This window comes from Ruegeria sp. HKCCD3925 (genome assembly GCF_057221175.1).
Genome location: NZ_JBWVBI010000001.1, coordinates 1 through 57294, shown reverse-complemented (window position 1 = coordinate 57294; position 57294 = coordinate 1). Strand labels below are relative to the sequence as shown.

Here is a 57294-nt window from a genome sequence, read left to right as displayed (position 1 = left end):
AAGGCACCAACCAGTTCACCAGCGGCTTTGATTTCAACGTTCAGGTCGCCATCCGACATTGTGGTAATGCTGTCGGCGCAACGCTGCGCGCTGTCGAATACACCTGCGAGGCCACGGCCCCACGAGGTGACCATAGTCAGCGTGCGCTTGCCTTGCGCATAGGCGGGCGCTGCCAGCGTGGTGGCTGCAGCGGCCGAGCCGCCCAGTGCTGATGTTTTCAGAAACTTACGACGATCCATATGAGTGATCCTCCCCTTCATATTCATTCCCCGGGTGATGCCGGGTCGATCGTTTCTAGTGCGCGTTAGCCTAGTTCCACACACATGAATGTGAATACCTACTACTACGTAGCCAGTCGGGTTTTTCCACATTCAAAAGCACAAATCCGGTTGATTTTACCCGCTCGCGCCCAAATCACTGTGGCCGAGCACTGTGTTCTTCCAAATTTTTTGCAATTTGCCGGCAGCTTGCGTATCGATTCGAACATGGGGGGAATCCGGAACCTAATCTCGCTAACCTATGCGCAAAAACTGTCGCTGGTTGCCGCAATCCCGCTGATCGCAGCGGTTGCGGCCATTGCAATGGTGGTCGCTTATGAATCGCGCGCGACCGCCGAGAGTGAGATACAGGCCCTCGAGCGCCGCCTGATCGAAGCCAAAAAAGAAGAGCTGCGTAATTACGTGACCCAGGCGCGGAACGGGTTTGCCTATATTTACGGTCGCGCCTCCCCGGATGACGAAATCGCAAAAAACCTCGTGACCCAGATTCTGTCGGCGATGATTTACGGCAAGGACGGGTTCTTCTTTGTCTATGACTATGACGGCAACAACCTCGTCAGCCCGCGCCAGACTGAATTCATCAATCGCAACTGGGCCGATCTGACCGACAGCGATGGCACCCCGATTGTGGATGAGTTCATCACGCTCGCCCGACAGGGCGCGGGCTGGCACAGCTTTATGTGGCAAAAACCATCGACCGGTGAAGAGGCTCAGATGATCGCCTATGTTGTTGGCCTGCAGGACTGGCGCTGGGTGGTGGGCACGGGTGTGTTCATCGATGACATCGTCGCCACCGTCGCCAATGCCCGGGCTGAGGTTGAGGCGCGCGTGCAGCGCACATTCCTTTATATCGGAGGCATTGTTCTGGCCGCTGTTCTGATCGTCTTTGCCTCGGGCATGTTGCTGAACTTCCGCGAACGGCGGCTGGCTGATGCCAAGCTTAAGGAACTGACACAGCGGGTATTGGACGCTCAGGAAGAAGAGCGCGGGCGCGTCGCCCGCGAATTGCATGACGGCATCAGCCAGATTCTGGTTGGCGTACGCTATGCACTGGACAACGCCCGACGACGTCTGATCCGCGGGGATGACGAGTCGGCGCAGGAACCATTGCAAACAGGTATCGACAATCTGGCCACCGCCATCACCGAGGTTCGCCGCATCAGCCGCGACTTGCGTCCTGGTGTTCTGGATGATCTTGGGCTTGGGCCAGCGCTCAAGGCTTTGACCGACGATTTCAGTGAACGCACGGGTATTGAAACCGATTTCTCAACCGTGGTGTTCCGAAACCGATTGGATCAAGACAGCAAGATCGCCCTCTACCGTATTGCGCAGGAAGCCCTGACCAATATCGAGCGCCACTCGGGAGCAACCCGTGTTACCATTGACCTGCGGGGTCATAAGAAAGGCGCCACGATGCGGATTACAGACAATGGTCGCGGGTTGCGGAACGAACCAGGCCATGTCAGCACCGGGATCGGGCTACGCAACATGCAGGAACGGATCGAACAGCTTGACGGCACTTTACGCATCCTCTCATCGCGCGGCGGGCGCAGCGGCACCGTGATTGAGGTCAGCTTGCCGCTCAGTCATATGCTGCCACCACAGGAAGACCCAACGCCAAAACGAAAGGCCGGTATCTGATGTCCGACTCAATCATCCGGGTCCTTATTGTCGACGATCACCCCATGGTCGCCGAAGGCATTCAGTCTCTGCTGGAAAGCTATGATGAGATCGAAGTTGTCGGCACACTTTCCAACGGACAAGAAGCTGTCGATCGAGCAACCCACCTGCAGCCGGACGTGATCCTGATGGATCTCAACATGCCCGGCCTGAGCGGGTTGAACGCCACCGAGATCATTTTGGAGCGCCTGCCCAAAACCCGCGTTCTGATCCTGTCGATGCATGACAGTCCCGAATACATCTCAACCGCGCTCAGCCACGGCGCCAAAGGCTATATCCTCAAGGACGTTCCCACCGAAGAGATCAAGCAAGCCATCGATGCCGTGATGCGGGGCGAGCGGTATCTTTGTACCGGGGCCAGCGGCTCGCTGGAGCCCAAGGACGGCAACACGCGCGAGGCGCTGACCGGCCGGGAACAGACAATCCTGCTGGAATTGGCGCAAGGTAAATCCAACAAAGAGGTGGCACTGGCGCTGGACATTTCGGTGCGCACGGTTGAGACGCATCGCAAGAACATCAAGCGCAAACTTGGCATCTCCTCGACCGCCGGCTTGACCCGCTATGCCCTGGAGCATGGCGTCCTGCAGGGCACCAGCCCCGGGCTATGACCGCAGCGCGAAACGCGCTGCCCGGTCCAACCGAAGGAGATGTGCCAACGGCACATTGAAGTCGGGCGGGAGCACTACCCGCTGCCGCGTTCACTGATATCTTCACCAAAGAACACCAAAGTCCCGTCTTCATCGAGGACATGAAATTCGCGCTGCTGATAGGGCTGATCGAATGGCGGGCGCACCCGCCCTTCAGGCAGTTCCTCCAACCCGGGGCGCAGGCTTTCGAACAGGCTGTCGATTCCTTTGACGTCAACATAGAACGACTGCTCATCCCCCAATGCGCGCCCATCCTGACGCGGTGGACATTCCAATAATCGGATCGCCACAGGATCACGGCGCAAAAAGGCATAATTGTCCTGCCTGAATGTGCAGGAAAACCCAAGCCGCTGAGTGTAGAACTCAATCTGCGCGTCCAAAGAAGAACAAAGGACAAATGGTGTAAGTTGTAATATCTGCATCAAAACAGCCCTCTTCCAACCTCGGGCCCGAGACTAGCACAAATCAGTCAAGCAGTTGATCACCCCGCAACCCTTCACGCTCATAATGATGCGGCAGCACACGGCCATAGAGTTGACGGGTCCGCTCCACCCCACCACACATGCCTTCGGTTTCGACAAACGAAAAGATACCAACATAGCGTTTCCGTTGTCCTTCAACCGGCGCTACCCGCTGCAAGGCATAGCGCCCCTTGAATATCTGCAGGTCGCCCGGTTGCAGTTCCAGTTGGTGTACGCCCCTCCTGCTGCCATCCAAAATCGCAGCGACGCCTTTGAAATTCTCGTCTTCACTGGTCCGCAGATTGGGTGCGTATTCGAATGCACCGCCCTCCTCGCCATTCTGGATTGCCAGCGTCACGGTGTAATTATTGGTGTCAAAATGCCACGGAAAGCCGCCTCCCTTCTCGACCACATTGATGATCACATCCGCCAACGGGTCATCATATCGGAAGAACCGATCCTCCGGCTCGTTCAAAGCCATGCGGATGAAAGGCATGAAACCTTCATACTCATAAATACGCCGCAGCGGGCTTGTGACAGGGAAGTTGTCAGCCGGAACAAAGGCGTTGGATCGGTCATAAAAACGTCGGATTGGATGACCGATCCCGTAACTGGGATCATCCTGCGTAAAATAGGCATTCGTGCGATTGAACGATCGATGAGCTTTGGGAGCGACGTGATCGGCCTCAGCGATCAGTTTCCCAAGGCCATCTTCGTGCACAAAGCCGGGGAGGACCGCGCATCCATCAACTTCCAGATCCCGCCTCAGGTCAGCGATCAGCTGCCTGTACCCGTATGAATCAGGCCGATCGATCGGATAGCGCCCCAGATCCACAAGATCGTGCAGCATGTCTGACCTCCCGATTTAGCGCTGTTTTCACCAGCCTGCCTCAGCATCGGGCGCTGCTCTGGTCTGTTTCAGACATAGGCCTGACGCAATCAGACCACTGTTGATCGCGGGATCGCGCCCCAAATTTCGGCGAATTTTCGCGGATATTTCTCGACCTGCGTCATTTTGCGCAACAAAATATCAAATCTCACAAGCCCAGACTTACAATATTTTTGTATTTGCCTGTTGACGCCCCTTCCCCTCAACCATAATGTCCCTGCACGCAAAGAAGGAGCCTTTGGCGATGAAAGCGCTAGTCGTAATCGTAGGAAACACGCGCATGGGCCGGTAACGGTAAACCATAATCGAACCCATGCGCCTCCGAAAATCTCGGGGGCTTTTTTTTGGCAACACGCAAGACACATGTCGCGAACGGAGCAAAGCAGATGACACGTGAGATGACCGGCGCAAAGATGGTGGTTCAGGCCCTCAAGGATCAGGGCGTGGACACGGTATTCGGATACCCAGGTGGCGCCGTCCTACCGATCTATGACGAGATCTTTCTGCAAAATGACATCCGTCACATTCTGGTACGGCATGAGCAAGGTGCGGTGCATGCTGCCGAAGGCTATGCCCGCTCGACCGGCAAGCCGGGCGTTGCGCTTGTGACCTCGGGGCCCGGCGCCACCAACGCAGTCACCGGCCTGACCGATGCGCTGATGGATTCCATCCCGATCATCGTCCTGACCGGACAGGTGCCCACCTTCATGATCGGTTCGGACGCCTTTCAAGAGGCCGACACCGTTGGGATCACACGGCCGTGCACCAAGCACAATTGGCTGGTCAAGGACACCGACTCTCTGTCGGGCACCCTGCACGAGGCCTTCCATGTTGCGACTTCGGGCCGCCCCGGCCCGGTTCTGGTCGACATCCCCAAGGACGTTCAGTTTGCCACGGGTGACTATAGCGGCCCGAAGCCGTCGACATCACATTATCAACCCGTGGTGAAGGGCGATCTGGAAGAGATCACGGAATTGGTCGCCGCCATGGAGACCGCGAAGAAACCGGTGTTCTACACGGGCGGTGGCGTTATCAACTCTGGCCCAGCAGCCAGCCAGTTGCTGCGCGAGTTGGTGGACTCAACGGGTTTTCCAGTTACGTCGACTCTGATGGGGCTTGGGGCCTATCCAGCCTCTGGTCAGAACTGGATCGGCATGCTGGGAATGCACGGGCTGTACGAGGCCAACATGGCCATGCACGGTTGCGATTTGATGATCAATATCGGTGCCCGGTTTGACGACCGCATCACTGGCCGGATTGATGCGTTCTCGCCGAATTCGATCAAGGCGCATGTGGATATCGATCCGTCTTCGATCAACAAGGTGATCCGAGTGGATATCCCGATTGTCGGCGACGTTGCCCATGTGCTTGAGGATATTCTGAAGGTCTGGAAAGCCCGCGGACGCAAAACCGACGCGGCGAATGTCAAACAGTGGCAGGACCAGATCAACGAATGGCGCAAGGTCAACTGCCTTGCCTTCACAAACAGCGAGAAGACCATCAAGCCGCAATACGCGCTGCAACGGCTTGAAGAGCTGACGAAGAAATATGACCGCTATGTCACGACCGAGGTTGGGCAACACCAGATGTGGGCGGCGCAATACTTAGGCTTTGAGGACCCCAACCGCTGGATGACCTCGGGCGGTCTGGGCACGATGGGCTATGGTTTCCCCGCCTCAATCGGTGTGCAAATGGCACATCCCGATGCGCTGGTCATCAACGTGGCTGGTGAGGCCTCGTGGCTGATGAACATGCAGGAAATGGGCACGGCCGCGCAGTACCGCCTGCCCGTGAAACAATTCATTCTGAATAACGAGCGGCTTGGAATGGTGCGCCAATGGCAAGAGCTGCTGCACGGCGAACGCTATTCGCATTCGTGGTCCGAGGCCCTGCCCGATTTCGTTAAACTCGCAGAAGCTTTCGGCGCAAAGGGTATTCTTTGTTCCGACCCAGCTGATCTGGACGACGCGATCATGGAGATGATCAATTACGACGGTCCGGTCATCTTCGACTGCGTGGTCGAAAAGCACGAGAATTGCTTCCCGATGATCCCATCGGGCAAGGCCCACAATGAGATGCTGCTGGGCGAAGCCGAAACGCAAGGTGTTATCCAAGCTGGTGGAGCTGTGCTTGTTTGAGCACCGCTTTGCCACATCTAGGTCAAATGCCGGAGCTAAGGTCGCCGCACGTGACATGAAAAAGGGTTAGATCATGCGTGATCTCAGCAGTCAGTTCTCAGCCAGAGCTTCGAGCCCGGAAGAGAATTTGTCGATATTCGCCGGTCGTCGCGGTTGGCAAGTGGGGCTCATGGTTCCACTCTTCGTTCTAGCGTTGATATTGTTCTGGGTCGGCACAGGCTGGTATGCCGTTGTTGATCAAGGAAAAATGGCGTTATCCGTTGATTTCAAGGTGTTCTGGGCTGCAGGTCACCTCGCGCATTTAGGCGAACCGCTTGCGGCATTTGATATCGACAGATTGTCGGAAATACACGAAGCGTCCAAGGAAGACGATTGGATGCCTTGGTCTTATCCTCCCTCATTCCTTGTCGCACTCCAACCACTCGGGGCATTGTCGTTTTCTCCGGCTTGGGCGATTTTCACAGCGATTTCAATTGTCGCGATGTTTCTTGCTGTGCGGCCATTTTCCTGCGGAATCGTACCGGTTTGGTTTGCTTTTGCACTCTCCCCCGCCATGTTGCCAAACTTGTATATGGGGCAGACCACAACCCTTTGGGCAGCAGGCCTTCTGGCCGCACTAGCGGCGCTAAAGAACGACCGCTTCGTACTAGCAGGGTTCTTTATTGGATTGCTGACGCTTAAACCCCAACTCGGCCTGCTCATACCGCTTGCGCTTTTGGCAAGCGGTGCGTGGAAGACGATCATATCAGCAACGGTCACGACGGTGGTCTTGTCCGTTCTGGCCACTCTGGTCGTTGGCGTCGAATATTGGACCGAAATGCGCAACATGATGGGCGTTCACTTTGAAGAGATACGAAGCTCAATCCACCTGAATACGGTCATGCTTAGCCCTTATTCCTTGCTGGCCAGCATAGGTGTGCCAGAAACGCTCGCGCTTGCGATGCAATGGACTCTGACAGTGTTGTCTGGAATTGCAGTCTTCGTTGCATGGCGCAGCCCAAGAGTAGGTTTTGACTTGCGGGTAGCGGTGCTCTTTCTAGGTATTTCCATGTCTACACCGTACTTCTGGTTCTATGAATCTGGGCTGCTTGCAATCGTTGCACTGTTCCTGCTTCGAGCTGGCGTCCTGACAACTTCTCCATGGCGTCTGGTACTGGCCGCCGCAATGTGGATCGGTATAGGACCAGCAACACATATGGTGCTTTTCAAGATGACCGAGATATTGTCTTTGCGCCTCGTGTTTGCCCCGATCCTAATACTGGCTTGCGTAGTTTGCCTCCAAGCGCTGATCTCTGCGCTACGAAAGCCCGAAGAAACTTATGTCCAAGATGAGGTCTATCAATGACTCCGCTAAACATCGTCAAAGGCTCCACCCGCCATTCTGCATATAACCTACGCCCGACATTCTCGGACGTGCAGGAACAACACACGATCGCGGTGCTGGTTGAAAACGAACCGGGGGTTCTGGCCCGCGTAATTGGTCTGTTCTCGGGTCGTGGCTATAATATTGAAAGTCTAACGGTTGCTGAGGTTGACCATACCGGGCATCTCAGCCGAATTACCATCGTCACCACCGGCACCCCACAAGTGATCGAGCAGATCAAGGCGCAGCTTGGACGCATCGTGTCGGTCCGTGACGTGCATGATCTGACAGTCGAAGGTGCTTCGGTCGAGCGCGAGTTGGCGATCATAAAGGTTGTGGGTGAAGGCGATAAACGGGTCGAAGCCCTGCGACTGGCCGACATTTTCCGGGCCAATGTCGTCGATAGTACGCTGAATTCGTTCATCTTCGAGATCACCGGTGCACCGGACAAGATCGATGCCTTTGCCGATCTGATGCGCCCTCTTGGCTTGATTGAAATCGCCCGTACCGGAGTTGCAGCCCTGTTGCGCGGTGACTAAGCCCCATTTTCGCCCCGGGACTGAATTCATTCTCGGGGCGGCGGCCTGCTTGGCCATTGTGCCCTGCTAACCTCAAAAAGGCTTAATGCGTTCATCAAATATGAGCAACAGCATGAAAAAGATCATGCAAATAGGCTGAAAGCCTATTGATTTTGCTTATCATCAGACTAGCCTGTGACGCGTAGCGAGGCGCTTTGCAGCGCCCGTTGGGGTCAACTTTACGATTTCTGAATACTGCGCGGTCGCTGTGCCGCCCTAAACCTGTTTTTGCTGAAGATACAAACGGAAATCTGGGACAGAAGTGACCGACATCAATCGCAGCCCCGCAGAATTGCGCAGCATGTTCGGAGCCAACCTTAGGCAGCTCGCAAACAGTTATCGGTCGGTTTCAGAGCTTTGCCGCCAATTGGGTATCAATCGAACTCAGTTTAATCGCTATCTGTCAGGTGAAAGTTTTCCCAGGCCGGATGTGCTGGACCGGATGTGTCGATTCTTCGATATCGACGCGCGTATCCTGCTGAAACCTTTGGATGAAATAGAACCGGTCGCCGCTCATCCCGCATCAGAAATCATCGATCGATTTCTCGTCACCGGGTCAGAAAAAACTATGGCGACCGGATTTTATCACGCCGCTGAGGCCTCACCAAACCGACGCGAACCAACACTTCACCGGCTACTGTTTATGCGCCGCATTCGGCATTGCACCTTGCTGCGCAGCTATGAACCCTTGTCGCATATGCCGAAATGCTCCGCGCCGATGCGTGAGGTTCAGGGCATCGTTTCTCACATCGGCGGACAAGTCTGCGCATTGATGTCCCGGCCCGGCGCACAGGATTGCAGAATGATGGTTCTGAACCTTCCGCCTGAATGGGCACCTCAGGAATGGTCGGGTTATGTGTATCGGTTGGCCGGTGGCAGTGGATCCGATGTAAGACGGCTTACGCTGCATCACCTTGGGCATAATTTGTCCGCAGCACTGCAATCGGCCCGAAAGGCGCACAATTCATCAGGGCCTGACTTAAACGGACAGATTTAAGAGGGTGTCGGCTGAGCAGCCCCGGACGGATCGTTGTCCAAGATCAAGCGATAAAGATGCCAGCTGGCATGCCCCAGCAAAGGCAGGACGATAAACAGGCCCAGAAACCAAGGGATCATCGCCAAAAAAGTGATGATCGCGATGAAGGCCCCCCACGCCAGCATCACACCAATGTTCGCTTTGACATAGGCAAAGCTGGTGATCATCGCGGTCACAAAATCCAGCTCACGATCCAGCAGCATAGGAATCGACAGCACGGTGATCATGTACAGAATGATTGCAAATACGGCCCCGACCAGTGTGCCCAGTACCAACATGCTCAGCCCATTGGGTGTCAGGAACACCTCAAATGATGTTGAAATATTGGTCATCGTCGACAGCCCCATGAACAGCGCAAAGATCATGTGGCCCAGAAAGAACCAGAACAGAAAGATCACCACGATAATGGCGCAGATCGACGGCAGTTGCCTTCGGCTTTGCTGTATGACCACACCGAATATCGCACCGGGATTCAACGGCTCACCCTGTTCCAGCCGGTGCGAGACCTCATATAATCCCACGGCAGCAAACGGCCCGATCAGGGGAAAGCCGATCGCGGCCAAAACCAGCCAGAACGACGTTCCCGTCTGCAGCGTGACCCACGCCATCAGCCACCCGGCCAGCACGTAGAAGCCCGCAAACAGAAGCCCAAAAAGCGGCGCGCGGCGATAATCCTGCCACGCTCGACGCAGTGCCTCTTTCAGCATCGCGGTATCAACGGGTTTCAGCGTCGGCACACCAAAGGGTTTGTCCATTCTTGTTTTCTCCTCCCGGGCGGTTGTTCTACATGGCGGGTCGTTTCTGAGGCCAAAGCGTTGCAGAATGATATGCCGCCCCAATCGACAAGATCCGCGCATCTGCACCACGCGGACCGAACAGCTGCATTCCCATCGGCAGCCCTTGTGCTCCAAAACCGACAGGCGCACCCAGACAGGGCAACCCCAAAAGGCTGACGGGTGTCACGACCTGCATCCAGCGATGGTAGGTATCCATCCCCTGCCCCTTGATTTCGGTTGGGTACGGCGTTTCGAGCTCGAACGGCCAGACCTGCGCTGCGGGCAACACCAAGGCGTCATAGTCTTCGAAAAGCTCCACCGCCCGCTTGTGCCAGTCAGACCGGTTCACACTGGCCCGGTGCACATCCATCGCGCTGAGCGCCAGGCCGCGCTCCAATTCCCATTGCGCGGTGTCTTTGAGTGACGATTTCTTCTTGGCCAAAGGCTCCAGCCCTGCGGCCACTGACCAGGAGCGCAGAGTAATCCAACTGTCCCAGATCAGGTCCGCGTCAAACGGGGGGGCAAGCGCCTCAACGCGCGCACCGCGTTCTTCGAATACGTGCAACGCATCGCGGCATAGCGCGAGGATACCCTCTTCGCACGGAAACGCCCCGCCCCAGTCGCCCAACCAGCCTATGCGCATCCCTGTCAGATCAGCCGCTTGAACGGGCGACACGCGCTCGACCTCTGTGCTTAATGGCATCCTTGGATCGGGGCCGGATATGACGTCAAGCAATAGCCCGATGTCTTCAGGGCTGCGCGCCATGGGCCCCAGAGTTGAAAGCTGATGCAGATAACTGTCCCCCACTGGCTCAGACGGAACGCGCCCCCAACTTGGCCTGAACCCGTAGACGTTGTTCCAGGCAGCCGGGTTGCGCAGGCTGCCCATCATGTCCGAGCCGTCTGCCAGCGCCAGCATTCCAGTCGCCAACGCCACTGCTGCACCGCCCGACGAACCTCCACAGGTTTTCGTGGGATCATAGGGGTTGTGTGTTGCACCATAGACAGGATTGAACGTGTGCGAACCCAGTCCGAATTCCGGCGTGTTGGTCTTACCGATCAGAATTGCCCCAGCAGCCCTTAGCCGGGCGGCCAGCAGATCGTCAGTTTGCGGCACATGATCCTTGAACAATGGCGAACCCTGTGTCGAAGTGATCCCTGCCACATTTACCAGATCTTTCACCGCTATCGGCAACCCGTGCAGCGCGCCGCGAGGTGACACGGCATCCGCCGCCCGCGCCTCGGCCATCAAAGCGTCTTCATCCCGCAGCGCGACAATCGCGTTTACCTCACCGTTCACCTGGGCGATCCGATCCAGCGTCGCGCGCATCAGTTCTGCAGCTGAAAGCTGTCGGCTGGACAAGGCGTCAAGAATGTCCGTCGCGGATGCTCTGGTCAAATCCATGCGGGTTGGTCCTTTGGCTGCTCGTCATCAGCCTAGCGACGTGCTCGGACCATTTAAAGCCACTGTTTAAATGTATCTTTTTAGATTTTCGCAAAGAAGAGCGGCGCAAGAGCGCGCATCATCTGATCCTGAGGTCGATCCGCACATTGCTGTCGCGGCCCAGCACATTCTTCAGACCAAAGACGATCATCACCAGACTAAGCACCAGCCACAACCCGCCCCACATCATGGTGGTTCCCCCGAATTCTTCAGCCAGCATATATGCATCTGATCGCGATCCCGCGCGTCGGATCGTGTCATCGAAAATGTCAAACGGAACGTAGATCATGCTGGTCAGCCCGATGACCCGTAGAATCAGATCACACAGGTTGCGGTCCAGGAACCACGCGGTGGCCAGCATCACCGCTCCACAGCCCGCGCTGAACGCCATGGCAAACGGTTCCCGGATATACAGGAGCGCAACAATCAGCATGACTCCCCCAAAGAGACCAAGCGCAGCCCGATCGGCATTGGTGCGCAGGGCGATCATCAGCAGGCCCATCCCAAGCATCAAGGACCCAAGATATCCCGCTGACAGACTGACAAACCGATTGCCTCCTCGGCCAATTACCAGACCACCTTGTTGTGGAGAGACCGAGAAACTTTCAACCGAACCACCGGTCAGTATAATGGCACCTGCATGCGAAAGCTCATGCAGGAACACAACCAGGATTTTCAACGGAAGCATCAGCATCGTGTTCCAGAAAACAAACACCAACGCGACAATTGCGATCAATTGCCAGTGGCCCTTGATCAGGTTCACAGCCGAGGTCAGGGACTGCCGCAATTAGCCCTCGCCCTGTGCCTCGGACCGGCTTTTGCCCGAGACATTCAGGGCCAGTGTCGCCGCCATGAAACCATCCAGATCACCATCCAGCACACCCTTGGTGTCGGATGTTTCATGATTGGTTCGCAAGTCTTTGACCATCTGATAGGGCTGCAGCACGTAAGACCGGATCTGGTTGCCCCAGCCCGCATCACCCTTGGCTTCGTGGGCGGCGTTGATCTCGGCGTTTCTGCGATCCAGCTCTTGCTGGTACAGCCGGGACTTGAGCGCCTTCATGGCAATATCTCGGTTCTGGTGCTGCGATTTCTCGGAACTGGTCACCACAATTCCGGTTGGAATATGCGTAATCCGAACCGCCGAGTCGGTGGTGTTCACGTGCTGACCACCAGCACCGGACGACCGATAGGTATCTACGCGGATATCGGCCGGGTTCACCTCAATCTCGATATTGTCATCCACCACAGGATAAACCCAGACCGAACTGAATGACGTATGACGCTTGGCCGCCGAGTCGAACGGAGAGATACGCACCAGACGGTGCACGCCACTTTCCGATTTCAACCAGCCATAGGCGTTGTGGCCAGTGATCTTGTAGGCGGCGGACTTGATCCCCGCCTCTTCCCCCGCTGTCTCGGATTGCAGTTCGACCGTATAGCCTTTTTTCTCGGCCCAGCGGACATACATCCGCGCCAGCATCGAGGCCCAGTCGCAGCTTTCCGTACCGCCCGCGCCCGAGTTGATCTCAAGGAAGGTATCATTGCCGTCCGCCTCGCCATCAAGCAGCGCCTCAAGCTCTTTCTTTGCGGCCTTGGTCTGCAGCTTTTTGATCGCTTCTTCGGCGTCGGTTACGACCTCTTCGTCCTCTTCCATCTCGCCCAGTTCGATCAGCTCAATATTGTCGCTGAGATCAGTCTTGATGGATTCGTAGGTCTCGATGGCGTCGACCAGCAACTGCCGTTCGCGCATCAATTTCTGCGCGTTCTCGGGATTGTCCCACAGGTTCGGATCTTCAACACGCGCGTTGAATTCCTCCAACCGGTGCGGCGCTGTTTCATAGTCCATGCGCTGCGCCAGCAGCTCCAGCGACTTTTCGATTTCCGCCACAATATTCTGGGTTTCGGCGCGCATGGTCAGGTCCCAACTTGCTCAATCAGGTGTGCGTGATAGCAAGAGGTGCGAGGCACCACAAGACGACTGAGCCGGGAAACTTGGGCGGATCAGTAAAGCCCGCCGCCCTGCAGATCGCCCTGGCTGGCATTGGGGCCAACCGTGATCGTATCCCCGGTTGAGGTGGTCACCTGACGGCCCGAACTTGCCTCTTCAAACAACGGCAGGTCAGATCCCATCGCGAAGCCACCGTCATAGACGCGATCGATAAAACCATCCACGCCATCACGGAAATACTCGGCGACCACATATTCTCCACTCGCGTCTTCTGGCAGGCGCGCGCCGCTGAACCGGTCAATCTTGATGAAATGGCCACCCGGAGGCACCTCGAACGGGCCACCGCCGTATTTCTCGACTGCTTTTTCCATAAAGCTTTGGAACACAGGACCGCACAAGGTGCCGCCGTAGGCTCCTCGGCCCATAGGGCGCGGGCGGTCATAACCGATGTAGCAACCGGCCACGATATTTGAGGTGAAACCGATGAACCACGCATCCTTGGATTCGTTCGTGGTGCCGGTCTTGCCCGCTGTGGGCACGGGCAGGTTCACAACACGTGATGCAGTGCCGCGATCAACCACGCCCTTCATCATCGACGTCAACTGGTAGGCGGTGATGGCATCCATGACCTGGCTGCGATCGGTGAGGATCGTGGGCGACTCATCAGGCTCAAGCCAGCTAGAGTTACAATCGACGCACTGGCGATCGTCATGGCGATAGATGGTCTTGCCGAACCGGTCCTGAATACGGTCAACCAGTGTGGGTTCAACCCGCTCGCCACCATTGGCGAACATCGCATAGGCAGCGACCATTTTGTACAGCGTAGTCTCTTCAGACCCTAGCGAGTTCGCAAGGAACGCACCCATCCGGTCATAAACGCCAAACCGCTCGGCATAGCCTGCGACCACGGGCATTGTGACTTCTTGCGCCAGACGGATGGTCATCAGGTTCCGCGACTGTTCGATCCCGGTACGCAACGGGGTCGGACCATAAAACTTGTTCGTCGAGTTTTTGGGACGCCACAGGCCCTGCGGTGTATTCACCTCGATCGGCGCATCCACAACGATCGTCGCGGGGCTGTATCCGCTATCCAAAGCAGCGGCATAAACGAATGGCTTGAAGCTGGACCCGGGCTGGCGCTGCGCCTGAGTGGCGCGGTTGAATACCGTGTCCTGATACGAGAACCCACCCTGCATCGCCAGAACACGGCCCGAATTCACGTCCATCGCGACAAAGCCGCCCTGCACTTCTGGCACCTGACGGGCAGACCACTGCCCCTCTTCGCCAGCCATTACCAGAATGACATCGCCGCGTTTGAAATTGTCCTGGAAGTTGCCCTGCATCCATTTGATGTCTTCGCGCGGGACGGTGCCATCTGCTGGGCCATCTTCGATCCCGACGGTCAGGGATTGGTCGGCCACGTTCAGAACAACGGCCGGATACCACTGCGTCGGCAGCACCACGTCGCGGGGGATTTCCATGATCGCCAGCGCCTCGCGCCACTGTGCTTCATCCGCCAGCTTCTCCTCGGCGATGACTTCGCCTGTGCCGCGCCACCGCCCGCGAGAGCGGTCGTATTTCTGCAGCGCCGTGCGCAGGGCTTTCGCCGCTTCGACCTGCATTTCCTCATCCACTGAGGCGCGTACGGTGAAACCGCCAGTGAAGAACTCACCCTCGCCAAAATCCTCGCTCAACTGGCGACGGATTTCGTCGGTGAAATAGTCACGCGGCGGCAGTGCAGTGCGGAAGCTTTCAAAATCGCCGTTCTGAACCGAACGCAAAGGCATATCGACTTCGGTCTCATAGGTGGCCTGATCGATATAGCCGTTCTGCTGCATCTCGCGCAGCACATAGTTGCGGCGGTTCAGCAGACGTTCTTTCTGCCGCACAGGATGGTAGTCCGATGGTGCCTTGGGCATCGCCGCCAGCATCGCGGCCTCATGCGGGGCCAGTTCCTGCAGAGTTTTGTTGAAATAGGTCTGCGCAGCAGCGGTCACACCATAAGAGTTCTGGCCCAGAAATATCTCGTTCATATAGAGTTCGAGGATCTGTTCTTTGTCGAGCGTATCCTCAAGCCGGGTGGCGAGGATAATTTCCTTGATCTTGCGCTCGGCCCGGCGATCACCGGACAAAAGGAAGTTCTTCATCACCTGCTGCGTGATGGTTGACGCACCACGAACGGTTTCGCCTTTAGTGCGCACTGCCTCGACCCCGGCAGCAATGATCCCACGCGGGTCATAACCCTGATGAGTATAGAAGTTCTTATCTTCCGCCGAGATAAAGGCCTGTTTTACCAGATCGGGAATTTCCTCGGACGGCGTAAACAGGCGGCGCTCCTGCGCAAATTCGTCGATCAGCTGGCCCTCACCCGAGTAAATCCGGCTGATCGTCGGTGGTTTGTATTGTGCCAATGATTCATGACTGGGCAGGTCTCGGCCATACATCCAGAACACCGCACCAACGACCAGCGCGGCCATAAAAATACCTAATGTCACGAGACTGAAAATTGCCCCGAAGAACGAAAGAATGAACCGGATCACGTTACTGCCTTTTACTCGCGATGACGCCTATATAGTGTCGCCCCCGCGCAGGGTCAAAACACGAAAGGCTACAATGGCTGTTTTGCGCCGCTGCGTCATTGTCCGATCAGAGATCGCTTCACCAGATCGTCCCGACGCCAGTTCTCAAGCCCCTGCACAAGCCCATGCGCCATGGATGCGCGCCAGTTTGGATCAGAGATGTTCTTGAAATCGCGCGGGCTGGACAAAAAACCCAACTCAACCAGAACCGATGGGATATCGGCTGCCTTCAACACCGAAAACGACGAAGAACGTAGCGGACGACGATTCATCGGGCCTCCCTGCTGCGTCATTCCATCCACCAGCGAGCGCGCCAGTGCGCTACTGCGCGGCACAGTCTCTTGCCGAGCCAGATCCAGCAACACATCAGCGACCTGATCGTCTGCACCGCTGAGATCAATACCTGCGATCAAATCACTCCGGTCATGCCGTTCGGCCAGCTTTTGACTGGCAACGTCTGAAGCTTCCTCTGAAAGAGTGTACACGACCGACCCATGCGCCAGCCCTTCGGAAAGCGAATCCGCATGCAGTGAGATAAACACGTCGGCCCCGGCCTGATGTGCCAGCGAGATACGGCGTTCGAGCGAGACGAATTGATCGTCAACACGCGTCATCACCACTTCGAAACCGCCGGTACGCAGCAGCGCCTCTCGCAGCTCTCGCGCGAAGGTCAGCATCAGTGTTTTCTCATTTGTATCAGCGAATTCTGCCCCGGGATCAATGCCGCCATGCCCGGGATCCAGCATGACCCGTACCGCCCGCACACCGTCGCGCCGTGGCAGTGCCGGTGTCACTGCGGGTTCCGGCAAATCCCAGCCGGGCTGACGGGGGGCACCTGCGCTGGCTGCAAAACTGTCAAAATCAGTGCCTTTTAGGTGCAGCGATAGTTGAGCAGTGCCCGTCGCCTGATCAACCCGCAGATCAGCTGTTTCCACCGCCAGCGGAGCGCCCAGCTCCAACACCAGTCGCGACCAACCGGGCACGTATGCCCCGAATTGAACACCGCTGATCCGGCTGGTTTGCAGGAAGGTCTCGCGGTTCAGGCCAGACCAGTCGACCTCTTGGAAATCCAGAACCACGCGGTATGGATCGCGCAGCGTGAACACGCGGTATGGCACGCCTTGAGTCAGCCCAAGTTCGACCCTTACGCCGGTATTGCCATCATCGACGATGCTGCTCTGGTCCGGAAGGACGCGTGCGAGCGCGCTGAAGTCCTGCGCGACAGCGACACCGTTCAACGCCCAGATCAGGGCGATTGCGTAGAAAATCCTGCTCATGGCCTCAAGTTATCCCGAGATCGTTTGAGGCAGAGCCTATCGCATGACGCCGCCTTTGTGAACGCTTTAGGCCGATTGCGGGATCGCACCCCGCTTGGCCATAAAACGTTGTAGCCGATCCAGCCCATCCTGAATGTCTTCGGTCGATCGCGCATAGGAAAATCGCAGCGTCGTATGCCCGCGCACCGGATCGAAATCCAGCCCCGGCGTCACGGCAACTCCGGCTTTGTCGAGAATCTCGGCTGCAAATGCCCGGCTGTCATCGGTCAAGTCTGAGACATCCGCGTAAACATAAAACGCCCCATCCGGCGGTGCGATACTGGTAAAACCGGCCTTGGGCAACCCGTCCAACATCAACAGACGATTGCGGCGGTATACATCCAGATTTGCCTGCAATTCGTCGTCACAATCCATAGCTGCCAATGCGGCCACCTGACTGGCGTGAGGCGCGCAGATGAACATGTTCTGGGCAATCCGCTCAACCACCCGTACCTGATCTTCGGGCACAACCATCCAGCCAACGCGCCAGCCGGTCATCGAAAAATATTTAGAGAATGAGTTGATCACATAGCACTCATCCGTCAGCTCCAGCGCAGTGACGGCTTTGGCTTCGTATTCCAGCCCGTGATAAATCTCGTCACTGATGAACGATGCACCCTGCCCGTGCGCCGCATCGATCAGCGCCTGCATCGCCTTGTGATCCAGCATTGTTCCAGTCGGGTTGGCAGGCGAGGCAACCATCAATCCCTGCAAATCAAGCCCCGTGAAATCGGCGGGCACCGGCTGCAGCCGGTTTTCCGGTGCTGTCGGCAAGTCTACCGGCACCAAACCCAAGGCTTTCAGGATTTGCCGATAAGAGGGATATCCCGGGGCACCAATCCCCACCCGATCACCGCTGTCGAACAGAGCGGTAAAGGCGAGCAAAAACCCGCCCGATGATCCCGGTGTGATGACCACTCGTTCTGGATTGAGATCAACGCCATACCATTCGCCATACATCTGCGCGATCCGCTGACGAAGAGCGGGCAAACCCAAAGCCACCGTATACCCAAGCGGCCCTTGTTCCATGGCCTTCGCCAATGCTTCGGTTGCCCCTTTGGGTGCGCCGGTCCCCGGTTGACCTACTTCCATGTGAACGACATGCCGCCCGGCTTCTTCCGCCTTGCGCGCGGCCTCCATCACGTCCATCACGATGAAGGGATCGACCCCGGAACGGGTTGAGTTTCTCATGGCCATCTCCCATGTTGCAGCCATGGCTTTTGAACGCTTATCCCGGCTGGCGTCAATCCCGGCCGTGTTGCTGCTGGCAGTGACATGGTCGATCAGCGCCATGCAGGCCAGCGCGCAAAGCCTGATCCGCGATCCCGACATTGAACACGGGCTGCAAGAGCTTGCCTTTCCGATCCTGCGGGCCGCTGGCCTGAACACCAACCGGGTGCGCGTTCTGATCGTCAATGATGGTACGTTCAATGCCTTCGTGATCGATTACAACACGATCTATATCAACTATGGCTTGATCCTGAGCGTCGATACGCCCGAGATGCTGCAAGCGGTGATCGCACACGAGGCCGCGCACATCGCCAACGGCCACCTGGCCAGACGCTCAGAGAACCTGCGCGCGGCACAACGTAACGCGCAGCTTGGGACGCTTTTAGCGCTTGCAGCCGCGGCCGCAGGTGGCGGAGAAGCTGCAGCAGGAATTGCAGCGGGCACACAAGCCTCGGCGCTGCGAAGCTTTCTGGGCCATACGCGGGCCGAAGAAGCCTCGGCGGATCGAAGTGCTGCCAGCTATTTGCGTTGGGCGGGAGTATCTCCGCGCGGGATGGTCAACCTGCACCGTAAGTTCGCGGGGCAAGAGCTGTTGAACCCCGTCAATCAAGACCCCTACATGCGCTCACACCCTACCAGCCGCGAACGTTTGCGCGCCGCCGAGGCCTTTCTGAACGAATTCGGCGACAAGGCAGAGCAAAACGCAAATGCCGATTACTGGTTCGCGCGGATCAAAGGTAAGTTGTCAGCCTTTCTTCGATCCCCGACCTGGACCATGCGTCGCGCGGGCGAAGAAAAAGATCGTGACATACGCCTGATGCGCGAGGCATCGGCCCATCATCAAAATCGCGATCTCGCCCGTGCCCGCGCCGCAATCGATGGTGCGCTGGAGATTCGCCCTGACGATCCGTTTTTTTATGAATTGAAGGGCCAGATTCTATTGGAGAACCGGCGCGTGCGCGAAGCTGTGGATGCCTACGGTGCAGCCGTTGATATGGCGCCCAACAATGCCCTGATCCTCGCCGGTTACGGACGTGCTTTGCTGGCGGATGGCAAGACGAAGAAAGCCCTGCAAGTGCTTGAAAAGGCGCGCGCACGCGACTATCGCAATGCCCGGCTGATGCAGGATCTGGGTTCTGCCTATTCGCAGGTGGGCAACAACGGAATGGCGTCTGCGGTGACTGCAGAACGCTATGCGCTGCAGGGCCGACTTGATGATGCGGGCATACATGCTAAACGGGCTGTTGCACAGCTCCCCGAAGGCTCTCCGGGTTGGCAAAGGGCACAGGATGTGTTGATTGCCTCGGAGCGCGCAAAGAAGAAGAAAAAGAGGAAACGGAAATGATCCTGAGACATGCTGCACCGGCCCTATTGGGTCTTTCCCTGATCACTGGTCCTGCGCAGGCGCTGGAACTGAACGCGATGAGCGACGCCGAGAAGGCCGAGTTTGGCGCACAAGTGCGCGAATACCTTCTGGAAAACCCCGAAGTGATCCTCGAGGCGATCAACATCCTTGAGGAACGCAATGCCGTTGCCGAGGCTCAGGCTGACAAGGAGCTTGTCGCGGCCAACGCTGACGAGCTTTTTAATGACGGTTACAGCTGGGTCGGTGGCAATCCGGACGGCGATATTACTCTGGTCGAGTTCATGGACTACCGTTGCGGTTACTGCCGGCGCGCCGTGCCCGAAGTGGCCACCCTGCTGGCCGAGGACGGCAATATCCGTCTTGTGATTAAGGAATTGCCGATCCTGGGCGATGCCTCTGTCGCGTCATCCCGCTTTGCCATCGCAACAAAACAGGTGGCGGGAGACGATGCCTATAAGCAGGTCCATGACGCTCTGCTGGAATTCAGCGGCGAGCCCTCCGAGGTGACCCTGCGCCGGATTTCAGATGGGCTGGGTCTGGACAGCGACGCGATCATCGCGGCAATGAACAGCGATGAGGTCACCGAAGAAATCGCAAAAACCCGCGATCTGGCGCAAAAGCTGCGGATTTCAGGCACACCGTCCTTTGTTCTGGGCACCGAAATGATGCGCGGGTACCTGCCCGCAGACCAAATGCTCCAGATCGCAAATGGTGTTCGGGCAGAACAGGGTTAAGTCATCACTGTGGGTTTCCAGCATGGATCGACGGAACCTCTTACTCACTGGAGGTGCGCTGAGTTTTATGGGCCTGTCTAAGCAAGCCCTCGCTCAGCGCACCTCAAACTTCTTTGTACCGGCGGAAGAAGCGCCCCACGAACGCACATTTATGCAATGGCCGGTCAGCCGCAAAGTTTACCGTGACCAGATCTTTCTGGATATGGTGCAACAAACCATCGCGGAAATCGCGAACGCCATTTCCGCCTTTGAACCCGTGACAATGCTTGCGGCGGCAAAGCACCATGCGGATGCGCGTCAAAAACTATCCTCATCAGTCGAGCTCTGGGATGTTCCAACCGAAGATTTGTGGTGCCGCGACGCGGGTCCAATCTTCGTGATCGACAATCGAGGCGGGATTGCGGTCACTCATATCCAGTTCAACGGCTGGGGTCGGAAACAGGTGCACAAACACGATGCGCGGATCGCTGCCAAGGTTGCCGACCATCTCGGTCTGCCCCTGCTTCCGACCGGCTTGAAAGGCGAGGCCGGCGGTGTAGAACAAGACGGTCATGGGTTGATCATGGCCCATGAAAGCTCGTGGGTGAATGAGAACCGCAATCCAGACCTGTCACGCAATGAAATTGAATCTCGATTACTGGCTGCATATGGGGCCGACCGCATGGTCTGGTCTGATGGGGTCTGGGGCGAGGATATCACCGATTACCACATCGACAGTCTGGCGCGCTTCACCGGCCCTGGGCGCGTTTTGATCAACCTGCCAGACGAGCCGGATATGGATGATCCGTTTCATGTCGCGGCCCTTGATACTCATGACCGTCTCGTCGCCGAAGGATTGCAGGTTGAGGTGATCCCTGAACCCAATAGGCGCCGAGTTAACGATCCCGAATTCGTGGCGTCTTATGCGAATTACTATGTTTGTAATGGCGGCATCGTGATGGCCCAGTTCGGAGACCGCGAAACCGATGAGATTGCACAGAAGGCATTAGCTCGTCACTACGCCGGGCGCGAGATCATTGCATTGAATGTCGACGTATTGGGCGAGCTGGGCGGCGGCATTCACTGCGCGACACAGCAAATGCCTGTTACATAGGCCTTGTTACTCAGCAGCTTCAGCTGCCGCATCCAGCTCTGCTGCCTTCTTTTCGACCTCTTCAACGATGTGATCAATCATCTGGTCGTTTGACATCTTGTGGCTGGCTTTGCCTGCCAGATAGACCATGCCCGAGCCTGCCCCGCCACCGGTGAAACCGACATCGGTCATCAGCGCCTCACCCGGACCGTTCACGACACAGCCGATGATCGACAGGCTCATGGGTGTCTTGATGTGTTCCAAGCGATGCTCCAACGCCTCAACCGTTTTGATTACGTCAAAACCCTGTCGCGCGCAGGAGGGGCATGAGATGATGTTCACGCCGCGATGGCGCAGGCCCAGAGATTTCAGGATCTCATAGCCGACCTTGACCTCTTCCACCGGATCAGCAGACAGGCTGACGCGGATCGTGTCGCCAATGCCCATCCACAGCAGATTGCCCAGACCGATGGCCGATTTGATGGTGCCGCTGACCAGCCCTCCGGCCTCGGTGATGCCCAGATGGATGGGCGCATCCGTCGCCTCGGCAATGCCCTGATAAGCCGCGGCTGACAGGAATACGTCGCTGGCCTTCACGCTGATCTTGAAATTGTGAAAGTCGTTGTCTTCGAGAATACGGATATGCTCCAACCCGCTCTCGACCATCGCTTCGGGGCACGGCTCGCCGTATTTCTCAAGCAGGTGCTTTTCCAGGCTCCCTGCGTTCACCCCGATCCGGATCGAGCAATTGTGGTCTCGCGCGGCTTTGATGACCTCTTTCACCCGTTTTTCATCGCCGATATTGCCCGGATTGATCCGCAGGCAGGCCGCACCGGCCTCGGCGGATTCGATTCCGCGACGGTAGTGGAAATGAATATCAGCCACGATAGGAACAGGGCTTTCGCGCACGATCTCTTTCAGCGCTTTTGACGAGGCCTCATCCGGGACCGAGACCCGCACGATATCCGCCCCCGCCTCTGCTGCCGCCTGCACCTGTGCCACGGTCGCAGCCACGTCGGTGGTCAGCGTGTTGGTCATGGTCTGCACGGCAATCGGTGCGTCACCTCCGACGGGCACATTGCCAACCATGATCTGGCGGGATTTGCGGCGATAGATATTGCGCCAGGGGCGCACGTGATTGAGCGACATGAGGATCGATCCGGATCAGCCTGAATTGACCCTTAGATAGTTCGCCATCCCTTGGGGAGCAATGCCAAGATCACTCGGCGGGCGCTTCTGCCGCCTCGGTCTGCAACTCGGCCACCAGTTGCTTGAGCGCGCTGTTCTGATCGGCCTCAAGATCGGCAACTGCGAAGGTTTCTGCAACGGCATCTTTTGACAGAACAACACCTTTGGCCACCGTACCCGGCGCGCCCACAGGACCAAAATGTTCGCCATTCATCGAGAAATAGACCGACCCCGCAGCTCCTGCTCGCAGTTGCGGGGGTTCCTCGGTGAGCGGCACTTCAAACGTGCTGCCCTGCTCAACGGTGCCCAGAGTTCCTTCGAAAATCACGCTGCCATCGGCTGCCGTGACACGCATCCAAGCAGGGTTCACGGCCACGATCTTCAGCGTCGTATCCAGCTTTTCAACCACTTGAGGCAAGGCCGGGCGTTCAACCGTATGAACTTCGGTCACTTTGATTTGCGGAGGTTCAGGCGCGCGGAACGTTCCGACATTGCGCGGATCAAGGGTGGAAATCGGCGCATCGCGCGCCACCAGCACCGGCACATCAAGTGCCTGCGGACGATACAGACGATCCAGCGCTTCAGAGCTTGGCACCTCGGCGCTGGCCAGTTCTGTTGCCTCGGGCCGGGCCTGCGCGGCATCCAGCGGGTCAAGGTCTGTAAGCACGACGGGGGCCTGCTCAACCGGGCTGACCTGCACCTGCTGAATGCGGTTCAGAACCGACCAGCCCCCATAACCGATGCCGCCAATGACGGCCAACAGCACCAGCGTCGATCCAATAGCACGCGGTTCAATCTGGCTGACTACGGATTCGCGGCCCGGAATATAAGGCGTACTGGGCGAGACAAACGGATCACGTCCCATCGGCCCGCGTGAGGGCAAACCACCTTGCGCTTTTTTGACCACCGACGCCTCGGCCGACATGCCATGCGCAACCTCGAAACCGCTTTCCTGACAGAAGGTCGCAAAAGTCTCATCGGGGTTCATGCCCAGATAGCGGGCATATGAACGCACATACCCGGCGATGAAGCCGGGTGTGTCAAAGGCATCGGGATCTGCATTTTCGATGGCGGCGATGTAGTTGGCTTTGATTCGCAGTTCACGCTGCACATCCAGAAGCGACTTGCCCATCGTTGCACGTTCGCCGCGCATGACATCGCCAAGCCGTACCTCATAGTCATCAAAACCCTTGGGTCTGACGTCCATGTCTTCTTCGGAATCGCGCTGTGATCTGCGCCCAATCATTCCTGCTGCCCCATCTTTGCCTGTCGCGTGTTACGCGCAAACGTCGAATCGCCCCTATAACGATTCGTCCGCTTCTTTTGTTAGCGTAAGCTTAACACGCAGCAAACTCGTTGCACACTTTAGCGTGAGGTTATCCAGCAAGTTCGGCGCGATTTAGCGCACAATGTGACCAAAGTTCGTCCATCGCCTGCACCAGACGGTTCATTTCGTCGGGTCCATGCACCGGAGATGGCGTAAACCGCAGACGTTCGGTGCCGCGCGGAACGGTCGGGAAATTGATTGGCTGCACATAGATACCATAGTCATCCAGCAGCATATCGCTCAACTTCTTGGTGTGGACGGGGTTGCCAACGATCACCGGCACAATGTGGCTGCCGTGATCAATCAGAGGCATGCCAAGCCCTTTCAGCCTCAGCTTAAGAATGCTGGCCTGGGTCTGGTGCTGCTCGCGCAGTTCAGGCGCGCGCTTGAGATAGGCCACCGAGGCTGCCGCCCCTGCCGCAACCGCAGGTGGCAGCGAGGTAGTAAAGATAAAGCCCGGCGCATAGGACCGGATGGCGTCACACATCTTGGCACTCGCCGCGATGTAGCCGCCCATGACACCGTAGGCTTTGGCAAGCGTTCCGTTGATGATGTCAATGCGATGCGCCAACCGATCACGCTCGGTTACACCCCCGCCGCGGGGGCCGTACATGCCAACTGCGTGAACCTCATCAATATAGGTCAAAGCACAGAATTCATCGGCCAGATCGCAAATCTCTTCAATGGGTCCGAAATCGCCATCCATCGAATAGACCGACTCAAACGCGATCAGCTTGGGGGCTGCAGAGTCATCAGCCTCAAGCAACTCACGCAGATGTGCCACGTCATTGTGGCGGAAGATGCGTTTGGCACCCCCGTTGCGGCGCACGCCTTCGATCATCGACGCATGGTTCAGTGCATCGGAATATATAATCAGGCCGGGGAACAATTTTGGCAGAGTGCTGAGTGTCGCGTCATTGGCGATATAGGCACTGGTGAATAGCAGTGCGGCTTCTTTGCCGTGCAAGTCCGCCAATTCAGCTTCCAGCCGTTTGTGATAGACTGTCGTGCCTGAAATGTTGCGCGTCCCGCCCGAGCCTGCGCCTGCGGCCTCCACCGCCTCGTGCATGGCCTCCAAAACAACAGGATTCTGACCCATGCCCAAATAATCATTGCCACACCACACGGTGATGTTCTGCTGCGAACCATCGGGACAAGTCCGTACCGCATGCGGAAAATGACCATTCCGACGTTCAATATCGATAAAGGTCCGATAACGTCCTTCGTCATGCAGCCTGGCAATCGCTGTATCGAGCTGAGCAGTATAGTCCAACGGACCCTCCTTGGATGCCCGGTTATTATAGCCCCGGGCGACTTTTTTCGCCACTTCACAAGCCGGGCTGGAAGTATGGCGTCGCGTTCATCTGTCCAACTGGCCTACAGCCGAACAGCCGAACCCAACTTTGATTTGCATCAAATAACGCCAAACGCCTAAACCGACAAGCAAAGTTACGACCACAAGACGCGAGGAAACGCCGCAGGCCTTTCCTCCAGATCCAGCACAGAAACCTGCTGGACGGTACCGCCCATGCTGATAGGCTCTGCCCAATTTCAAGACGTTCCCAGGAGACCCCTATGTCGCTTGACGCTGTACTGAGCCGGATCGACGCCGATCTGACCACCTCCATCGACCGCCTGATGGAGTTTCTGCGCATTCCCTCCATCTCGACTGACCCGGCCTTCAAGGACCAAGTCGACCAGGCTGCCGATTGGCTGGTGGCGGATCTGAAAAGTATCGGTATTGCAGCCGAAAAGCGCGAAACTCCGGGACATCCCATGGTCGTTGGCCATGTCGGTGAGGACAGCGGTGGGCCGCATGTTCTGTTCTATGGACACTATGATGTGCAACCTGTCGATCCGCTGGAGCTGTGGACACGCGATCCTTTCGATCCGGCTTTGGAAGACACTCCACACGGACAGGTGATACGCGGGCGCGGCGCTTCTGACGACAAAGGCCAACTGATGACCTTCGTCGAGGCCTGCCGCGCCTGGAAAGCAGTGCATGGCACCCTGCCCTGCCGCATCACGTTTTTCTTCGAAGGTGAGGAAGAATCCGGGTCGCCCTCACTCGTGCCATTTCTCAAAGCAAACAAATCCGAGCTTCAGGCGGATCTCGCGCTGGTCTGTGATACTTCGATGGTGTCGCGGGGGGTGCCTTCGATAGCGTCGCAATTGCGCGGCATGCTCAAGGATGAATTCACAATCATCGGTCCCCGCATCGACCTGCATTCGGGCCACTATGGCGGGCCGGGTCTGAACCCGCTGCGGGAACTGTCGCGCATCGTCGCATCCTTCTATGATGAAGAAACCGGCCGCGTCGCGGTCGAAGGTTTTTACGAAGGCGTACACGAAGTCCCGGCCGAGCAGTTGCGCCAATGGGAGAATTGCGGGTTCGATGAAGCGGAATACCTGAATTCGGTTGGCTATACCGAGCCGCACGGTGAAACAGGCTATTCCACCCTGGAACAACAATGGGCGCGACCCACGCTTGAAGTGAATGGCCTTTGGGGAGGTTACAACGGCGCGGGCTCCAAAACCGTGATCCCGTCCGAGGCACATTGCAAGATCACCTGCCGCTTGGTCGGCGACATGGACCCGGACGCGCTCCGCAAAAGGATCCGCAAACATGTCGAAGAGCGCCTGTCTACGGATGCTAAAGTGGTCTGGGACAGTGATCTCGAAGGCTCGCCTGCTTCGGTGATGAACCTTAGCCGCCCAGAATTCGAAGCGGCCCGCGGAGCACTTTCGGACGAGTGGAATCGCGAGGCCGTTTTCACCGGGATGGGCGGATCAATCCCAGTGGTTGGATATTTCAATACAGTGTTGGGGCTGGATTCGATGCTGGTTGGGTATGCCAATGACGATGATGCCATCCACTCGCCGAACGAGAAATACGACGTCAAAAGCTTCCACAAAGGCATCCGCTCGTGGGCCCGTATATTGGAAGCAATAAATAAATGAGGATCCTTTGCGAGGCTCTGCCTCGCGCTCCGAGGTATTTTCGGCCAGATGAAGTACGGATCCCCTGCTTCATCTGGCTATAAATATCTCGGGGGAGTCGCGGCTTGCCGCGGCGGGGGCAGAGCCCCCTGTCCTTACATGTGGATCACGCGTCCATAGGCATCCAGCACGCTTTCATGCATCATTTCAGACAGCGTCGGATGCGGGAAGACGGTGTTCATCAGGTCTTCTTCAGTGGTTTCCAACTGGCGACCGACCACATAGCCCTGAATAAGCTCTGTGACTTCGGCACCGATCATGTGTGCACCTAGCAGTTCCCCAGTCTTGGCATCGAAGACGGTCTTTATCAGTCCCTCGGGCTCACCAAGCGCGATGGCCTTACCGTTGCCGATGAACGGGAAGCGTCCGACCTTGATCTCATAGCCCAGCTCTTTGGCCTTGGCTTCGCTATACCCAACCGAAGCGACCTGAGGCTGGCAATAGGTGCAGCCCGCGATGCTTTCAGGCTTCACCGGATGTGCGTGTTTGCCCGCGATCAGCTCAGCTACCATCACGCCTTCGTGGCTGGCTTTGTGTGCCAGCCAGGGCGCCCCGGCGATATCACCTATAGCGTAAAGCCCGTCTACCCCAGTGCGGCAGTATTCATCGGTGACCACGTGCGTGCGGTCGATCTTCACACCCAAGGCTTCAAGCCCGAGGTTTTCCACATTACCGACGATGCCCACGGCCGAGATCACCGTGTCAAAATCGTGTTTCTCAACCTTGCCTTTCACCTCGATATGCGCAGTCACCTTGCCCTTGGCGCGGTCCAATTGTTTAACCATCGCCTTTTCCATGATGGTCATGCCCTGCTTGGTGAAAGCTTTCTTGGCAAATGCACTGATCTCGGCATCTTCTACAGGCAGCACTCGATCCATCACCTCGACCACGGTCGTGTCCGCGCCCAACGTGTTATAGAAGCTGGCGAATTCGATCCCGATCGCACCCGAGCCGATGACCAGCAGTTTCTTGGGCATCCGCGGCGGTTGCAGCGCGTGTTTGTACGTCCAGACCAGATCGCCATCCGCTTCAAGGCCCGGCAGTTCGCGCGCCCGGGCACCGGTGGCCAGAACGATATTCTTCGCGGTTAGGTCTTCCGTGCCTTTGTCTGTTTTGACGCTGACCTTGCCCTTGGCGGGGATCGATGCCTCGCCCATGACAACAGCGACTTTGTTCTTTTTCAGCAGATGACCTATACCGCCAGACAACTGCGCGGCAACACCGCGCGAGCGCTTCACAACCGCATCCAGATCGTAGCCGACCTTGTCTGCTTTCAAGCCAAAATCCTTGGCACGCTCCATCAGGTGGAACACTTCCGATGACCGCAGTAGTGCCTTTGTCGGGATACAGCCCCAGTTCAGGCAGATACCACCCAGATGTTCGCGCTCGACAACAGCGGTCTTCAGGCCCAGTTGCGCCGCGCGAATAGCGGCTACATAGCCACCGGGGCCAGCCCCGATTACGATCAGATCATAAGATTGTGCAGCCATGTTTCCCTCTCGGCACAGGTCAGTTCAAAAACTAGTTTACCGTTAAACTATTTTTTACAACGCATCAACATCAGAGCCCGCGACATATGTGACGCGGGGTCAAATCAGGTATTTGGAGCTGAATTCAGCCTATACCCACGTTACCGCAAAGGCTAGAACTGAAGAATATGCACTACCAGTTTTTGACCTTCCCGATTTTCGAAAGGCGTATCATGGCTAAAACGCTCAAAGATTTACTGCTCGCTCTTTTGAACGCGACATTGATATTGTTGGCTTTATGCCTGTTTTTGGGGTGGAAACTTGCGCAGTCTGTCGATCAGATCCGGGTCGGGTTTGCTGAGAACCTGCAGGTCGTGGCGCCGCTACGAGATCAGGCGCAGGGAGTTCGTGGGGAACTGGCCGCGTTGCGCAGCGATCTTGCGACCCTTGGCAGTCAGGGCACGCAGCTCGATGCGGTCACACGCCAACAGTTGAATGCGGCATTGCGACGTTTGGGTGATCTGGAGGGGAAGCTGGAAGACACTCAGACCCGATTGGCGGGCCTGGTCGAAAAACCAGAAGACTTGATCGACTATGCCATCACGACATCCGCCGACATTGTCACCGACCGCCTTCTGATCCTAAAAGGCTGTGAGCCCGCGACCTAGGTCGCGGCCTGCAACTCGCGCACAGTCGAACCATATCCGCCATTACTGACATATGCGGCTTCGTGTTCAGTGGTCGCGCGTTCCAGCGCATCGTTTCGATACGGGAAACGACCGAACTTGCGGATCACCTCACGATGAGCGCGCGCATGAAGCAGATTGCTCTCGCCGCCTTCCGGCATCCGTTCGATCATAAGGCGCACACAGCGCTCCTGATCGCACAGATTTTCCGAATGCATCATCGGCAAATAAAAGAACTGCCGCGCCGGTTCGTCGATCTTAAGATCCCAGCCTTTGTCGACCGCGCATTTCGCTGCAGCCAGTGCCGCCCGATCCGATGCAAAGGCCTGTTTGCTTCCCCGGAACATGTTGCGAGGCAACTGATCCATAAGAATAATATAGGCCAGCGAACCGCTAGGATAGGTCAGCCAAAGCGAGAATTTACCCTCACACGCGGCTTCCCATGTTGAAAGAAATTTATCCCGGATCCGCGCATCCAGCGCTTCATCCTGCAGGTACCACCCCTCGGGGCCAACCTCATCTAACCAAAAACTCAATACTTCTTCAGGACCTACCATTGCCCTAGACTCCGTAATTGCCCTCCCCAGGACGTAACGTCATTAAAATCACTTTTACAGATTTGTGACAGTAACATATTGCAACACAAAAGTCACATTTCCGGCGCTCAGGCGGGTTCTTGCGTATCCTGCTCGTCCTGGGCTGCCTCTATGGCGACCTCTTGCGCAACTTCCAGAGCAACGGGCGAAGATGTCGGGTAAATCGGGGCAATCGATCCGGTTTCATCCACGGGTTTGTAGACGCGCTGGGTCATACGATAGGCCGCATAGGCGGCCATGATGAACATCAGCGCCGCGATGAACAGGAAAAAGCCTTGTGGGCCGAGCACGCCAGCCCCCATTAGCCAACCGGTGATAATTGGACCTGCGATAGCGCCCAAGCCGTTAATAAAAACCAGACCGCCCGAAGCCGCCGACATATCGTCATACTCCAAGTAGTCATTGGTATACGCGATCAACAGAGAATAGAGCGGGCTTGTCATGCCGCCGATGATAAAGGCAGCTACGAGAAGCATGGTGAAAGTGACGCCCAGTATCATGCCTATCACGGCGCCTACCCCACCAACAGCGGCCACCAGCATGATCAGCAGACGGCGGTCCATTCTGTCGGACATCCAGCCCAACGGATATTGCAGGACTACGGCGCCGATATAAAACACCGCTACGAAGGTCGAAATCTCGACCAGACTCAATCCAACCTGAGCGCCATAAACGGCGCTCATCCCGAATTGCGCTGAAAATATCCCGCCAAGCAAGAACATGCCGACGCAGCCCAGCGGCGAAGTTTCCATCAGCTGGCGCAATGTCATCGGTTTGGTGGTATCGAACGCCGGGGTCGGAGAAATGGACAGCAGAATAGGCGCAAATGAGATCGAAACCAGTATAGAAGCGATGACAAAGGTCTCATATCCTGCCGGGTCGCCGACCAGCAACAAGGCCTGGGCACTCACCACTCCTGTCATCTGCACCATCATATAAAGCGACAGCGCCTGCCCTCGGTTCTCGTTGTTTGCGGCATTGTTCAGCCAGCTTTCCGCGGTCACATACACGCCCGAAAAACAGAACCCGATAATCACGCGGCCAATCGACCATGCAATTGGATCGGTCAGCATCGGATACATGATCATGACAGCCGAGATGAACGAGGCCAGCGCCGCAAACACGCGCACGTGCCCCACGCGGCGGATCATTTCAGGTGCCAGACGCGAGCCGCCAAGGAACCCAAGGAAATAGGCCGACATCACAAAGGACATCTCTAAGGTCGAGAATCCCTCGATCTCCCCACGCACCCCCAGCAACGTGCCCTGCAGGCCGTTGCCGACCATCAGCAACCCCATTCCCAGAAGAAGCGCCCAAGCGCTGGAAAGAACCTGAAGCATTCTGCCTATCCAAAATTGCCGGTGTGTTTTGTCCGCTTTGCCGTCAATGACGAAGCACGTCGCGCTTGTCTACGACATTGTAAGGGCGCAGATCGCCAAGATACGACTATGGTATAAGCAGAGATCCGTCGCCGTATGAGAAAAAGCGATATTCTTCTGCGATAGCGTGGTCATAGACCGACTTGACCCGATCCTGCCCAATCAACGCCGAAACCAGCATCAGCAATGTGGATTTCGGCAGGTGGAAGTTGGTCATCAGCGCATCAGTGACGTGAAATTCAAAACCTGGGTATATGAAGATATCGGTCTCGCCTTCCCACGGCGCGATCCGGCCGCTGCGAGCTGCGCTTTCGATCAGTCGAAGGGCCGTTGTGCCAACCGGGATAACGCGCCCGCCCGCTTCTTTGGTCGCCGCAATCTCGGCAGCGGCCTGCGCGCTGACCCGTCCCCATTCGGCGTGCATCTTGTGGGTGGTCACGTCTTCCACTTTGACCGGCAGAAATGTGCCTGCCCCCACATGCAGCGTGACATGCGTGAACTCGACACCGCGCTCCGATAGCGCCTGCAAAAGCGCATCATCAAAATGCAAGGACGCGGTTGGGGCCGCTACGGCTCCGGAGTTTCGCGCCCACACAGTTTGGTAGTCGGTCTTGTCCTGTTCATCCGCTGCACGTTTCGCTGCGATGTAGGGAGGCAACGGCATCGCGCCGGCCTGCTCCAACGCTTGATCGAAATCCTCTCCGGTCAGGTTGAAGCGCAGATAGGCTTGGCCATCGGCAACTCGGTCCAGGGTTGCGCTCAGATCGTCTGAGAATACGATCTCTTCGCCCGGTTTGATCTTCTTAAGCGGCTTGATCAGCGCGGCCCAACAACCATCAGATTGCGGGTCCAGCAATGTCGCCTCAATCGCGGCAGATACCGGCCCTTGCGCGCTGTCACGGTGGCGGCGACCGCTGAGGCGAGCGGGAATGACGCGGGTGTCGTTCAGCACCAGACGGTCCCCGGGCTGCAATATGTCCGGCAGATCGAACACGTGCCGGTCCTGAACAGCATCACCCTGCGCAAGCAGCAGTCGCGCGGACGAGCGCGGGCTGGCGGGACGCGTGGCAATCAGGTGTTCGGGCAGGTGGAAGTCAAAGTCGCTGAGTTTCATCGCCGCGCCATACATCGGCCCGACAGATTCGGCCACAGCTCAGATCAGCGATCCTCACCACGTGTCTGGAAGGCGGGATTGGGTTCGCCAGATCGATCCGGTGTGGCATTCGGGCCATCCGAGACCGTTGGCGCAGGCTCGCGCAACAGGTTGCGCAGAAACAGAGGTGCGAGACCAGACAGAGGATTGACCGAAACTTGCGGGTCGGACAGCGGTCCGGACAGAGTGTAGTTGAAGGCAAAGATACCTTCCCCCTTTTTGGTCAGAACGCTGCCAATAGCATTGACCAGATAGATCGGTGAAATCGCGCCGCGCAGGTTCAGCATCCCGGCTACAGTGTCGACCGTACCATCAAAGGACAGCCCCATTGATGGACCTACGGCACTACCGCTCAGCACTTTCACCTCGGTCGGAGTGATACGCATTTTGCTGTCGATGGCTGCGAAGAAAATACCTTGCCCCGCCATTTCATCCAGCAACCCCACCAGACTGATCGCGTTCAATATCGCTGCCATGGCCGGGGCGTCCGTGATCCGCGTATTTTTGATTTTCAGGTCGACGTCATAATTTCCAGGCTCTGCGATCGGATCCAGTTGCAATTGCATTGTTCCACCGCGTGCCTGCGTCAGAACCCCCGCTGATCTCAGAACCGCCCCTGCATCGTCCGAGGTTAGACCAACCGCAGATCGGGACGCGCGCGGGGTGACCTGACCGCGGATCGCTGCACCGCCATTGACTTGCGACGCAAAGCTGCCGGTCAATCCGCCAGTGGTTTGAAACGAGCCAGTCAACCCGGTCAACGCAACGGATTCAGTGACTTGTAGTCGGTCCAGCTTCACATCCAGCTTTGGCCCGGGCCCGGCAGCACCACCGCTGCTACCTCCCTCACCGATGGTGGATTTTCCCAGATCAAGCACGCCGCCCAACACACGGATATCTGGCAGCGCGGCACCACGCCCAATCAATTCCGCCGGAACTGCAAGCCAGTCGCCCAGTTCGAACGTGCTGAACCGTACCCTTTCGAACCCGCCATCCCGGAACGAGATCGCTGCAGTTGTCCGTAGACCAGCAGCGTTGATCCGAAGGGAATCGACACTTAGCTGAGCGCCCAGCGTGGCCTCGGCAGTCAGAGAGCCGCCAGTGCTGGCTGATTTGCGCCATCCAAGCTCAGGGATCGCCAACGCGACGCCAACCAGATCGGATTGTGCGGACAAGCGCGGGGGCTCACCCGCACCAAGACTCAGGCTGAAATCGGCGATCCCCTCTCCGGTCAACATGCCGCGCGGCAGTCCGGCATTGATTTGTTCCATCAAACGCGGGGAGAGTTCGATTTGACCTGTCAGTTCGCTTTGCCGCGGGGTTTCGCCTCCGATCGGCTGCCGCCAAAGCGCTTCAACCGGTACGACGCCAAACAGCCCCTCGCCCTGGATGGCCACTTGCGTCTGGTCGCCGCTCAGGTCCAATCGGTCTGCGCTGACTTCAAATCCGGGTACCAGCTTGCTGCTGTCCAAATTCGACAACTCGCCAACGAAATGGAACCTGGTATCTTCCAGCTTCAGGCCCTTGATCAGCGGCAAGGAAAGCGTTCCACTCAGACTGACCTGACCGTCGGCCAGATCCACCGGCAGATTGGCCTTGGTCAACAGTTGCAGCGGCGGCCGGTCCAGCAATGACATGGCTGCGGTTACACTGCCGCTGGCCTTAATCCGCGCAATGGCCGGGGTGGTTTTTTTGATGCCGGTATCGGGGATGATGAACGAGGTGCCCGAGGCATCAACGGTACCTCCTTCATCCGCGATCACAATCCCCTTTTGCGCCGAGACGGTAAAGCGCCGGTTGAGCAGGCTGGCCTGTCCCTGCGCGTCTTGGATGGTTGGCAACGTCTTGGCGAACCGTATCTCGGTCTTGTCGAATTCGAAATCCGCATAGATGTCCGGCTTTTCGCCGGGCCGTAGACGCAGGGCGAAATCCAGATCGGACATTTCTCCGTGATAGAGGTTATCGGTGACCCAAAGGCGCGGTTTAGGGGCAAGTCGTTCGGGCCAGTAGTTCAACAGCTGATCAGAGCTCATCCGATCAATCTGCGCGTCAATGGCTGCGACCCAGCCGTCGGTCAAACCAGCCAGAGACCCGCTGAGCCGTGCGCGATGTGCACCGTCTTCAACCGTCATCTGCCCCAGCTGTATACGGAACGGCGCAAGTTTCATCTGGAAATCAACATCGGCCCGCGTCAGATTCAGTGCTTCGGGGAACAGATTGGCCGGGTTGATCTCAATCCCGCTGAGGCGGAACTGCCCCGACATACTGTCCAACCCGCCAGCTTTGACCCCATGTAGAAAGGCCTTGCCATCTGCCTGCACCGTACCCCAGGCAGACTGGATCGAGACTTCGTTGAAATCCAGCGCCTGTTGTTTCGGGTCGTAGGTAAAATACGTCCGCGCCGCGTCGAATTTGATCGGTGTTGTTTCAGGCGTGGGCTGCACGGCGCCTGCACCCAGATTCAACGTGGCAAAGACCGGCCCCAGCGCGCCCTCAGTATCAATGCCACCCCTCAAAGCACCTGAGATCGGTGTGCGAAGTACCTGCATCCATGCCAGCGCCGGGCTGTGGCCTGCGATATCCTCGGCGGGAAGATCGGTGATCGAGATGCCGAACTGCGCAGCCGGACTACCCAGCAAACTGGTATAGTTGGCCTCGATCGTGCTGACATAATCGCGACCGGCCAGCACCGAGAAATTGGTGGCCAGACGAACCTCACCCGCGTTGCGGTTGGCCTGAATGCGCCCGCCGTCCAGCACCCAGGACCGGCCCAACCGCAGGTCTTGATAGTCCAGCGTAATTGCATCCAGTTCGACCGAGGTCAGGGCTGACAAAATAGGTGCCTGGAACACCTCGTCTGATGATTCAATCAGCTGCGCCAGGTTCCGGGCCTGACCGACCGGCGCACTTCCGGCACCGACCGTCAGCGACAGCGCTCCATCGACACCCCGTGTCAGTGCAATCTGCGCGCCTTGCAATATGATCCGCTTCGGGCGCACATGCCCGCGCAACAGCGGGCGCATCGACAGGCTGGCCCGCAGGTCGGACACTTCGGCAATCTGCCGTCCGTCCGCATCGCTGATACGAACATCGGTCAGTCGCAATCGCGGACGCCAGCCTTCATGAATGATGAAACTGACATCGCCGAACCGAACTTTGACGCCACCCAATGTCTGATCAAGGCGCGCCTCGACCCGGTCGCGCAACCAATCCGGCGCGTGCATGCGCTGGCCGACAACCATAAAGCCGGTGACCAGTGCCAGAAATCCAAGGATGAAGACACCGCGCAATGTCCACAGCCCTGCGGTTCGACGCCGCGACCGACGGCGGGGTTTCTTATCCGCCTTCGTGTCATCCTGCTGTTCTTGCTGGACCAATTTGCGTCTCACGCCTTTCAACCTGTCAACGGAGCCCTATGATAAGCGGCAACCGTTAATTTCTCAGCCGGAGTTTGAATATGCCCGAAGTCTCAGACATCGCACCCGACTTTACACTGCCTCGCGACGGCGGCGGCAAGGTGACCCTGTCGGAACAGCGTGGCCGCGCGGTCGTTCTGTTTTTCTATCCCCGCGATGATACGCCGGGCTGCACCAAGGAATCCATCGGTTTCTCGGAACAACTACAAGCCTTTGCGGATGCGGGTGCTAACGTTTTCGGCATCTCGCGCGATACCGTGGCAAAGCATGACAAATTTGTCGCCAAGCACGGCCTTACGACGCCGCTTTTGTCCGATGAGGGTCAGAGCGTGTGCGAAGATTATGGCGTCTGGATCGAAAAGAACATGTACGGACGCAAATCCATGGGGATCGAACGCTCGACCTTTCTGATTGATGCGGATGGAAAAATCGCCCGCGTCTGGCGCAAGGTGAAAGTGCCGGGTCATGTGGACGAAGTGTTGGAGGCCGCACGCGCGCTCTAGCCCTCTCGACCCGCGCGGGCATCAAGGGTATGACCCGCGCGGAGTGAAGCGTAAGGGGGCAAGCGTGTCAAAAACACTGACCGAAATGGCGACCGAGGTTTTGACCACATCAGTCGGTCGCGAGAAAACCGCCCTGTCCAAACGATACGCCGCTGCCTGGTTCGCAGCCCGGCAAGGCGACGCGCCCAAGATCGAAGTGGGCACCGCAAAGCCACCGCTATACCCTGCGCGACCTGAAAAGCCCGAACTGTTGTCGCCTCGTGATGTACCGCGCCGAAGGGCGGGGTCCGAGGCCGGCCGCATCGCACTGTTGCACGCTGTCGCTCATATAGAGTTGAACGCCGTGGATCTGCATTGGGATATCATTGCCCGGTTTGGCCATGTGCCCATGCCCATCGGCTTCTATGACGATTGGGTGAAATGCGCCGAAGAAGAATCGCGCCATTTTGAGATGGTCTGCGACTGCCTCGAACAGATGGGGAGCCACTATGGCGCCCTGCCCGCCCATGCAGGCATGTGGCGCGCCGCCGAGGACACCGCACAGGATCTTATGGGTCGTCTTGCCGTCGTCCCAATGGTGCTTGAGGCACGTGGGCTGGACGTGACCCCCGGAATGATCGACATTTTCCGCAAGGCCAAGGCTGACGACGCAGTCGCTGCACTGGAAGTGATTTATGCCGAGGAAGTTGGTCACGTCGCCTATGGCTCGAAATGGTTCCACTTAAATGCCAACCATTTCTTTCCAGAGGAAGCTTCTAGCATCTAAACCTTTGTAAATTATTAAAAATTTTTTCATCGGGTCCGGTTCTCTTTTCAAAAGACTTGCTCCATCACTTGGGATTACAGAACAGGTATTTTTCGGATGGAACTTTCGAAATGAGCCCACGTACAAATATGCAGCGCCTACAAAAATCTAATCATCACAATACTTTACAAGATTGGACGTTTTTGGAACAAAAATGACCGAGAGCACTCAATGCCACTTAGTTAGGTGCTCGTTGCTGACTAGATTTGACTTACAGTCACGGACGGAGACTCAGATGGTCTCAACCACTTCAGGCGTTTTCATTTTTGGACTGCCAACGGCGGTATGTTTTCCGACCACTGGGAGGCGTAGTACCTGGCCATTTCAGAGTGACTGGCACCTTGGCACGCGCGCTCTCCAAATAGCTGGCGTGTGCCGAGGTGCCTTGGTCCGTCAGGACCAATCGAAATTCCATTTCAAGAGTTGTCTTTGAGCTGATTTGCCCTTCTTTGCGTCAGGCTATAGCTGTCATCGTTCACCTTAAGAACTCTGACATGATGGGTAAGCCTGCTGAGAAAGGCTCCGGTCAACGATATCAAACCGTGACAGGTAAAAGCCTTGTTGCCGATGATCGTTGCAAATGTGCAGCCTGCTGAGGCCGCTTGGATCCATGCCTCCAAGTTGGTTTGGCTATCGAGGTTGTTCCCTTCGATCATTTGCAGTTTCGGGCTCTCCGGTGATTCGCAGCGCTGGTCAAAACTGGCGCCGACAATGCTCAAAAACGCGTTAGACCGGCAAAAAAAATTTTAGAGGCCTCATCGTCAAGAATAGACATTGGTAGGGCACTATCGCCTCTCTACTCTTATTTTATTCTTGGAACTAAGAACAGTCCTCTCATCTATCCATTAAGAAGCAAGAATAGCATAAGCATCTGTTCTTGCTTAATATTTATAACCGCACCAAGCGCGAGAAAGTTGAAGATTGGCCTCCATTCGAGTATCGTTTGGAGACCATCCACTGCCTCGGAGAAACCCTTGAAGCCCATTTCAACACTAGGCCGACAACCTGTGAAACATACCCAAACTCGAGCTGGCGAAACCCGATTTTCGATTTACCGAGAAGATGGCAGCATCGCTCTGTGGCCTTGGGCTTGGGTTGTCAGCGAGACACGTCAGCGGAACTACACCCCTGATACTATTTCCACTCGACTGTCTCACATCACCATTCTCGAGCTTTGGGCAATTCACCGAGATATCGACCTTTACACCATCATGCTAGATGGAGAATGCCTGAGCTTAGAGCAAGTCGCAGACTTAAACTACTTCCTGAATTTTCAAATCCAGGATTTGCGTAAGCTGGCGTGGGTTTTGCCCATGAATGAGCAGAAGTTTCTTACCAAGTGTCTGGAAGAGCGAAGCGTTCAAGCTGGCACAATAATCCAACGGCAGATTGGTATTGAAGAATACCTCCAGTGGCTCGGCGAATATGGCAATCGCTTGCTTCGAAAAAAACCAAGTCCAGTTTCCAAACAGAAACCGTGCCGTCGCAAACAGCTCTTGGAACCAGCGATCAAGCTAAGTGACGGCGGCTACCACACAGTGCCAGGGAGCTATGCGCATTTCTTTCGAAAGCTACGTAAAGGTATGCCACAAAGCCGGATCAAGGCATACGATCATGAGAAAGCCGCAGATCGCTTTTCCCTGTGGTTAGCGATCTGCAATCCGTATGATGTTTGGCCCAAGAACCGAATTCGAGCACTACGAAACTACCTTATTTTATTGATGTTTTCCGACCTTGGTTTGCGCGCTGGCGAGTTGGGTCAAATGAAGACCGAAGACTATAAGAGCGAAGATGATTTGATCGAGGTCGTTCGCCGCCACAATGACCCAGAAGACCCTAGGAAACGTCAGCCAAACGCAAAGACCTTCGACCGGAAAATCAGTTTGAAATCGTCGCCGTTGCTGATCGAGACCCTCGATGAATGGATGGATTTGAGGGACGACATAGATTTTCAAAGCGGCAGAAACTCAAACTCCTTCATGTTTGTGAACTTGGCACGTGATCCCACTGAGTATGGCAAGCCCATGTCCAAGACCGCAATTGACGATGTGTTCAGAGACGCCTCCAGAGCAGCCGGAGTTCGAAAACTGACGCCGCACCCTATGCGACACAAGAAGGCTCGAGAAATGGCCAAGCTTCTAAACGAACTTGGAACCAGCGGCGAAGAAGCTCGAAAGGTTTTCACCTATCACTTTGGGTGGTCGGAAACATCTCAGATGATCTCTCGCTACCTTGGAGGAGAGTCCGACATTGGCGCTGCGAATAGCATGCGAACAATCTGGGCGGAACAGGAAGCTCGAGCTACTGCGATAGACACGAGTCTCCGCGACACAAGTGACTCAAAACCAAGTGAGTACATCAGCCTTCTCGATCATCGCGAAAAATTGGCCGAACAAGCCTTAGCAAAGAAGCAAGATAAGCAATGAACAAGCATGAACGATGGCATCACGGCATTCCAGCATCGCGCCCGACCAATATCCGCCGAGCTGCCAACGGTGAAACTTTCGATATTACTTCCGATTACTGGGAGCTAAGTGCAACAGGGGGTACTGCAACTTTCAGTTTTGAATGGTGCGATGAGACACTGTCCCCACTAATGAAACGCTCGCTCAAGGAAGTAGTCGCTTACCGGCTTGAGACTAACCTTGCATCTTCAATCAAAAGCGAACTGACTTCCTTCAAACGACCGTGTGTTTGGATCAGGAATTCCAGTCAAAATGTAATCGATGCGATCACGCGTGTTGATATTGCGGCCTACAGATTGGATGATCCAAGTAGTAACGATTATGGCATGCGAAACATAGTTTCTTCATGGCAAGAGCTGAAGTTTCCGGGGATTGCACTGGATGCGGCAGAACTCGTCGGCACATTCCGAAAAGTTGAAAACGAAAAAGCAAGCATTCTGACTCTCGATCCGGCTTCAGGCCCCTACTTGGATGGTGAAATCGCAATGGTAGATCGAGAGCTTCAAGAGGCATACGAAACAGACAAAATCAACAATGCCCAATATGTTCTTACTCAATTCTTCCGGCTTTACGGGCAGAGATCCAGCATGGTCGCAAACCTGAAACTTGGGGACGTTAGAACTCCCAGACACCATGGGGAAGAAACCTCAATCAGGTTTGAAATGCTAAAGCAAAAGGGGACTGGAGCCAGAAGCCACGGCCCAAAGCGCCCTGCACCTATGTTGTTAACACATGCTCTGGAAGCATATCTGGACGAGTTAACCGATGGTGTTCGCGCCTGCGAGTGGGATGACAATCGACCGTTGTTTCCTGCGCAAACAGAAATCTTTCTCACAAGAAAAAACGCTAACGACATTGAAAATTCACAGAAAGTCAACGGTCAAATTGCGGCTAGGTATCAAGGGCACATGACCGGAGCCTTAGCACGAGAACGATATCAAGGCATTTTGGCTAGTTTAAAACTGGTTAGCCCCCGCACCGGTAGTTCTATGGTGTTCACTCAGTCGAGGGAGCGTCATACAATCGCGACGATTATGGCACTTAGGGGGTGCACAGCAGAAGAAATCGCAGCATGGCTTCACCACAAGAGCCCAACAAGCTGTGAAGCCTATATCGAATTAGCCTCGCGACACCATCAGCTGATGTCCAGTCTTCTAGATGGGAAGATGATTCATGTGGCTGGTCGTTTCCTCGGCCAAGTGATCGAAAACAACTCCGACGAATACGAAGCCGGTGCAACCATTACGGCCACAGAAGTCGATGGCGTCCCAGAAATAGGCGCCTGCGCTTCCGGGGGCTGCAACGCCCTTGAAAGCCTTGCAGCCCCCTACGCGTGCTTTCTCTGCCGCCACTTCAATCTCTCAATCAACTCAGAACTTGACCCGATATTACACCTTCTAACGAGCAGGAAAGCTGAAGCAAAAAAGTACGGTGATGATGAATACTCGCGCGAACTCAATCGGCACATTTCTGCGGTTCTTGCCGCAAAAGTATCGCAGCTTCATGCTCGCGATGACCGAGAGGAAGCAGAATGACGATGCATTTCAAGTCCAAGCAACAAATTGCAGCTGAAAAATACATTATTAAGGCGAAGAAACTCTCGATTTTTGACCCGCGTGTAAAAGAACACCTCGTTTGGGAGGACCCGAAATGGAACATCTCGGCCTTTGTTAGGCTCACCAGAAACTCAACCTCGACGACAATTGCGTTCCACCATGCGGGCCAGAGTTCATCGCTTGCAAATGAAATTGAATATGCAATGGCACAGCCGTTCGGGGACGTCGTAAAGGCATACTTCGCCTATCAACTATATGAAAATGCTTCGAAAATCGGCATCGCTCAAAAAACCAACATCTTCAGGCATAAAGTGAAGTTTTGTCGTTACTTAGATCAGATCCTTTCCGAACAGGGACGTTCTGGTTTGTCCGACCAGATAGCCAAGAGAGACTTGGATAGGGTTGTTGAGATGGCCAGCAAATCACACAAGCGTAAAGCAGCGGAGACAATGCGATCTATCGCACGAGAACTCGATGCAGCCGGAATCGTATGTGATTTGAAGAACTGGTGGCATCCTGCGCTAAGGGATGATCGCTTTCGCAGCAGGGTAAACGAGCATTTTCAACGTAGCAGCCTGACCGAGGCGGAAGTGGCATGCGTAGGAGAAGCCTTTCGGAGGGCGAAGTCTCCGCGTGACCAAATTGGAATGAGCATCGCCGCCCTGCTTATGTGCACCCCTTCTAGAAAGGAAGAAGCCTTTATTCTACCTGCTGAGGCCGAGATAGTGGACAACCCAGGGGAAGGCTACGTCGATCCAGATGTTCCATTCGGTGATGACGTCCGGTTCAAATCTGGCCTCAGATGGTGGCCAGTGAAGGGCGGGAAACCAATGATCAAGTTCGTGCCTAAAGAAATGAAGCCCGTGGCTCAGTTGGCGCTTGCGCGGATCCGTAAACATACCGAGCCGGCGCGAGAGTTGGCAAAATGGATGATGGAAAACCCTGGCAGGGTTTTTGTTCCACCCGAACTCATTAAGCTGCATGTTTCGGGAGAGATTACCCGGTCGGATATCTCGCAAATAACCGGTATCGAATCTGTACAAGGATTGGATCGCTGGCTTCGAGCAAAGAGGATCACTTCGATCCGAAAAGAAAAAATAGGAGTCTACAGCTTTTCCGAGTTTGAGCGTAGTTGCCTAAATGAATTACCAAACGGGTGGCCTATTTACAGCGACTTGTCTTCAATAGATTACGGTGGTGCACTTTGCGTAAGCCTAAAGTACCAGTTTGATCAGGGTGCAATCACCAGACAATACATGGTTGAACCATTGAGCGCTGTCATCCTCGACCTTGTCCTGTCTGGTAGACCACAACGGGCTCTAAGGGATGGTCGCAATCGTCCTACCATTCCCTCTATCTTCGAACGTTTAGATATCCGTCTGCCCAACGGCGAATACCCCAAGATTACGACGCATCAGATGCGGCATTACCTGAATACACTGGCTCAGCGGGCGAACGTGCCTCAGGCGCACATCGCCTATTGGTCTGGGCGCGCGAGTACTATGCAGAACCCATACTACGATCACACTGACAAGCTTTATCAAGTCGAACAAATCAGGCGAGGCTATGAGGACGAGAAATTACCGAAGATCAGGGTCGTGGATGACTCGGATGTAGAAAACGCAGCCTACACGTCAGCCAATCTCAAAATGCACATGCATTCAACAGCGGTCGGGTACTGCAATCGTCGTTTCAATCAAGAGCCTTGCGACCGAGCTGGTGCCTGTAGAACATGCACTAGACTGGTATGCCTAGGCGGTTCCAAAAGAGCCGCTGATCAGCTCCTTAGAGATGCGGAAAGAGATCAGAAATCTCTTGAGACCCTGCGTGCTCGCCAGGCTAAAGGAATGCGGGTCAATGAAAAAACCATAGAGGCTATCGAACATAGTCACGCTCGTAGCCAAGCTCTCGCTGAGGCCATTATGGATCCGGCAAACGAAGGGACTCTGATCCGCAATACCGACCTCGGCCCATTGATCGAGTTCAGCCACGCTGAACGGATCATCGAAAAAAAGCTGGCAGAGCTTGAAACCTCTCGAACCACGGGGAACTTGACGTGAAGCTTACGCCCGAAAAAGTGGATAAAATTTTGGTCCTAATTGGTCAAATGAGGGGCGAAATCACCCAGAACAAAATACACAGTAAAGTTGAATCCAAGGTTGTCAAAATCTCATCTAAGCAGCTGTTCAAACACCCTCACATTCATGCGGCCTACCTAGACAAAGCCGCGGCCTTCTCGCGCAAAAGAGAAACAGATAAAGGTAAGAAGACCCGAAAGGCACCAAAAAACGCCGCTGCAATAATGGAAGAACAACAGAAAAAGATCGCTCGACTCGAAGAGAAATTAGACGTGATCTTGTCAAACGCGGTGGCACAAGGGGTTGACCCTCGCTTGATGAAGCAACCGCTAAACGTCTCCAGACTTGGGAATACCTACCCAGAGGGACGCAGAAAATGAGTCGCAGCATGGCCGATGCTGCGCGATGCCCCAACGACGGCAAGGCGCAGTAAGCGGACTTTGCAAAGTCTTTGGTACGGGTCGCAACAGAAGCCTATTTTTGCTGTATTCCGGGCATATTCGCTGGCACGGCCCTACGATCACAGGAAACTTAAAATTGCAAAAATATAGCTTAAGAAATTGATGGGCGACTACGTTCATTTTGCTGTCAAACTAGCATACCAATAGTCACTCCAGGTTTTCCCGGCTACGCCTTGCAGAGACGTGGCATGGGTTATGCAGTAGCTGCGCATCTAAATGATTGGCTTCGTGACAGGTGGGGCATAAAGCAACCGCGATATCAACGGCCTCACCAGTCTCATAGTCAAAACAATACTCCTGGCCACAAATCTCTAGGACCTGTCCCAGGGGTATCAACTCTGAAACAGTTGCACCGCAGTGATCGCATACGCCATTGTGTAAAGCATCTTTGAGCTCAGGCAATTCCACCGTTTTTTGAAACTTGCATTCTCTTTCACTCATAAACAAACCAAAATTTCAACTGTCCTAACATAAGGTTAGTTTGGTGATGAACGAGATCAAGCTATCGCGGCTATGCCTTTTGCGTGGCAACGGTTGAATAGAACCAACCGACAAAGCATCCTTGGTAATGAAGCAGTGGGTCGATCAGTATGAGGTGTTCAACCAAACGAACGCGCGATGCTGCGAAACATCCGGGCGACTTGGCCAGGAAGCTCACTTTCGTCATCTTGGGCAAAAACCGCATACGCTGCGAAGGCAAACCGAGGGGCTTCCTTTATCAAGCTTAATTGACCACTCCCAAGTTCCGCTTCGACGACCCTTTTTGGAAAGTAGCCGGCGGATGGAATGGACTTCAAATACTGAAGGCCCAGGGTCCCGATACCCAATTGAAGACGAGGTGCATCAAGCTCTGAAAAATTCAATAAATGCTCAGCCTTAAATTCGGGGCCCCAATCTATGAGAACGTACGCGTCTCCCAGCTCGTTCGGCAGACCGATGGGACCGCTGCTTACAAGAACAAATTCATCTTGGAATAATTGGAGGGCAGACAATCCCGACGCCCGTCGAGGCTGGTACATTATGGCCAAGTCGAGGTCGCCCTCTTCGATCTCCCGCGACAGAGCCTCGGAAGAAGCTGCGGAGGCCCGTATGGCAACGTCTGGCAGCGTTTCCATCAATTCGGGTAAAGCCCCCATAAGATATCCGTCCCAAAGGCTGGGTGCGGCGCCAATCTCTAGCGCTGCTCTTATTGGAACAGGGAGACCAACGTCCAACTTCGCTTGTGCCCAGGTTCGCACAAGCAACTGTGCGTGTTTGAGAAAGTGTTGTCCCGCATTCGTCAGCGCTGCGCCAGATTTGCTGCGGTCAAAAAGCACTTGCCCAAGTTGCTGCTCTAAAGTCCGAATTCTCATGCTCACCGTAGATTGGGTGACATGGACCTTTTTCGCAGCATCAAAGAAGGTGCCCGTTTCAACAACGGCCAGAAAGGTTCGAGCTTGTTCGATATCCAAGGATTATTTATTCCATTTTTGAATATCATCCGAGAATAAAATTCGTTTTTCAACATAAATATTTCGTGCGATACACCGAGTGTAGCGCGAAAGTGCCCCCGCCAGATCGGAACGCTAATCAACATTTCTCATTTTGTAGTGGAGATCCCGAGCTGAGGAACCGTTGCAATCTGACCCCTGTGGATTTGCCACCAACACCGGAGCGCTGCACCAACCCCACAATGGGCAAGAAGCCCATTTTCTCATGGAGAAAACAAAATGAGTCGAGTTTCTATTGTTGCTCTTCTCTCTTCGCTGTTTGCTGTTCCGGCATTCGCCATGCCCGCTGATCTTGACATGGACGGTGATGGCCTGGCGTCGCTGGCAGAGCTTCAGACCAAGTATCCTGAAGTCTCGGATGATCTCTTCCTGGAGATCGACGCGAATGCTGATGGTTTCATCAATGACGACGAATTGGTTGCCGCCGTTGACGCAGAACTTCTCTCTGGTCCCACAGGTGATCAGTAAGCAAAGGTTGTCACGGCTATGAGGAAGCCAATCCCGCCCCACAAATGGCTGCTTGCCGCGATGGGTATTTGGTTGGTTTTGTCCCCCTTTGTCCTGTTTCGTGAGGAAACACTGTTGCAGGGCATGGCTGAACTTGAAGCAATCGCCTTCATGGCAACTGGCATTGTTGTTCTGGTCATGTCCGGCGCTGACGGCCGGAGCCACCTTCTCGCACGGGTGGCTCCGGTATCGGCACTGGGGTTCCTGTTGATCGTGGCGCCGGCGGCGTTGAACTTCACGGGCCATATTGTGGCGACGGCTAATGCATGGATAGCGGGATCGGCGCTGATCGGGCTTGCCGCTTGGGAGGTGCTGGAAAGCCGCGGATTGCGTGCAATCCAGTAAATTGGTGCGGGGCGGGAAATCGCCCCGCGTCGTGCTATAATCCAACTAGCATTGGGCATATTTTAAGGAGTCTACTCAGTGACTGTCGCTAAAGTAGTTGAAGCTCAGAAATTTAAACAACGCCCATTTTGTAGTGCCGACACGACAGTCTTTGACGCGGCTGTAACCATCGCTTTGTTGGATGTGAATGCGCTCGCTGTTCTTGAAGATGACAAGCTAGTTGGGATTATCACTGATCATGATATTCTGCTGTGTCTCGCCGACTCCGGCTCTTCATTTTATGAACAAACCGTTAGCGATTGGATGACCGAAAAGCCTATCACTTGTGCTTCAGGGTCCAGCCTATCAAAGGCTCTTAGCCTTATGGCAAAACACGGTTTCAGGAACCTTGTTGTCACACGCCGAGGGGATCCGTTTGCGGTCGTCAGCAGCAAAGAAATCCTCGCGCGTATTCACGACGACGATAAAGCTGAACTGGAAGCGCTGAGGGAAATGACCCATCACACATCGGATTGATCGGATACCTGATACCTTTCAAAAGATGAACGCACCTTGGTATTCTTAGTGTTCAAAGCGCCTAGTTTTGCCAGTAACCAATAGTGGCATAGGTCGCTAAACCATTTATGGTCTGTCCAGTTTAGGGGACAGTCCGAGCGCAATCTTTGGTATGCATTGGCTTCCCAATCGGCGCAAAATAGGATTGCCAATGAACACCCAAATAGTCACTCCCATCTGCGCGTTCGATATAGTAGCCGGCCAAGCAGTCCCCGTCTCTTCAGATTGGCCAGAACCCTTTGCAAGGCAGCAAAACGGTTACCGCTGGATTCATTTCGACCTCGTCGACAGCGGCTTAAAGCAATGGGCATCCGAACAACTGCCAAACATAGCCGCGCAAGCATTGCTTCAATCGGAAACGCGACCACGATGTGATATGCACGACGATGGCATCATCTTGAACCTACGCGGCGTTAACCTGAACCCTGATGCGTCTCCGGAGGATATGGTTTCTCTAAGGCTCTGGGCCACGGAAAGAACCATCGTATCTGCCCGTGTGCGCAAAGTCTGGGTAGCAGACAGTCTTCGTCTAAAAGCCGAAAGCGGTATCGGGCCAGAAAGTGTTGGTGCATTTTTGGCAGAACTTGCTGCGGGGCTCACAAAGCGGATTGAGGCTGTCTCGCTTGAACTTGAAGACGAGACAGACTCTCTCGAAGAGATCGGGCTTACAGGAAATGAAATCAAACCAGAGCGCATTGCGCGATTGCGGCAAACGGTGATCAAACTTCGGCGCTATATCAGTCCGCAACGCGATGCACTCGATGCTCTATCCTCATTGAGAAGTGGCGTAGTTCACAGCGACGCATCTGTATTGGTCAATGAAACCGCGAACCGCACTCGCCGTACACTTGAGGAACTGGATGCAAGTCGGGACCGGTTGACAGCGCTTCAGGAGCAAATGAACGCCGAACACGCGAATGCGCTTGCTCGAAACGGCTATCTATTGTCTGTCGTGGCCGCGATCTTTTTGCCGCTCGGATTTCTGACTGGTCTGTTTGGTGTGAACGTGGCTGGCATGCCCGGCTTGAGTGCGCCCTTTGCGTTTTGGGCGCTGACACTGGCTTCGGCTGCCATCGGAATTGCACTTTACGTCGTATTCAAAATTTCAAAGTGGTTGTAGCAAAAGTAGATTGCCAAAGGTTGACCAAGCTGCTGCACAGAAAGCCTTGATCACCTTCGCCAAAACGCGTTTGCAAGCAAAATAGCTTCTCATTTCCCAGTTTGACATTAGGCTGGAACCGATGTTCCGACAGCTCTTACCGATATCAGCGCTGCTTCTTGGATCAGGGCTTCTTCTGTTCGCAGGTGGTGTCCACGGTCTGATACTTCCCGTTCGTGGATCCTTCGAGGGTTTTTCCGCCAGCTCTCTCGGCCTTTTAGGAACAGGGTGGGCAGTTGGCTATGTAGCAGGATGCCTTGTTGCGCCACGGCTTGTTGGGGCAGTAGGGCATATTCGAACCTTCGGCGTAATGTGTGCTCTCGCCGCCGTAACGATCCTTTTCCAGGCCGTTGTAGTGGATACGTGGGCTTGGATACCGTCGCGCGCAGTTTCCGGATTTTGTTTTGCTGGCGCAGCAATGATCGTCGAATCTTGGCTCAACGATAAGGTTGAACCCAATACGCGTGGTACAGTCTTTGGCGTCTACACGATGGTCAACCTGGGTGCGGTGACGGCTGGTCAGATGGCCATCTCACTGGGAGATGCAACGGGTTTCATCTTCTTTGCCATTGGCGCGATGGTGTATTGCTTGGCGCTTATACCAACAGCCCTGTCAACTTCGGCATCGCCAGCCCCCCTGACATCTGTGCGTCTCGACCTACCGGCATTGTGGCGAAACTCACCAGTTGCGGTCGCCGCGGTCTTTCTTGTTGGCATTTCAAATGCAGCATTTGGGACTCTTGCTGCGGTGTATGCGGATCGCGTTGGGCTATCACTTACTGCAATTGCTTTGTTCGCGAGTATTCCGGTTTTGGCCGGAGCTCTTGCGCAAGTCCCAATTGGATTTGCAAGTGATCGAATGGACCGGCGTAAAGTCTTGCTGTTTACAGCGGTTGTGGCTCTCGCTTCGGACCTGGCTTTCGTCCTTCTTGCGCCGGAGTCTCGCGTCATGAACCTTGCTTTGGTTGGGATGTTTGGCGCTGCAATTTTTGCGATGTATCCAATCATCGTTGCGCATGCGAACGACCATGCACCGCCAGGCACCTCGATTCAGGTTTCAGGCGGGTTGCTGATGGTCTACGGGCTGGGATCGATTGCCGGGCCGCTGATAGCAGGTGTAGCAATGACTGGATTAGGACCACAGGGCCTATTCATGACAACTGTGGCAGCGCATTGCCTGATGATCGTGTTTACGGTCTGGCGGATTATGGCCAAGTCAGCCGTACCTGAAAGTGAGAAGACGGCATTTAGGGTCAGCGCTCCTGCAAGGGTGGTTACGCCTGAAACTGCCGTCCTTGCTGTCGGTGAAGATGAAGCAATTTCGCTTGCTGACGCTGAGAGCGAGTCGGGAGCCAGTACCGATGTGAGGGATAGTCTGGCGCCAAGAATTAGTTCTGAAGACAGTCCTTCCTAATCTTCCCCAACGTGTTCGCGGCGCGCCAGGTTGGTCAACTACCGGCGCGAGGGTGAGAATTGAACATCACCTAAATCAAACATGGTTTTCGCTTGGTGCTCTGTGGATGTTCCTGTCACTCATCCACAACACGAAACTCACCGGAAGGCGCATCAGTAGGTGGTTCTTCAAACTCATTGGAAATCAGACCGCGACGGATGAGTTCTCGAATGGCGGCCGCTCTGGAAGGCAATCTGTTCTCGAACCGCCAATCATCGATGGCTTTAAGCTCTTCGAGGTCGAGCATCAGTTGTAGTTTTTCCGTGCGCTTTGGTGGTCGATTTTGATCAGACACTGGCATGACCTCAGTAGCTTACGTCAGTTACTCCAAGCATGTATGGCAATGGGCCTGTGTGTCTACATCAATGTTGGCATGTTGGGCTGGATACCCAGGATCATGAAGCGCCCCATGATGTGTCGGATACCTATATTAAGTATATGATTTTAATTGAAAAATAGCTTTTCGCTCTTAGGTTCTACTCCACAAGCAACGAAACGGAGTGAAAATGATACAGCAAGTTTTGAAGTCTGAAGTTCAGGAAGAAACCAACGACACAGGCATCGACAAGAACGCCTGGATCGCAAATGCGGTGACGGAAGTACTGGCCGATACCATGGTCCTGATGGTGAAAACACAAGGCACACATTGGAACGTCGTGGGCCCGCTATTCCTGCCGATCCATGAACTGACAGAGCGTCAGTATCGCGACCTGTTCGAAGCTGCGGATGAATTGGCCGAGCGTGTGCGTGCGTTGGGTCAGGTGGCACCGATCTCGTTCACGGACATGGTTAGCCAAGCCAAGCTGACCGAAGAAGAGACGGTTAAAGATGCAGAGGGCATGATCAAACAATTGGTCGCAGACAACGAAGCGATTGCTCGGAACCTGCGTGAGACTGCCGCGACCGCTGCCCGTTATGGCGATGGAGCTACAGAGGATCTGATGAATGCCAGGATGGCGAAGCATGAAGAAGCGGTCTGGATGCTCAAGGCAATTGTTGCGGCCTAATTGGCGACTCCCCTCGATTTGAACCAAGGTTTGCGAAGAAAGGAAAAACGATGACACGTGTTGGGTATGAGAAAAAGGCACAGCTGCAACTGGATAGTTGGAATGCCCAGATTGATGTTCTCGAAGCCAAGCTGAAGGTGGCCGAAGTGGACGCCAAACTCGAGCTCGAGGAGCAGCTCAGCAAGCTCTACAAGGCAAGATCTGACGCAGAGGCTCAACTGAATGATTTGAAGTCGACTAGCGACGAGGCCTGGGAAGATGTCAAAAAGGGCTACGAGGCTGCATGGAGCGATATGCAGAGTGCTTTGAAAAAAGCGGCCGACCGGTTCTCGTAGAGCTGGGTTTGTGAACAAAGCTCGTGTTGTAAATGGGGACCGGAATGCAAACACCTAGAGAATTAGTGAGGTACTTTCGCGGGTTCCTAACTATCCCTGCCGCCATTAGTCTTTCAGGGCTTTTAGTGGCTGGGATTGTCTTCAAGACAGAGCAAGCGCTCGTGAGTTGGGGTTGGTCCGCTTCTGATTGGCTGAGCGTTTCTAATCGTACTGCGAGTGATGTTCTAAGCTCAATCTCGGCAGCATCCATGTCCGCGTTGGTCATGGTCTATTCCATTGTTTTGCTGGTCTACACCTTGGCAGCTGGATCTATTGGGCCCAGGCTCTTGCAGCGCTTTGGCGAAGACAGGGTAAATCAGATTGCAGTTGGCTCACTTGGAGCGACGTTTTTGTACAGCTTGATGATCTTGTGGCTGATACGCGATGACACATCCGTCAATTTGGCCATTGCGATTGGAATAGTCTATTCGATCATCTCAGTTCTTTTGCTGCTGCTCTTCGTTCATACAGTATCGACGCGTGTAACCATTGATCAGGAGGCGGCGCGGATTTCTGAAGCATTGGATCGCCAAGTGAGCACCTCAATCGAAAACAGTGCAGATATTCCATCTTCAGAGGCGGTCCCTGAGGAGGGAGAAAAGCGCCAAGTCTCGGCTTCGGGCACTGGATATGTGAACTCGATCAATACCGAAGGTCTGGTGGGTGCCGCCAAGGAAGCAGGAGCCGTCGTCGTTTTTGATGTGCAGCCAGGTGACTTCATGGTTCCAACGGACACTTTGGCCAATGTTTATGGTGACAGTGACGAGAGCCTCGATGATCTTGTGCAAGCGGCAGCTCCGTTTATCCCCGCGCGAGATCCTACCGGAGATATCCGCTTTTCTGTCCATCTGCTCGTTGAAATCGCACTTCGGGCTTTGTCGCCGGGTGTCAACGACACGTTTACCGCAATAGTCTGCATCGACCGTCTATCGGCATCTCTGGCTCGAGCGTGGTCGTCAAAGCTCTGCACGGGTGTGTATCGGGATGATGGCGGAAACGTGCGGGTGATCTACCCGTCCATCACGGCTGAGGCACTGTTTCACGACTCGATGCCAGCTCTACGACGCGCTGCCCGGGGTAATGGCCTCGTAACGTCCGCCCTTATTCGAGCTTTGGTGCGCATCGCGGAGGCAGCTCCAGAAGAAGATTTGCGAGCTGTTGTAGATGAACTATCTGCGGTCAGAGATGAGACCCGAGAAAGCGATATGCTAAAGCGCGATATTGATAAGTTTTGCGGCCAAGTTGAAACCGCAATTGAACGATTTTAGTCAACCGTCCTGGACAATTGCAGTCCAGTGCGGCGGGGGGGTGGTTTGTGAGTGGGCCATCCCCCAACTTATGGGAAAGTGCTTTTCTATTGGTCTTAGTTTCATTTTATCGAAAGGTAGTCACTGGGTGGTGAAACCAAACGGCTACTTTGTCCGCATTAACGTCATTCGAGAGTGCTTCAGCTACAGCAGACAACATGATTTCCTGAACGTCGCGCATGTCCTAGTGAATGGCTTGGTGCAAAACTGAAAAGCGTGATTGTGAATGCCTGCTTCGGGCTGCGACCCGCCAGTGCTGTGCATAGAATAGAACAGCGGGACTAAACCCTAGTGCGAAGCCTGGCCAGTTCCTTGATCATCAGTGTTTGGTCGAAGGCAAGCGAAACAATGTGCGAGTTGTGCAGCCTAGCGCATCGCATCCGTCAAGTGTTCGTGGGGTGCGTCCCAAGGCTGCGCCATTTCACCAAATACAACGAATGCCGGGCTGAATTTAGAAGGGTCGTCTAAAGTAGCCGCATGAACGTATATGCGTTCAGGAAATCTCTCAGTTCGACTGGTTAATGGCGAACCGCATTCTGGGCAAAACCCTGCGTAGGTGATCGCACCATTGTCGCTCGGAGAGGCGAATTCCTTAATGACACCTAAGACTTTGAACTCAGCCTTAGGGATTGCGAACGCAGAAGAATGACCGCCGCCTGTGACCCGCTGACACTTCCGGCAATGGCAATTGAACGAAAACTCGATCTTTGCGCGACATTCATATCTTACCGCACCGCAGGCACAGCCTCCGTTGATATTGTCAGTCATCTTGCCCCTAAATTGCCGCTTTAGTTTTTCAAACCCGCTGGACCATCCGAATTCGAGGGCTTGCTTGGCTTGGCGTGTGGGTAATTTTTTGTGCACCAACGTCACTCGAGCGCCACCGTGCTCAGGGGTAAACCGGACACTTACAAGCGTTTCGCGCCCTACTGTCAGGTCTTTTTCCTCTTCGATTTCCCAAGTGAAGGACAGAAAATTGTCAGGTTCGATTGATCGATAGCGACCCCGGTGATGCGAGGCTTCGCCAGATTGCGAGATCATCTTGAAACGCCAATTTCCACCGACCCTGACATCCATTTCGAGCACCTCCGCACGATAACCTTTGGGGCCGAACCATTGCTCGATTTTCGAGGGTTCGGTCCACGCGCAGAATGCCTGATGGACGTCTACAGGATACCAGGCTGAAACGCTCACTTCATTGACGTCAGATGCAGCTTCACTGTTCATCAGTCTTCTCGCGAGCTAGGAACGCCCCCAACGATTCAAGGTTGTTACCCCAAAAGGCAGCGTATTTTTCAGCCCATGATAACGCCGGTAGAAATCCCCTCTCGTCCAACTCGATGTGATGTTGTCGACCTTTTAACGTCCTGCGGATCATGTGCGCCTGCTCAAGCACTTTTAGATGTTGAGAAATCGCACCTGGTGAGAGCCTATGATCCGATCCCAACTGGTTCACTGTGGTTGGGCCACTTAAAAGCCGATCCAACATCTGTCGTCTGACGGGGTGAGCTAGTGCCGAGAAAGCACCATCAGCACAGGGCATGATTTGAATATACCTAAATAGTTTAGATAAAACTATATTATTTTAAATACTTGTCAAGTGGCAGCTTGCGATTGAACACAGTGGAGCAATCCGATCACGCCAAACTCAGGCTTAGGACAATTTAAGTTGACTAATCATCTTTGAAATCGCCGGATTTCTTGGGCAACAATCCTGGGGGTGGTGAACGCTCGCCGCTGCGGCCCGTGGCCAACACCAAATTGGGAGATACGCAATTTCTATCGACAGTTTTTCGGAAACTGAGCTTAGAACACACCTGGCCGATGCTGCACGTCGTTGCCGCATGGTGTTCTTCACTGGACTACCAGCATCTGGGAAGTCGTTCCTGCTGCGCCAGCAGATATCGATTTCGGTCTCCTTGGGACGTCGCGTGCATATCATGCGTTGGGATACAGGGCTCGCTTCGTTTCAGACCGACGACATACTCGCAAGTTATCCAGATGTTTCGGATGGAACTCATCCGTTGGTCCGAAAGGCAGCCGGATTGTGGGGCCGGAGAGCCCTTGCGCGATGGCTGGCAGCGAATACCGATCCCAACGACATGATTATCGGTGAAGTCCCCATCATCGGAAACAGGTTTTCCGAGTTCATCCAGACACAGACGGATCAGGTTGAACCAGTCTTAGCTTCCAAGGAAACCACATTCATCTATCCGGTTCCCACAAAGAACTTGCGTGCCAATCTCGAAGCTATTCGAAGATCTACGTTTGCGAACCCCAGACATCCTGATGAGGCCAGGGACGCGCCACCATCCACAATGGAACTGGCTTGGCGTTTGACGTCTGCCAAGGCCGCAGAATTGGGCTTGATCTCTGAAGCGGATGGTCATTCTCCGTACGAGGAGATGATTTACGTGCGGTTTTTTGAGCACCTACTGCAACACCGAAACGCCATCAGAATTGGGGTTGATACGATTTTTTCAGATACTGCATCAGCCCATGAAATTGAGGCGAACATCCCAGAACTCAGGGCAAGCCCGGATGATGTACGGTGTGCAATCGCTGAGATAAAGGCCGCTTTTACAGTCGAGGAAGCGGCCCGAGACGTTGAAAACTGGTATCGGGTGTAGCCTCGTGCAAAAGCCGGCTCCTTTGCTCATCTCGGAAACTACGTGCCTAAAAGTGAATGCGCGTCTTGCGGCTTCTAGTGATCGCGATTGCACCCAGAACTAACGCACATGCCAAGGCTTGAGGTAAAGCAATGGTTTCGCCAAAGGCGAGAAATCCAACAGCAAACATCGTGGGTAACTCTATGCTTCCGACCACCGCAGTTTGAGAAGCCCCAATTACGGGCGAGCAGATCGTATAGATAAGTTGGGGCACGAACGCGGTGACAAATCCAATACCAACAATGAGAAGCCAATCGGATTGTTCCTCTGGGAGCAGCTCTCCAACTTCAGCGCCAAGGATGAGCGGTGCAAGGCCCAGTACAGACCCCAGAGAAACTGACGCGATGCGTGCCAATGGCGCAATCCGTGACAACCTGTGAACCAGGACGCAGATTCCGAAGCCAAACCCAAATGGGGCAGCAAGGGATAGCAGCAGCGTTGGTAGATGTTCCCCAGCCACTGACGCAGGCGAGCCAGCAATGACAGCTGCCACCACAATCAGACTAGCGGCCAACATGGCGCGTCGCGTGGGTGCATCGCCAAACACAGCCCAAGCGACAACTAAGGTGAACACCGGATAAGTCATGTAAAGCACACCCACTGTCGATGCGGGCAGCTTCTCCAGCGCCGTTGCATATCCGATCCAACCAAGCCCCATTACGGCTCCGGCTGAAAGACCCCAAGTGATCTCTCGCCATTCTTTTCGGTGCAAAATGAGAACAGGAAGCAGAAGAATCGCCGCAGCAATGTAGCGGTAGAATGCGACTGCATAGGGTGCGACGCCCTGTTCGGTCAGGCTGCGGCTGAAATAGGGAACCAGTCCGAAACAGATTGAAGCAAAAAGAACACCAAAAACCGCAAATGCGTAAGGGATGGACGGTCGATTTCGCGCAGTTATCGTTGCCATAATCTGGAGCTATCACGCATTTTCTATTTCGTCTTTAGAGATTCGAATAACGACAGCTTTGTCCGCATCTAAGAGAATGCAAAGCCTAATAGAGAATGTCCGCCTAAGGCTGCCATCAGCCAATCCGCACACCGAAGAGAACGACAACTTCGAGCCCAGAACGTTCGATGCTGCACTCTGTACGAGTGTCAGCTTTGGGTCGAACTCTGATCTTGTCGCGTTGAGGTTTCTTCAAGGCGTGTTTTGAGATGGTCAACAACATTTTGCGCTGTTGCAATATCATCTGGCGACAGACCTTTCGAGAGTTCATTCACCCATGGGATTTGCTTCGCAATCGCGGCTTCGTATAACTCCTGCCCCTTTCGAGTCATGACAACCAAGTGCGCACGCTTGTGGTGTGGGTTCGGCTGAAACTCCACCATGCCTTCTTTGCTCAATTCATTGATGATCCGTTGTACGCCCTGCCGGTGAACGCCCATCGTCCGTGCATGCCAGGCAACGGATTCCGGTCGATCAGAATAGGCAATGGCACCAAGGATCTGCCATCGGGCACTTGTTAGACCCAGTTCTGATACGAGCCGATCACCGGCAAGCTGCAATCGACCGTTCAGCCGAAACACATCCAGTATCAAGGCTGTCACGGCTTCTCCTGCTTCGGTCCTTCGCTCGTTAGGCATATCGACTCCTCATTTTATTTGACAACATATTGTCATTGTGCTTGGTGCTTCCTAAATATGACAACATGACACCAAAATGAAGTTGCTTTCAAGGAGTACTGCAATGGTAAGTTTCAAACCCCTAGACCCGGAGTTTCCGATTGAACGGCAATTGGGCGTCGACGCTGGACCCGTCGTTCTCGTCAATCTCTTCACAGTCGATCCTGTTGACCAAATCGCCTTGGTTGAAGCTTGGAAGAGCGATGCCGAATGGATGAAAAAGCAGCCAGGTTACATCAGCACCCAGCTGCATAAAGCCATTGGTGACGGCAGCATGTATATGAACTACGCGGTCTGGGAGGCTGTGGCGGACTTTCGCGCCGCGTTTTCAAACCCCGAGTTTCAGCAGCAGCTCAGCCACTATCCCTCAAGCGCGGTGACCGCCCCCCATCTGTTCGAGAAGGTTGCGGTGCCGAATTGGTGCACGGCCTGACGTAGTCCTTTCCAAAAGCCAATTTGAGTGAACCGCTATGAAAACAAAGATTCACGCCATCGCGGGCGGCATCGGCTTTGTGATGATCCTCCTCTTCTGGACGTCAACGGCCACCAGCGAACTCTTTGCGAGCCATGAAACAGTCGCGACCGTCAAGGCATTGATCCTAAAAGGCATGTTCATCCTCATCCCGGCAATGGCGATTGCTGGCGGATCGGGCATGGCAATGGGTCGGAAACGCAAGGACGCGCTTACGAAAGCCAAGAAAAACCGAATGCCCGTCATCGCGCTGAACGGCTTGTTGATCCTCGTACCTGCCGCTTGGTTTCTGGCCGGCAAAGCCGCTGCTGGCGAATTCGACAGCACATTTTACACGGTACAGGTGATTGAATTGATTGCTGGGGCAACCAATCTCACGATGATGGGACGGAACATTCGTGATGGCTTGCGAATGACCGGCAAAATTCGAAGGCCTCGCTGAAAGCTCGATTCTAGTCCAACCACTGGCGAAATTGCCGACAATCGAGCAAACGCAGCGAATTGGTTCTAAGTCCGCTAAGCCGGAATTGCAAAGTCTGGTTGTGAATGTCCGCTTCGGGCTGCGTGCGGCCAATCATGCTAACAGCAGACAACGATGGCACCGAGCCCAATTCAGTCGTTTACAGCAGACAACATGATTTCCTGAACGTCGCGCATGTCCTAGTGAATGGCTTGGTGCAAAACTGAAAAGCGTGATTGTGAATGCCTGCTTC

Annotated in this window: 53 protein-coding genes (1 of these 53 only partly in view); 28 read left to right on the top strand and 25 right to left on the bottom strand. The window is 55.1% G+C overall.

The window, feature by feature from the left end; translation table 11 throughout:
* Positions 1 to 239, bottom strand: the 5' end (the start) of a protein-coding gene (locus AC2TEM_RS00265) for a TRAP transporter substrate-binding protein (RefSeq protein ID WP_170396967.1). It extends 844 nt beyond the left edge of the window; 239 of the gene's 1083 nt are visible here — the first part of the coding sequence; its start codon is at positions 237 to 239; the stop codon falls past the left edge of the window.
* Between the two features lie 246 nt (positions 240 to 485).
* Between AC2TEM_RS00265 and AC2TEM_RS00260 the strand changes: the two genes are divergently transcribed.
* Together AC2TEM_RS00260 and AC2TEM_RS00255 are read left to right on the top strand one after the other, a co-directional pair.
* Positions 486 to 1919: a cache domain-containing protein gene (locus tag AC2TEM_RS00260; protein WP_170396592.1), complete on the top strand. Its 1434-nt coding sequence runs from the start codon at positions 486 to 488 to the stop codon at positions 1917 to 1919.
* Positions 1919 to 2566, top strand: a complete 648-nt coding sequence (locus AC2TEM_RS00255; protein WP_170396590.1) for a response regulator transcription factor — start codon at positions 1919 to 1921, stop codon at positions 2564 to 2566. Before AC2TEM_RS00260 ends, AC2TEM_RS00255 begins: the two co-directional genes overlap by 1 nt.
* A 74-nt stretch (positions 2567 to 2640) precedes the next feature.
* On the opposite strand, the gene AC2TEM_RS00250 is transcribed toward AC2TEM_RS00255, so the two are convergent.
* A complete protein-coding gene (locus AC2TEM_RS00250) occupies positions 2641 to 3027 on the bottom strand; it encodes a bleomycin resistance protein (RefSeq protein ID WP_255612071.1) in 387 nt (128 codons plus the stop codon).
* Positions 3028 to 3070: 43 nt separating this feature from the next.
* On the bottom strand, positions 3071 to 3916 hold the full coding sequence (locus AC2TEM_RS00245; protein WP_480855940.1) for a HalD/BesD family halogenase: 846 nt from the start codon (positions 3914 to 3916) through the stop codon (positions 3071 to 3073).
* 425 nt (positions 3917 to 4341) lie between these two features.
* Here AC2TEM_RS00245 and AC2TEM_RS00240 point away from each other — a divergent pair, with 425 nt between their 5' ends.
* From AC2TEM_RS00240 to AC2TEM_RS00225, 4 genes are all read left to right on the top strand, one after another.
* On the top strand, positions 4342 to 6093 hold the full coding sequence (locus tag AC2TEM_RS00240; RefSeq protein WP_170422176.1) for an acetolactate synthase 3 large subunit: 1752 nt from the start codon (positions 4342 to 4344) through the stop codon (positions 6091 to 6093).
* A 73-nt stretch (positions 6094 to 6166) separates the two neighbouring features.
* Complete coding sequence (locus AC2TEM_RS00235; RefSeq protein ID WP_170422178.1) at positions 6167 to 7438, top strand: glycosyltransferase family 87 protein; 1272 nt, start codon at positions 6167 to 6169, stop codon at positions 7436 to 7438.
* Positions 7435 to 7995: an acetolactate synthase small subunit gene (gene ilvN, locus AC2TEM_RS00230; RefSeq protein ID WP_170396580.1), complete on the top strand. Its 561-nt coding sequence runs from the start codon at positions 7435 to 7437 to the stop codon at positions 7993 to 7995. The genes AC2TEM_RS00235 and ilvN overlap by 4 nt, the downstream gene beginning before the upstream one ends.
* A gap of 340 nt (positions 7996 to 8335) precedes the next feature.
* Positions 8336 to 9031: a helix-turn-helix domain-containing protein gene (locus AC2TEM_RS00225; protein WP_170396965.1), complete on the top strand. Its 696-nt coding sequence runs from the start codon at positions 8336 to 8338 to the stop codon at positions 9029 to 9031.
* Here AC2TEM_RS00225 and AC2TEM_RS00220 read toward each other — a convergent pair.
* The 7 genes from AC2TEM_RS00220 to AC2TEM_RS00190 form a co-directional block, all read right to left on the bottom strand.
* Positions 9028 to 9825 carry a DUF2189 domain-containing protein gene (locus tag AC2TEM_RS00220; RefSeq protein ID WP_170422180.1) on the bottom strand — a complete coding sequence of 266 codons (798 nt, stop codon included), beginning with the start codon at positions 9823 to 9825 and terminating at the stop codon, positions 9028 to 9030. The two genes, AC2TEM_RS00225 and AC2TEM_RS00220, sit on opposite strands and share 4 nt — an antisense overlap.
* Before the next feature lie 28 nt (positions 9826 to 9853).
* On the bottom strand, positions 9854 to 11251 hold the full coding sequence (locus tag AC2TEM_RS00215; RefSeq protein ID WP_170422182.1) for an amidase: 1398 nt from the start codon (positions 11249 to 11251) through the stop codon (positions 9854 to 9856).
* Between the two features lie 118 nt (positions 11252 to 11369).
* Positions 11370 to 12077 (bottom strand): M50 family metallopeptidase, encoded by a 708-nt coding sequence (locus AC2TEM_RS00210; RefSeq protein ID WP_170422184.1) that lies wholly within the window; start codon positions 12075 to 12077, stop codon positions 11370 to 11372.
* On the bottom strand, positions 12078 to 13205 hold the full coding sequence (gene prfB / locus AC2TEM_RS00205; RefSeq protein WP_170403025.1) for a peptide chain release factor 2: 1128 nt from the start codon (positions 13203 to 13205) through the stop codon (positions 12078 to 12080).
* An 89-nt stretch (positions 13206 to 13294) separates the two neighbouring features.
* Complete coding sequence (locus AC2TEM_RS00200; protein WP_170422186.1) at positions 13295 to 15781, bottom strand: PBP1A family penicillin-binding protein; 2487 nt, start codon at positions 15779 to 15781, stop codon at positions 13295 to 13297.
* A 95-nt stretch (positions 15782 to 15876) separates the two neighbouring features.
* Positions 15877 to 17097, bottom strand: a complete 1221-nt coding sequence (locus tag AC2TEM_RS00195; RefSeq protein WP_170422188.1) for an N-acetylmuramoyl-L-alanine amidase — start codon at positions 17095 to 17097, stop codon at positions 15877 to 15879.
* A 66-nt stretch (positions 17098 to 17163) separates the two neighbouring features.
* Positions 17164 to 18327: an aminotransferase class I/II-fold pyridoxal phosphate-dependent enzyme gene (locus tag AC2TEM_RS00190; RefSeq protein WP_170422191.1), complete on the bottom strand. Its 1164-nt coding sequence runs from the start codon at positions 18325 to 18327 to the stop codon at positions 17164 to 17166.
* Between AC2TEM_RS00190 and AC2TEM_RS00185 the strand changes: the two genes are divergently transcribed.
* The 3 genes from AC2TEM_RS00185 (at position 18326) to AC2TEM_RS00175 (ending at position 21559) form a co-directional block, all read left to right on the top strand.
* Positions 18326 to 19711: a M48 family metalloprotease gene (locus AC2TEM_RS00185; protein ID WP_170422466.1), complete on the top strand. Its 1386-nt coding sequence runs from the start codon at positions 18326 to 18328 to the stop codon at positions 19709 to 19711. The genes AC2TEM_RS00190 and AC2TEM_RS00185 overlap by 2 nt on opposite strands.
* Positions 19708 to 20466 (top strand): DsbA family protein, encoded by a 759-nt coding sequence (locus AC2TEM_RS00180; protein WP_170396556.1) that lies wholly within the window; start codon positions 19708 to 19710, stop codon positions 20464 to 20466. The genes AC2TEM_RS00185 and AC2TEM_RS00180 overlap by 4 nt, the downstream gene beginning before the upstream one ends.
* A gap of 67 nt (positions 20467 to 20533) precedes the next feature.
* On the top strand, positions 20534 to 21559 hold the full coding sequence (locus tag AC2TEM_RS00175) for an agmatine deiminase family protein (RefSeq protein ID WP_480855939.1): 1026 nt from the start codon (positions 20534 to 20536) through the stop codon (positions 21557 to 21559).
* A gap of 6 nt (positions 21560 to 21565) precedes the next feature.
* On the opposite strand, the gene ispG is transcribed toward AC2TEM_RS00175, so the two are convergent.
* From ispG to hemA, 3 genes are all read right to left on the bottom strand, one after another.
* Positions 21566 to 22687 carry a flavodoxin-dependent (E)-4-hydroxy-3-methylbut-2-enyl-diphosphate synthase gene (gene ispG, locus AC2TEM_RS00170; RefSeq protein WP_170396552.1) on the bottom strand — a complete coding sequence of 374 codons (1122 nt, stop codon included), beginning with the start codon at positions 22685 to 22687 and terminating at the stop codon, positions 21566 to 21568.
* Positions 22688 to 22757: 70 nt separating this feature from the next.
* On the bottom strand, positions 22758 to 23972 hold the full coding sequence (locus AC2TEM_RS00165) for a helix-turn-helix domain-containing protein (RefSeq protein ID WP_170608901.1): 1215 nt from the start codon (positions 23970 to 23972) through the stop codon (positions 22758 to 22760).
* Between the two features lie 130 nt (positions 23973 to 24102).
* On the bottom strand, positions 24103 to 25326 hold the full coding sequence (hemA, locus tag AC2TEM_RS00160; RefSeq protein ID WP_480855938.1) for a 5-aminolevulinate synthase: 1224 nt from the start codon (positions 25324 to 25326) through the stop codon (positions 24103 to 24105).
* 302 nt (positions 25327 to 25628) lie between these two features.
* Between hemA and AC2TEM_RS00155 the strand changes: the two genes are divergently transcribed.
* Complete coding sequence (locus AC2TEM_RS00155; protein ID WP_170403049.1) at positions 25629 to 27014, top strand: dipeptidase; 1386 nt, start codon at positions 25629 to 25631, stop codon at positions 27012 to 27014.
* Positions 27015 to 27148: 134 nt separating this feature from the next.
* Here the strand turns inward: AC2TEM_RS00155 and lpdA are convergent, their stop codons facing one another.
* Positions 27149 to 28543 (bottom strand): dihydrolipoyl dehydrogenase, encoded by a 1395-nt coding sequence (gene lpdA / locus AC2TEM_RS00150; RefSeq protein WP_170663673.1) that lies wholly within the window; start codon positions 28541 to 28543, stop codon positions 27149 to 27151.
* Positions 28544 to 28755: 212 nt separating this feature from the next.
* On the opposite strand from lpdA, the gene AC2TEM_RS00145 reads away from it, so the two are divergent.
* A complete protein-coding gene (locus AC2TEM_RS00145) occupies positions 28756 to 29190 on the top strand; it encodes a hypothetical protein (RefSeq protein ID WP_170422199.1) in 435 nt (144 codons plus the stop codon).
* On the opposite strand, the gene AC2TEM_RS00140 is transcribed toward AC2TEM_RS00145, so the two are convergent.
* From AC2TEM_RS00140 to AC2TEM_RS00125, 4 genes are all read right to left on the bottom strand, one after another.
* Positions 29187 to 29765, bottom strand: coding sequence for a DUF924 family protein (locus tag AC2TEM_RS00140; RefSeq protein ID WP_170396541.1), 579 nt, complete (start codon positions 29763 to 29765; stop codon positions 29187 to 29189). The genes AC2TEM_RS00145 and AC2TEM_RS00140 overlap by 4 nt on opposite strands.
* Before the next feature lie 107 nt (positions 29766 to 29872).
* Entirely contained in the window at positions 29873 to 31144 is a 1272-nt protein-coding gene (locus AC2TEM_RS00135; RefSeq protein WP_170422201.1) for an MFS transporter, read from the bottom strand.
* Positions 31145 to 31250: 106 nt separating this feature from the next.
* On the bottom strand, positions 31251 to 32297 hold the full coding sequence (gene queA, locus AC2TEM_RS00130) for a tRNA preQ1(34) S-adenosylmethionine ribosyltransferase-isomerase QueA (RefSeq protein ID WP_480856015.1): 1047 nt from the start codon (positions 32295 to 32297) through the stop codon (positions 31251 to 31253).
* Between the two features lie 44 nt (positions 32298 to 32341).
* The gene (locus tag AC2TEM_RS00125) at positions 32342 to 35725 is read right to left on the bottom strand and encodes a YhdP family protein (protein ID WP_480855937.1); all 3384 of its coding nucleotides are present in this window, start codon (positions 35723 to 35725) and stop codon (positions 32342 to 32344) included.
* Between the two features lie 68 nt (positions 35726 to 35793).
* Here AC2TEM_RS00125 and AC2TEM_RS00120 point away from each other — a divergent pair, with 68 nt between their 5' ends.
* Complete coding sequence (locus AC2TEM_RS00120; protein ID WP_170422205.1) at positions 35794 to 36255, top strand: peroxiredoxin family protein; 462 nt, start codon at positions 35794 to 35796, stop codon at positions 36253 to 36255.
* A 64-nt stretch (positions 36256 to 36319) separates the two neighbouring features.
* Positions 36320 to 37021, top strand: coding sequence for a ferritin-like domain-containing protein (locus AC2TEM_RS00115; RefSeq protein WP_480855936.1), 702 nt, complete (start codon positions 36320 to 36322; stop codon positions 37019 to 37021).
* 455 nt (positions 37022 to 37476) lie between these two features.
* Here the strand turns inward: AC2TEM_RS00115 and AC2TEM_RS00110 are convergent, their stop codons facing one another.
* Complete coding sequence (locus AC2TEM_RS00110) at positions 37477 to 37779, bottom strand: hypothetical protein (RefSeq protein ID WP_480855935.1); 303 nt, start codon at positions 37777 to 37779, stop codon at positions 37477 to 37479.
* Positions 37780 to 38067: 288 nt separating this feature from the next.
* On the opposite strand from AC2TEM_RS00110, the gene AC2TEM_RS00105 reads away from it, so the two are divergent.
* Genes AC2TEM_RS00105 through AC2TEM_RS00090 form a run of 4 tightly spaced genes read left to right on the top strand, consistent with a single transcriptional unit; the run spans position 38068 to position 43539 of the window.
* A complete protein-coding gene (locus AC2TEM_RS00105) occupies positions 38068 to 39486 on the top strand; it encodes a site-specific integrase (protein ID WP_480855934.1) in 1419 nt (472 codons plus the stop codon).
* A complete protein-coding gene (locus AC2TEM_RS00100) occupies positions 39483 to 41060 on the top strand; it encodes a site-specific integrase (protein WP_480855933.1) in 1578 nt (525 codons plus the stop codon). The genes AC2TEM_RS00105 and AC2TEM_RS00100 overlap by 4 nt, the downstream gene beginning before the upstream one ends.
* On the top strand, positions 41057 to 43141 hold the full coding sequence (locus AC2TEM_RS00095) for a hypothetical protein (protein ID WP_480855932.1): 2085 nt from the start codon (positions 41057 to 41059) through the stop codon (positions 43139 to 43141). The genes AC2TEM_RS00100 and AC2TEM_RS00095 overlap by 4 nt, the downstream gene beginning before the upstream one ends.
* Entirely contained in the window at positions 43138 to 43539 is a 402-nt protein-coding gene (locus tag AC2TEM_RS00090) for a hypothetical protein (protein WP_480855931.1), read from the top strand. The genes AC2TEM_RS00095 and AC2TEM_RS00090 overlap by 4 nt, the downstream gene beginning before the upstream one ends.
* 680 nt (positions 43540 to 44219) lie before the next feature.
* Here the strand turns inward: AC2TEM_RS00090 and AC2TEM_RS00085 are convergent.
* Positions 44220 to 45071, bottom strand: a complete 852-nt coding sequence (locus tag AC2TEM_RS00085; RefSeq protein ID WP_480855930.1) for a LysR family transcriptional regulator — start codon at positions 45069 to 45071, stop codon at positions 44220 to 44222.
* Between the two features lie 258 nt (positions 45072 to 45329).
* Here AC2TEM_RS00085 and AC2TEM_RS00080 point away from each other — a divergent pair, with 258 nt between their 5' ends.
* From AC2TEM_RS00080 to AC2TEM_RS00060, 5 genes are all read left to right on the top strand, one after another.
* Entirely contained in the window at positions 45330 to 45578 is a 249-nt protein-coding gene (locus AC2TEM_RS00080) for a hypothetical protein (RefSeq protein ID WP_480620897.1), read from the top strand.
* A gap of 18 nt (positions 45579 to 45596) precedes the next feature.
* Positions 45597 to 45962: an SPW repeat domain-containing protein gene (locus AC2TEM_RS00075; RefSeq protein WP_170332113.1), complete on the top strand. Its 366-nt coding sequence runs from the start codon at positions 45597 to 45599 to the stop codon at positions 45960 to 45962.
* Between the two features lie 78 nt (positions 45963 to 46040).
* A complete protein-coding gene (locus AC2TEM_RS00070) occupies positions 46041 to 46478 on the top strand; it encodes a CBS domain-containing protein (RefSeq protein WP_480855929.1) in 438 nt (145 codons plus the stop codon).
* 151 nt (positions 46479 to 46629) lie between these two features.
* Positions 46630 to 47637: a zinc transporter ZntB gene (locus tag AC2TEM_RS00065; protein ID WP_480855928.1), complete on the top strand. Its 1008-nt coding sequence runs from the start codon at positions 46630 to 46632 to the stop codon at positions 47635 to 47637.
* Positions 47638 to 47758: 121 nt separating this feature from the next.
* Positions 47759 to 49090, top strand: a complete 1332-nt coding sequence (locus AC2TEM_RS00060) for an MFS transporter (RefSeq protein WP_480855927.1) — start codon at positions 47759 to 47761, stop codon at positions 49088 to 49090.
* A gap of 115 nt (positions 49091 to 49205) precedes the next feature.
* On the opposite strand, the gene AC2TEM_RS00055 is transcribed toward AC2TEM_RS00060, so the two are convergent.
* A complete protein-coding gene (locus tag AC2TEM_RS00055) occupies positions 49206 to 49430 on the bottom strand; it encodes a hypothetical protein (RefSeq protein ID WP_170819353.1) in 225 nt (74 codons plus the stop codon).
* A 205-nt stretch (positions 49431 to 49635) separates the two neighbouring features.
* Between AC2TEM_RS00055 and AC2TEM_RS00050 the strand changes: the two genes are divergently transcribed.
* From AC2TEM_RS00050 to AC2TEM_RS00040, 3 genes are read left to right on the top strand one after another with little or no spacing between them, the layout of a single operon-like run.
* Positions 49636 to 50136: a Dps family protein gene (locus AC2TEM_RS00050; RefSeq protein ID WP_170416161.1), complete on the top strand. Its 501-nt coding sequence runs from the start codon at positions 49636 to 49638 to the stop codon at positions 50134 to 50136.
* A gap of 50 nt (positions 50137 to 50186) precedes the next feature.
* On the top strand, positions 50187 to 50471 hold the full coding sequence (locus tag AC2TEM_RS00045) for a sll1863 family stress response protein (RefSeq protein ID WP_480855926.1): 285 nt from the start codon (positions 50187 to 50189) through the stop codon (positions 50469 to 50471).
* A 44-nt stretch (positions 50472 to 50515) separates the two neighbouring features.
* Positions 50516 to 51778, top strand: coding sequence for a DUF2254 domain-containing protein (locus tag AC2TEM_RS00040; RefSeq protein WP_480855925.1), 1263 nt, complete (start codon positions 50516 to 50518; stop codon positions 51776 to 51778).
* A gap of 405 nt (positions 51779 to 52183) precedes the next feature.
* Here the strand turns inward: AC2TEM_RS00040 and AC2TEM_RS00035 are convergent, their stop codons facing one another.
* Both AC2TEM_RS00035 and AC2TEM_RS00030 read right to left on the bottom strand, forming a co-directional pair.
* Positions 52184 to 53044, bottom strand: coding sequence for a GFA family protein (locus AC2TEM_RS00035; RefSeq protein WP_480855924.1), 861 nt, complete (start codon positions 53042 to 53044; stop codon positions 52184 to 52186).
* On the bottom strand, positions 53034 to 53360 hold the full coding sequence (locus AC2TEM_RS00030; RefSeq protein WP_480855923.1) for an ArsR/SmtB family transcription factor: 327 nt from the start codon (positions 53358 to 53360) through the stop codon (positions 53034 to 53036). Before AC2TEM_RS00030 ends, AC2TEM_RS00035 begins: the two co-directional genes overlap by 11 nt.
* 301 nt (positions 53361 to 53661) lie before the next feature.
* Here AC2TEM_RS00030 and AC2TEM_RS00025 point away from each other — a divergent pair, with 301 nt between their 5' ends.
* Positions 53662 to 54447, top strand: coding sequence for a DEAD/DEAH box helicase family protein (locus AC2TEM_RS00025; RefSeq protein WP_480855922.1), 786 nt, complete (start codon positions 53662 to 53664; stop codon positions 54445 to 54447).
* 46 nt (positions 54448 to 54493) lie between these two features.
* On the opposite strand, the gene AC2TEM_RS00020 is transcribed toward AC2TEM_RS00025, so the two are convergent.
* A complete protein-coding gene (locus tag AC2TEM_RS00020; RefSeq protein ID WP_480855921.1) occupies positions 54494 to 55393 on the bottom strand; it encodes a DMT family transporter in 900 nt (299 codons plus the stop codon).
* 188 nt (positions 55394 to 55581) lie between these two features.
* Entirely contained in the window at positions 55582 to 56034 is a 453-nt protein-coding gene (locus tag AC2TEM_RS00015; protein ID WP_480855920.1) for a MarR family winged helix-turn-helix transcriptional regulator, read from the bottom strand.
* 112 nt (positions 56035 to 56146) lie between these two features.
* On the opposite strand from AC2TEM_RS00015, the gene AC2TEM_RS00010 reads away from it, so the two are divergent.
* Both AC2TEM_RS00010 and AC2TEM_RS00005 read left to right on the top strand, forming a co-directional pair.
* The gene (locus AC2TEM_RS00010; protein WP_480855919.1) at positions 56147 to 56542 is read left to right on the top strand and encodes an antibiotic biosynthesis monooxygenase family protein; all 396 of its coding nucleotides are present in this window, start codon (positions 56147 to 56149) and stop codon (positions 56540 to 56542) included.
* Between the two features lie 37 nt (positions 56543 to 56579).
* On the top strand, positions 56580 to 57023 hold the full coding sequence (locus AC2TEM_RS00005; protein WP_480855918.1) for a hypothetical protein: 444 nt from the start codon (positions 56580 to 56582) through the stop codon (positions 57021 to 57023).
* Positions 57024 to 57294: the final 271 nt, after the last annotated feature.

What these genes read in the sequence shown, in the direction of transcription:
- AC2TEM_RS00260 (WP_170396592.1), top strand. Translation starts at nt 486, where the DNA reads ATGGGGGGAATCCGGAACCTAATCTCGCTAACCTATGCGCAAAAACTG.
- AC2TEM_RS00255 (WP_170396590.1), top strand. Translation starts at nt 1,919, where the DNA reads ATGTCCGACTCAATCATCCGGGTCCTTATTGTCGACGATCACCCCATG.
- AC2TEM_RS00250 (WP_255612071.1), bottom strand. Translation starts at nt 3,027, where the DNA reads ATGCAGATATTACAACTTACACCATTTGTCCTTTGTTCTTCTTTGGAC.
- AC2TEM_RS00245 (WP_480855940.1), bottom strand. Translation starts at nt 3,916, where the DNA reads ATGCTGCACGATCTTGTGGATCTGGGGCGCTATCCGATCGATCGGCCT.
- AC2TEM_RS00240 (WP_170422176.1), top strand. Translation starts at nt 4,342, where the DNA reads ATGACACGTGAGATGACCGGCGCAAAGATGGTGGTTCAGGCCCTCAAG.
- AC2TEM_RS00235 (WP_170422178.1), top strand. Translation starts at nt 6,167, where the DNA reads ATGCGTGATCTCAGCAGTCAGTTCTCAGCCAGAGCTTCGAGCCCGGAA.
- ilvN (WP_170396580.1), top strand. Translation starts at nt 7,435, where the DNA reads ATGACTCCGCTAAACATCGTCAAAGGCTCCACCCGCCATTCTGCATAT.
- AC2TEM_RS00225 (WP_170396965.1), top strand. Translation starts at nt 8,336, where the DNA reads ATGTTCGGAGCCAACCTTAGGCAGCTCGCAAACAGTTATCGGTCGGTT.
- AC2TEM_RS00220 (WP_170422180.1), bottom strand. Translation starts at nt 9,825, where the DNA reads ATGGACAAACCCTTTGGTGTGCCGACGCTGAAACCCGTTGATACCGCG.
- AC2TEM_RS00215 (WP_170422182.1), bottom strand. Translation starts at nt 11,251, where the DNA reads ATGGATTTGACCAGAGCATCCGCGACGGACATTCTTGACGCCTTGTCC.
- prfB (WP_170403025.1), bottom strand. Translation starts at nt 13,205, where the DNA reads ATGCGCGCCGAAACCCAGAATATTGTGGCGGAAATCGAAAAGTCGCTG.
- AC2TEM_RS00195 (WP_170422188.1), bottom strand. Translation starts at nt 17,097, where the DNA reads ATGAGCAGGATTTTCTACGCAATCGCCCTGATCTGGGCGTTGAACGGT.
- AC2TEM_RS00185 (WP_170422466.1), top strand. Translation starts at nt 18,326, where the DNA reads ATGGCCATCTCCCATGTTGCAGCCATGGCTTTTGAACGCTTATCCCGG.
- AC2TEM_RS00190 (WP_170422191.1), bottom strand. Translation starts at nt 18,327, where the DNA reads ATGAGAAACTCAACCCGTTCCGGGGTCGATCCCTTCATCGTGATGGAC.
- AC2TEM_RS00180 (WP_170396556.1), top strand. Translation starts at nt 19,708, where the DNA reads ATGATCCTGAGACATGCTGCACCGGCCCTATTGGGTCTTTCCCTGATC.
- AC2TEM_RS00175 (WP_480855939.1), top strand. Translation starts at nt 20,534, where the DNA reads ATGGGCCTGTCTAAGCAAGCCCTCGCTCAGCGCACCTCAAACTTCTTT.
- ispG (WP_170396552.1), bottom strand. Translation starts at nt 22,687, where the DNA reads ATGTCGCTCAATCACGTGCGCCCCTGGCGCAATATCTATCGCCGCAAA.
- AC2TEM_RS00165 (WP_170608901.1), bottom strand. Translation starts at nt 23,972, where the DNA reads ATGATTGGGCGCAGATCACAGCGCGATTCCGAAGAAGACATGGACGTC.
- AC2TEM_RS00155 (WP_170403049.1), top strand. Translation starts at nt 25,629, where the DNA reads ATGTCGCTTGACGCTGTACTGAGCCGGATCGACGCCGATCTGACCACC.
- lpdA (WP_170663673.1), bottom strand. Translation starts at nt 28,543, where the DNA reads ATGGCTGCACAATCTTATGATCTGATCGTAATCGGGGCTGGCCCCGGT.
- AC2TEM_RS00145 (WP_170422199.1), top strand. Translation starts at nt 28,756, where the DNA reads ATGGCTAAAACGCTCAAAGATTTACTGCTCGCTCTTTTGAACGCGACA.
- AC2TEM_RS00140 (WP_170396541.1), bottom strand. Translation starts at nt 29,765, where the DNA reads ATGGTAGGTCCTGAAGAAGTATTGAGTTTTTGGTTAGATGAGGTTGGC.
- AC2TEM_RS00135 (WP_170422201.1), bottom strand. Translation starts at nt 31,144, where the DNA reads ATGCTTCAGGTTCTTTCCAGCGCTTGGGCGCTTCTTCTGGGAATGGGG.
- queA (WP_480856015.1), bottom strand. Translation starts at nt 32,297, where the DNA reads ATGAAACTCAGCGACTTTGACTTCCACCTGCCCGAACACCTGATTGCC.
- AC2TEM_RS00120 (WP_170422205.1), top strand. Translation starts at nt 35,794, where the DNA reads ATGCCCGAAGTCTCAGACATCGCACCCGACTTTACACTGCCTCGCGAC.
- AC2TEM_RS00100 (WP_480855933.1), top strand. Translation starts at nt 39,483, where the DNA reads ATGAACAAGCATGAACGATGGCATCACGGCATTCCAGCATCGCGCCCG.
- AC2TEM_RS00095 (WP_480855932.1), top strand. Translation starts at nt 41,057, where the DNA reads ATGACGATGCATTTCAAGTCCAAGCAACAAATTGCAGCTGAAAAATAC.
- AC2TEM_RS00080 (WP_480620897.1), top strand. Translation starts at nt 45,330, where the DNA reads ATGAGTCGAGTTTCTATTGTTGCTCTTCTCTCTTCGCTGTTTGCTGTT.
- AC2TEM_RS00075 (WP_170332113.1), top strand. Translation starts at nt 45,597, where the DNA reads ATGAGGAAGCCAATCCCGCCCCACAAATGGCTGCTTGCCGCGATGGGT.
- AC2TEM_RS00065 (WP_480855928.1), top strand. Translation starts at nt 46,630, where the DNA reads ATGCATTGGCTTCCCAATCGGCGCAAAATAGGATTGCCAATGAACACC.
- AC2TEM_RS00060 (WP_480855927.1), top strand. Translation starts at nt 47,759, where the DNA reads ATGTTCCGACAGCTCTTACCGATATCAGCGCTGCTTCTTGGATCAGGG.
- AC2TEM_RS00055 (WP_170819353.1), bottom strand. Translation starts at nt 49,430, where the DNA reads ATGCCAGTGTCTGATCAAAATCGACCACCAAAGCGCACGGAAAAACTA.
- AC2TEM_RS00050 (WP_170416161.1), top strand. Translation starts at nt 49,636, where the DNA reads ATGATACAGCAAGTTTTGAAGTCTGAAGTTCAGGAAGAAACCAACGAC.
- AC2TEM_RS00045 (WP_480855926.1), top strand. Translation starts at nt 50,187, where the DNA reads ATGACACGTGTTGGGTATGAGAAAAAGGCACAGCTGCAACTGGATAGT.
- AC2TEM_RS00040 (WP_480855925.1), top strand. Translation starts at nt 50,516, where the DNA reads ATGCAAACACCTAGAGAATTAGTGAGGTACTTTCGCGGGTTCCTAACT.
- AC2TEM_RS00035 (WP_480855924.1), bottom strand. Translation starts at nt 53,044, where the DNA reads ATGAACAGTGAAGCTGCATCTGACGTCAATGAAGTGAGCGTTTCAGCC.
- AC2TEM_RS00030 (WP_480855923.1), bottom strand. Translation starts at nt 53,360, where the DNA reads ATGCCCTGTGCTGATGGTGCTTTCTCGGCACTAGCTCACCCCGTCAGA.
- AC2TEM_RS00025 (WP_480855922.1), top strand. Translation starts at nt 53,662, where the DNA reads ATGGTGTTCTTCACTGGACTACCAGCATCTGGGAAGTCGTTCCTGCTG.
- AC2TEM_RS00020 (WP_480855921.1), bottom strand. Translation starts at nt 55,393, where the DNA reads ATGGCAACGATAACTGCGCGAAATCGACCGTCCATCCCTTACGCATTT.
- AC2TEM_RS00010 (WP_480855919.1), top strand. Translation starts at nt 56,147, where the DNA reads ATGAAGTTGCTTTCAAGGAGTACTGCAATGGTAAGTTTCAAACCCCTA.
- AC2TEM_RS00005 (WP_480855918.1), top strand. Translation starts at nt 56,580, where the DNA reads ATGAAAACAAAGATTCACGCCATCGCGGGCGGCATCGGCTTTGTGATG.